At 42.0% G+C, this 57,671-nt stretch carries 51 protein-coding genes (2 of these 51 running past the window's edge); 26 read left to right on the top strand and 25 right to left on the bottom strand.

Going from position 1 to position 57,671, the window contains the following annotated elements:
• The 3 genes in view from OO184_RS02375 to OO184_RS02365 are tightly spaced (at most 24 nt apart) and all read right to left on the bottom strand, a layout consistent with a single transcriptional unit that may run on beyond the window.
• A protein-coding gene (locus OO184_RS02375; RefSeq protein ID WP_265377815.1) for an HvfC/BufC N-terminal domain-containing protein crosses the window boundary here: on the bottom strand, positions 1-87 show its 5' end (the start). It extends 663 nt beyond the left edge of the window; 87 of the gene's 750 nt are visible here — the first part of the coding sequence; its start codon is at positions 85-87; its stop codon lies beyond the left edge, outside the window.
• Positions 56-982, bottom strand: coding sequence for an MNIO family bufferin maturase (gene bufB, locus OO184_RS02370; protein WP_265377814.1), 927 nt, complete (start codon positions 980-982; stop codon positions 56-58). The genes OO184_RS02375 and bufB overlap by 32 nt, the downstream gene beginning before the upstream one ends.
• Positions 983-1,006: 24 nt before the next feature.
• Positions 1,007-1,300 (bottom strand): BufA1 family periplasmic bufferin-type metallophore, encoded by a 294-nt coding sequence (locus OO184_RS02365; RefSeq protein ID WP_049583836.1) that lies wholly within the window; start codon positions 1,298-1,300, stop codon positions 1,007-1,009.
• Between the two features lie 255 nt (positions 1,301-1,555).
• Here OO184_RS02365 and OO184_RS02360 point away from each other — a divergent pair, with 255 nt between their 5' ends.
• Positions 1,556-1,717, top strand: coding sequence for a hypothetical protein (locus OO184_RS02360; RefSeq protein ID WP_265377813.1), 162 nt, complete (start codon positions 1,556-1,558; stop codon positions 1,715-1,717).
• A gap of 693 nt (positions 1,718-2,410) precedes the next feature.
• Here the strand turns inward: OO184_RS02360 and trpS are convergent.
• From trpS to pilM, 11 genes are all read right to left on the bottom strand, one after another.
• The gene (trpS, locus tag OO184_RS02355) at positions 2,411-3,448 is read right to left on the bottom strand and encodes a tryptophan--tRNA ligase (RefSeq protein WP_265377812.1); all 1,038 of its coding nucleotides are present in this window, start codon (positions 3,446-3,448) and stop codon (positions 2,411-2,413) included.
• A 4-nt stretch (positions 3,449-3,452) separates the two neighbouring features.
• Complete coding sequence (locus tag OO184_RS02350; RefSeq protein ID WP_139654521.1) at positions 3,453-4,157, bottom strand: phosphoglycolate phosphatase; 705 nt, start codon at positions 4,155-4,157, stop codon at positions 3,453-3,455.
• Positions 4,147-4,827: a ribulose-phosphate 3-epimerase gene (gene rpe, locus OO184_RS02345; protein WP_265377811.1), complete on the bottom strand. Its 681-nt coding sequence runs from the start codon at positions 4,825-4,827 to the stop codon at positions 4,147-4,149. The genes OO184_RS02350 and rpe overlap by 11 nt, the downstream gene beginning before the upstream one ends.
• 60 nt (positions 4,828-4,887) lie before the next feature.
• On the bottom strand, positions 4,888-5,700 hold the full coding sequence (gene dam, locus OO184_RS02340; RefSeq protein ID WP_265377810.1) for an adenine-specific DNA-methyltransferase: 813 nt from the start codon (positions 5,698-5,700) through the stop codon (positions 4,888-4,890).
• 83 nt (positions 5,701-5,783) lie between these two features.
• A complete protein-coding gene (locus OO184_RS02335) occupies positions 5,784-6,710 on the bottom strand; it encodes an SPOR domain-containing protein (RefSeq protein ID WP_265377809.1) in 927 nt (308 codons plus the stop codon).
• Between the two features lie 171 nt (positions 6,711-6,881).
• Entirely contained in the window at positions 6,882-7,982 is a 1,101-nt protein-coding gene (aroB, locus tag OO184_RS02330; protein WP_265377808.1) for a 3-dehydroquinate synthase, read from the bottom strand.
• A 47-nt stretch (positions 7,983-8,029) separates the two neighbouring features.
• Entirely contained in the window at positions 8,030-8,551 is a 522-nt protein-coding gene (gene aroK / locus OO184_RS02325; RefSeq protein WP_011144496.1) for a shikimate kinase AroK, read from the bottom strand.
• A gap of 369 nt (positions 8,552-8,920) precedes the next feature.
• The gene (gene pilQ, locus OO184_RS02320; RefSeq protein WP_265377807.1) at positions 8,921-9,955 is read right to left on the bottom strand and encodes a type IV pilus secretin PilQ; all 1,035 of its coding nucleotides are present in this window, start codon (positions 9,953-9,955) and stop codon (positions 8,921-8,923) included.
• Positions 9,948-10,493 (bottom strand): hypothetical protein, encoded by a 546-nt coding sequence (locus tag OO184_RS02315; protein WP_265377806.1) that lies wholly within the window; start codon positions 10,491-10,493, stop codon positions 9,948-9,950. Before OO184_RS02315 ends, pilQ begins: the two co-directional genes overlap by 8 nt.
• Positions 10,480-11,031, bottom strand: coding sequence for a PilN domain-containing protein (locus OO184_RS02310; protein ID WP_265377805.1), 552 nt, complete (start codon positions 11,029-11,031; stop codon positions 10,480-10,482). The genes OO184_RS02315 and OO184_RS02310 overlap by 14 nt, the downstream gene beginning before the upstream one ends.
• A 2-nt stretch (positions 11,032-11,033) precedes the next feature.
• Positions 11,034-11,864 carry a pilus assembly protein PilM gene (gene pilM, locus OO184_RS02305; RefSeq protein ID WP_265377804.1) on the bottom strand — a complete coding sequence of 277 codons (831 nt, stop codon included), beginning with the start codon at positions 11,862-11,864 and terminating at the stop codon, positions 11,034-11,036.
• 119 nt (positions 11,865-11,983) lie between these two features.
• Here pilM and mrcA point away from each other — a divergent pair, with 119 nt between their 5' ends.
• Positions 11,984-14,512, top strand: a complete 2,529-nt coding sequence (mrcA, locus tag OO184_RS02300) for a peptidoglycan glycosyltransferase/peptidoglycan DD-transpeptidase MrcA (RefSeq protein ID WP_265377803.1) — start codon at positions 11,984-11,986, stop codon at positions 14,510-14,512.
• A gap of 168 nt (positions 14,513-14,680) precedes the next feature.
• On the opposite strand, the gene nudE is transcribed toward mrcA, so the two are convergent.
• Positions 14,681-15,229 (bottom strand): ADP compounds hydrolase NudE, encoded by a 549-nt coding sequence (gene nudE / locus OO184_RS02295; RefSeq protein ID WP_265377802.1) that lies wholly within the window; start codon positions 15,227-15,229, stop codon positions 14,681-14,683.
• Between the two features lie 351 nt (positions 15,230-15,580).
• On the opposite strand from nudE, the gene OO184_RS02290 reads away from it, so the two are divergent.
• The 4 genes from OO184_RS02290 to pckA all read left to right on the top strand — a co-directional run bounded on the left by OO184_RS02290 (position 15,581) and on the right by pckA (position 20,899).
• Positions 15,581-17,695 (top strand): intracellular growth attenuator family protein, encoded by a 2,115-nt coding sequence (locus OO184_RS02290; RefSeq protein WP_265377801.1) that lies wholly within the window; start codon positions 15,581-15,583, stop codon positions 17,693-17,695.
• 57 nt (positions 17,696-17,752) lie between these two features.
• Positions 17,753-18,169, top strand: a complete 417-nt coding sequence (gene hslR / locus OO184_RS02285) for a ribosome-associated heat shock protein Hsp15 (RefSeq protein WP_265377800.1) — start codon at positions 17,753-17,755, stop codon at positions 18,167-18,169.
• Between the two features lie 22 nt (positions 18,170-18,191).
• Positions 18,192-19,064, top strand: a complete 873-nt coding sequence (gene hslO, locus OO184_RS02280; RefSeq protein WP_265377799.1) for an Hsp33 family molecular chaperone HslO — start codon at positions 18,192-18,194, stop codon at positions 19,062-19,064.
• 215 nt (positions 19,065-19,279) lie between these two features.
• Positions 19,280-20,899, top strand: coding sequence for a phosphoenolpyruvate carboxykinase (ATP) (gene pckA / locus OO184_RS02275; protein WP_139654510.1), 1,620 nt, complete (start codon positions 19,280-19,282; stop codon positions 20,897-20,899).
• A 47-nt stretch (positions 20,900-20,946) separates the two neighbouring features.
• Here pckA and OO184_RS02270 read toward each other — a convergent pair whose 3' ends face one another.
• Positions 20,947-21,642: a pirin family protein gene (locus OO184_RS02270; protein ID WP_265377798.1), complete on the bottom strand. Its 696-nt coding sequence runs from the start codon at positions 21,640-21,642 to the stop codon at positions 20,947-20,949.
• Between the two features lie 754 nt (positions 21,643-22,396).
• On the opposite strand from OO184_RS02270, the gene OO184_RS02265 reads away from it, so the two are divergent.
• The 8 genes from OO184_RS02265 (at position 22,397) to OO184_RS02230 (ending at position 36,335) form a co-directional block, all read left to right on the top strand.
• Positions 22,397-23,710: a sensor histidine kinase gene (locus OO184_RS02265; RefSeq protein WP_265377797.1), complete on the top strand. Its 1,314-nt coding sequence runs from the start codon at positions 22,397-22,399 to the stop codon at positions 23,708-23,710.
• Positions 23,710-24,336, top strand: a complete 627-nt coding sequence (locus OO184_RS02260) for a response regulator transcription factor (protein WP_265377796.1) — start codon at positions 23,710-23,712, stop codon at positions 24,334-24,336. The genes OO184_RS02265 and OO184_RS02260 overlap by 1 nt, the downstream gene beginning before the upstream one ends.
• A gap of 107 nt (positions 24,337-24,443) precedes the next feature.
• Positions 24,444-24,935: a GlcG/HbpS family heme-binding protein gene (locus OO184_RS02255; RefSeq protein ID WP_265377795.1), complete on the top strand. Its 492-nt coding sequence runs from the start codon at positions 24,444-24,446 to the stop codon at positions 24,933-24,935.
• A gap of 762 nt (positions 24,936-25,697) precedes the next feature.
• A complete protein-coding gene (pulA, locus tag OO184_RS02250; RefSeq protein WP_265377794.1) occupies positions 25,698-28,970 on the top strand; it encodes a pullulanase-type alpha-1,6-glucosidase in 3,273 nt (1,090 codons plus the stop codon).
• A gap of 312 nt (positions 28,971-29,282) precedes the next feature.
• Complete coding sequence (locus tag OO184_RS02245; protein WP_265377793.1) at positions 29,283-30,791, top strand: DUF3375 domain-containing protein; 1,509 nt, start codon at positions 29,283-29,285, stop codon at positions 30,789-30,791.
• A gap of 45 nt (positions 30,792-30,836) precedes the next feature.
• On the top strand, positions 30,837-31,733 hold the full coding sequence (locus tag OO184_RS02240) for a DUF4194 domain-containing protein (RefSeq protein ID WP_265377792.1): 897 nt from the start codon (positions 30,837-30,839) through the stop codon (positions 31,731-31,733).
• A 13-nt stretch (positions 31,734-31,746) separates the two neighbouring features.
• Positions 31,747-35,142 (top strand): ATP-binding protein, encoded by a 3,396-nt coding sequence (locus tag OO184_RS02235; RefSeq protein WP_265377791.1) that lies wholly within the window; start codon positions 31,747-31,749, stop codon positions 35,140-35,142.
• Entirely contained in the window at positions 35,139-36,335 is a 1,197-nt protein-coding gene (locus OO184_RS02230; protein ID WP_265377790.1) for a Wadjet anti-phage system protein JetD domain-containing protein, read from the top strand. Before OO184_RS02235 ends, OO184_RS02230 begins: the two co-directional genes overlap by 4 nt.
• Before the next feature lie 45 nt (positions 36,336-36,380).
• Here the strand turns inward: OO184_RS02230 and cynR are convergent, their stop codons facing one another.
• Together cynR and OO184_RS02220 are read right to left on the bottom strand one after the other, a co-directional pair.
• Entirely contained in the window at positions 36,381-37,283 is a 903-nt protein-coding gene (gene cynR / locus OO184_RS02225; RefSeq protein ID WP_265377789.1) for a transcriptional regulator CynR, read from the bottom strand.
• 117 nt (positions 37,284-37,400) lie between these two features.
• Positions 37,401-37,598, bottom strand: a complete 198-nt coding sequence (locus OO184_RS02220; protein ID WP_265377788.1) for a hypothetical protein — start codon at positions 37,596-37,598, stop codon at positions 37,401-37,403.
• A gap of 44 nt (positions 37,599-37,642) precedes the next feature.
• On the opposite strand from OO184_RS02220, the gene OO184_RS02215 reads away from it, so the two are divergent.
• On the top strand, positions 37,643-38,302 hold the full coding sequence (locus OO184_RS02215) for a carbonic anhydrase (protein ID WP_265377787.1): 660 nt from the start codon (positions 37,643-37,645) through the stop codon (positions 38,300-38,302).
• Between the two features lie 28 nt (positions 38,303-38,330).
• Positions 38,331-38,801, top strand: coding sequence for a cyanase (gene cynS / locus OO184_RS02210; protein WP_265377786.1), 471 nt, complete (start codon positions 38,331-38,333; stop codon positions 38,799-38,801).
• Positions 38,802-38,878: 77 nt separating this feature from the next.
• On the opposite strand, the gene OO184_RS02205 is transcribed toward cynS, so the two are convergent.
• Both OO184_RS02205 and OO184_RS02200 read right to left on the bottom strand, forming a co-directional pair.
• Complete coding sequence (locus OO184_RS02205) at positions 38,879-40,393, bottom strand: flavin-containing monooxygenase (protein ID WP_265377785.1); 1,515 nt, start codon at positions 40,391-40,393, stop codon at positions 38,879-38,881.
• A gap of 23 nt (positions 40,394-40,416) precedes the next feature.
• Positions 40,417-41,292: an alpha/beta fold hydrolase gene (locus tag OO184_RS02200; RefSeq protein ID WP_265377784.1), complete on the bottom strand. Its 876-nt coding sequence runs from the start codon at positions 41,290-41,292 to the stop codon at positions 40,417-40,419.
• A gap of 556 nt (positions 41,293-41,848) precedes the next feature.
• On the opposite strand from OO184_RS02200, the gene OO184_RS02195 reads away from it, so the two are divergent.
• From OO184_RS02195 to OO184_RS02185, 3 genes are all read left to right on the top strand, one after another.
• Positions 41,849-42,346 (top strand): hypothetical protein, encoded by a 498-nt coding sequence (locus OO184_RS02195; protein ID WP_265377783.1) that lies wholly within the window; start codon positions 41,849-41,851, stop codon positions 42,344-42,346.
• On the top strand, positions 42,346-42,816 hold the full coding sequence (locus OO184_RS02190) for a hypothetical protein (protein ID WP_265377782.1): 471 nt from the start codon (positions 42,346-42,348) through the stop codon (positions 42,814-42,816). The genes OO184_RS02195 and OO184_RS02190 overlap by 1 nt, the downstream gene beginning before the upstream one ends.
• Before the next feature lie 930 nt (positions 42,817-43,746).
• Positions 43,747-44,658, top strand: a complete 912-nt coding sequence (locus OO184_RS02185) for a helix-turn-helix domain-containing protein (protein ID WP_265377781.1) — start codon at positions 43,747-43,749, stop codon at positions 44,656-44,658.
• 216 nt (positions 44,659-44,874) lie between these two features.
• On the opposite strand, the gene OO184_RS02180 is transcribed toward OO184_RS02185, so the two are convergent.
• Positions 44,875-45,102, bottom strand: coding sequence for a hypothetical protein (locus OO184_RS02180; protein WP_265377780.1), 228 nt, complete (start codon positions 45,100-45,102; stop codon positions 44,875-44,877).
• 488 nt (positions 45,103-45,590) lie between these two features.
• Between OO184_RS02180 and OO184_RS02175 the strand changes: the two genes are divergently transcribed.
• From OO184_RS02175 to OO184_RS02160, 4 genes are read left to right on the top strand one after another with little or no spacing between them, the layout of a single operon-like run.
• Entirely contained in the window at positions 45,591-46,805 is a 1,215-nt protein-coding gene (locus OO184_RS02175; protein WP_049583881.1) for a hypothetical protein, read from the top strand.
• A complete protein-coding gene (locus OO184_RS02170) occupies positions 46,798-48,003 on the top strand; it encodes an ATP-grasp domain-containing protein (protein ID WP_265377779.1) in 1,206 nt (401 codons plus the stop codon). The genes OO184_RS02175 and OO184_RS02170 overlap by 8 nt, the downstream gene beginning before the upstream one ends.
• Positions 48,004-48,030: 27 nt before the next feature.
• Complete coding sequence (locus OO184_RS02165) at positions 48,031-49,242, top strand: MFS transporter (RefSeq protein ID WP_265377778.1); 1,212 nt, start codon at positions 48,031-48,033, stop codon at positions 49,240-49,242.
• Between the two features lie 10 nt (positions 49,243-49,252).
• A complete protein-coding gene (locus OO184_RS02160; RefSeq protein WP_265377777.1) occupies positions 49,253-50,446 on the top strand; it encodes a MalY/PatB family protein in 1,194 nt (397 codons plus the stop codon).
• Positions 50,447-50,787: 341 nt separating this feature from the next.
• On the opposite strand, the gene OO184_RS02155 is transcribed toward OO184_RS02160, so the two are convergent.
• Positions 50,788-51,990, bottom strand: a complete 1,203-nt coding sequence (locus tag OO184_RS02155; RefSeq protein WP_265377776.1) for a BaiN/RdsA family NAD(P)/FAD-dependent oxidoreductase — start codon at positions 51,988-51,990, stop codon at positions 50,788-50,790.
• A 269-nt stretch (positions 51,991-52,259) separates the two neighbouring features.
• Between OO184_RS02155 and pitA the strand changes: the two genes are divergently transcribed.
• Positions 52,260-53,750: an inorganic phosphate transporter PitA gene (gene pitA / locus OO184_RS02150; protein ID WP_265377775.1), complete on the top strand. Its 1,491-nt coding sequence runs from the start codon at positions 52,260-52,262 to the stop codon at positions 53,748-53,750.
• 54 nt (positions 53,751-53,804) lie between these two features.
• Here the strand turns inward: pitA and uspB are convergent, their stop codons facing one another.
• Entirely contained in the window at positions 53,805-54,140 is a 336-nt protein-coding gene (uspB, locus tag OO184_RS02145) for a universal stress protein UspB (RefSeq protein ID WP_036812627.1), read from the bottom strand.
• A gap of 560 nt (positions 54,141-54,700) precedes the next feature.
• Here uspB and uspA point away from each other — a divergent pair.
• Both uspA and gdhA read left to right on the top strand, forming a co-directional pair.
• Positions 54,701-55,132, top strand: coding sequence for a universal stress protein UspA (gene uspA / locus OO184_RS02140; RefSeq protein ID WP_088374773.1), 432 nt, complete (start codon positions 54,701-54,703; stop codon positions 55,130-55,132).
• A 260-nt stretch (positions 55,133-55,392) separates the two neighbouring features.
• A complete protein-coding gene (gdhA, locus tag OO184_RS02135; RefSeq protein ID WP_088374772.1) occupies positions 55,393-56,736 on the top strand; it encodes an NADP-specific glutamate dehydrogenase in 1,344 nt (447 codons plus the stop codon).
• Positions 56,737-56,773: 37 nt separating this feature from the next.
• On the opposite strand, the gene rsmJ is transcribed toward gdhA, so the two are convergent.
• On the bottom strand, positions 56,774-57,517 hold the full coding sequence (rsmJ, locus tag OO184_RS02130; protein ID WP_265377774.1) for a 16S rRNA (guanine(1516)-N(2))-methyltransferase RsmJ: 744 nt from the start codon (positions 57,515-57,517) through the stop codon (positions 56,774-56,776).
• A 6-nt stretch (positions 57,518-57,523) separates the two neighbouring features.
• Positions 57,524-57,671, bottom strand: the end of a protein-coding gene (gene prlC, locus OO184_RS02125) for an oligopeptidase A (RefSeq protein WP_265377773.1). 1,895 nt of this gene lie beyond the right edge of the window; only the last 148 of its 2,043 coding nucleotides appear in the window; its start codon lies off the right edge, out of view; it ends in the stop codon at positions 57,524-57,526.

Genomic DNA, 57,671 nt, shown 5'->3' with positions numbered 1-57,671 from the left:
CGCCGGATCGCTACCGTTCCAGGCTGTCAGCCCCTTAGGTACTGTGAGGTTGGGGTCAAGAAGTGCTTGATACAGTTGTTGTTGCATTTTTCGTGCTCTTTGTAATGTAACGCTGGGCATGGCTGGCTTCGTTCAGCAGCACGTCTAATGGTGGAATATTGCTGTCCCATTCGAGCAGGGTGGCGATCGGCCCCGTTTCACTCAGGGTTTTGTTATAGAGATCCCAGACAGGTTCGGTCACATGACTGTCGTGTGAATCAATCAACAGCAAGTCGTTTGCCCCATCGCGGCTTTCCGTATAGCCCGCCAGATGAATTTCACCGACGCGGTGAAGTGGCAGCTCGAATAGCATCTGCCGCGGGCAGCGATTATGGTTGACGCCACTGATATAGAGATTGTTCACGTCCAGAAGTAGTCCGCATCCGGTGCGGCGTATCACCTCGGAGATAAAGTTGGTCTCGCTCATGGTTGAGGCGCTGAACTCGATGTAGGTGGACGGGTTTTCCAGCAGAATGGGGCGACGCAGCGCATTCTGTACCTGATCGATGTGTTCGCAGACCTGCGTCAGCGTGACGTCAGTATAAGGCAGCGGCAACAGATCATTGAGAAATAGATCGTTGTGCGTCGACCAAGCAAGGTGTTCAGAAAAAATGGCCGGCTGGTAGCGTTCAACCAGCGCAGCAACACGTTGTAAATGGGACTGATTCAGAGGATTTTCTCCTCCGATGGACAGGCCCACTCCATGAATAGAAAGCGGATAATCTTGGCGAATGGCGGTCAGTGCCTGATGAAACGGACCACCCGCAACCAGATAATTTTCCGCGTGAATTTCAAAAAAACCAATGTCGGGTTTATCGCGCAGAATAGCGCGAAAATGCTCTGGCTTTAATCCGATACCTGCTCTAGCCGGAAGCCTATTTAGCATGAGGCGGTCAGGAGCATCACGAGAGACGCTGTGTGAGGGTAAAGAAATTGTCATCATATGAGCTCCTGCCTGATGCCGAAATTACACTTCTTTGAATGCGTCCAGTTGACCAAAACCGGTTGGGGAGGTCGGAGACTTCATTTTTACGCAGGAACCCGCCGGTACCATTTTCCAGGCATTACCCTGATAATCCTTTTTTGAGGTACCAGCACAGGTGGTGCCTGCACCTGCTTTACAGTCATTTTTCCCTTTCAGAGAAACGCCATAGCATTTCTCTGTTTTGCTGCCGGCATCCGCCATTGCTGAAGTACTCCCTGCAATAAATACGCTGCCTAAAGCTAGGGCCAATAATGCTTTTGTTGTTTGCTTCGTCATAGAACGTTCCTTTTATATTTGTGTAGAAGGTAAATTACTGCTTTGCTGAAACAAGCATTTGCTTCTGCTTCACTCAATTAGTCGCACTACGCAACAATTTCTTACAGTGAATATGAGAAAAAAATGATTTTTTTATAGTTAACTGATTTTTAATGACTTATTTTTGTGACTCAGATATTGGTCTGTACAAGAAACAGGTTTGTTTTAAGATGTTTTCTAAGCGTATACCTTCATGTTCATCGTAGGAGGGGGTTGATGCTCAGTGGAGAGAAAACTCATGGTAAGCGGCAAAAAATGTCTGAAAAATCGTTTGAATCCCAGATTTTTCCGTCAGGGGCGACAGGAAACCGTTATAGTGAGGCTTCCGTCTACTTATGCTATCCGACATGGTTTATCGGGCAGATTTCAGCCTTGTGAGCCGTGTTGTTCTAGGCATTTGGGGAGTGATGGTGATGTGGCACAGTATTAGGATGCTGAAAAACTTCTGATTAAACCTAATAAAAAGCAGGTGTTAAAAGTGGTAAAAACAACGGTCAAAACTTTATACCGATTAAAACTAGAAGGTAAAACAATGGCCTTTAATAATGGCTTAAAATCTGCCCTTCATAAAACTATCAATGGAAAATGAGAAGCAAAAATTGGTTTTGTTAATGGTTATATCCCCCGAAAAAAAGTAAATAAGAATATACCCGTCATCTTTCAAGTTGCCTCTTTGTTGGCTGCACTCGCTCACCCCGGTCACATAATTATCTATGCTCCCGGGGATTCGCTCCCTTGCCGTCGCGATGCATCTTGAAATCCATTGGGTATATGAATAGGTTAATCAGGTAATATATTTTCCAAAATGAATCGCTTTAATAATATTTTCAACCGCAGAATAAACTTTTTAATCAAACAGTTAAATAATCCAATATAAAAAATCGGAATACATTAAATAGGTCAGTTTAAGCTTGCTTTACACTGTTTTAATCTGTCCAATCGTATTGCTTTTCTGTCTGGTTAAACTATCAGACTTTTTACCATCCATGATGTAAAAATACGTCTCGTTTTTTAAATGGTTTTTTTTGTAGCCTGAAATGTGCACGTAGTGAACGTGCACATTTTATCGATTTAAGGGTGAGCAATAAAGCCAACAGCTTCATACACTTTATCTAGCGTAATCTGAGCACGGGCTTTTGCCTTAGCTGCACCTTCCGCCATGATTTTATTCAGCAGGACTTCATCGTTACGGAAATGATGGAAACGTTCTTGTAACTCAGTCAGCATACCGGAAACTGCATCAGCAACAGCACTTTTTAGATGTCCATACATTTGGCCTTCAAATTCTGCTTCCAGTTCAGGAACGGTTTTGCCAGTAACACCCGCGAGGATATCTAATAAGTTGGAAACCCCCGGTTTTTGTTCCAGATCGTAGCGAACACGGGGCGGTTCTTCTGAATCTGTGACTGCGCGTTTTATCTTTTTAGCGGCTGATTTTGGATCTTCCAACAAGGCGATAACGTTGTTGCGGTTGTCATCTGACTTGGACATTTTCTTTTCTGGGTCTTGAAGGGCCATAACACGAGCGCCACCCGTTGGGATAAACGGTTCTGGTACGGCGAAGATATTGCCATAGATAGAATTAAATCGTTGAGCAATATCACGGCTTAGTTCAAGATGTTGTTTCTGATCGATTCCCACAGGAACTTGGTTTGTTTGGTATACCAAAATATCCGCAGCCATCAGCACTGGATAATCAAACAAGCCTGCGTTGATGTTTTCGGCATGACGAGCTGATTTGTCTTTAAACTGAGTCATGCGGCTGAGTTCACCGAAATAGGTATAACAGTTTAGAACCCAGCTTAACTGAGCGTGTTGTGGGACATGCGATTGGACAAAAATAGTACTTTTTTCTGGGTCGATGCCACAAGCTAGGTAGAGCGCTAGTGTATCCAGAGTACGTTTTCGTAGTTCTTTTGGGTCCTGGCGGACTGTGATTGCATGTTGGTCAACAATGCAATAGATGCAGTCGTAATCATCCTGCATTTTAACCCACTGACGTAACGCCCCCATGTAGTTACCGATGGTTAATTCACCGGAAGGTTGTGCGCCGCTGAATACAATAGGTTTTTGGGAGTTTAGTGTTTCAGATACAGTGGGTTCATTCATTTTATTATGCTTCCTGAAGTTTTAAAAATGGGAGTCCAATTGTGGATAGCAGATCCGAAAAATTCGTTAATATGCAATCTGGATTACTTAATGCAATAGATTCACCGTAGTTATATCCATAAGTTAAACCAACACAAGGGCAACCAGCCGCTTGTGCCGCTAAAATATCATTACGGGAATCACCGACAAAGAGCAGCTCTTCCTTACGCAGTCCGAATGTGCCCATTGTTAAATAAATAGGTGCCGGATGTGGCTTTTTCTCTTTAACATCATCACCACCTAACACTAATGAGAAATATTCACTGATGCCTAAAGAAGCCAGCAGAGGAGCAATGAAAGGTGTTGGCTTATTGGTGATGATACCCATTGGCAAGTTGTGTTTTGCCAGTTCAGCCAATGTAACTTTGACTTCTGGGAATAGTTGACTGCCTGTTGTTACAGTTGTTTCATAAAATCGGTCAAACAGCTCACGGGTTTCTTTATGCAGTTGCGCGGTCAATTTGACTCTGGCCCATGTCAACGCACGTTCGACCATAATGTCTGCGCCATTACCTACCCAGGCAGCAACCCGCTCTTTTCCCGCAGCAGGGAGACCTTTGGCTAACAACGCTTGATCCAGTGCATCAGCCAAACCACCGGCGCTGTCTACTAGTGTGCCGTCCAGATCAAAAGCGATAGCACGAATACCTTTTAATACCTTACTTACCATGAGATACCTTTGACAATTCACTACGCATATTATCAATAACAGTTTTGTAATCTGGTTGGTTGAAAATGGCTGAACCAGCAACAAACATATCTGCCCCCGCGGTTGCAGCCGCGGCAATATTGCTAGCTTTAATACCACCGTCTACCTCAAGACGGATATCATAACCGCTTTCATCAATGATTTTACGAACCTGACTCAGTTTCTCTAGTGTTCCAGGGATGAAAGATTGACCACCGAAACCGGGATTTACCGACATCAATAGAATGATATCCAATTTATCCAGAACATAATCAAGATAACTCAATGGAGTTGCAGGATTGAATACCAAGCCAGCTTTACAACCATGCTCTTTGATGAGTTGTAAACTGCGATCAATATGCTCACTGGTTTCTGGGTGGAAGGTAATGTAAGTCGCTCCTGCTTTGGCAAAATCAGGGATAATGCGGTCAACCGGTTTTACCATTAAATGGACATCGATTGGCGCAGTGATGCCATAATCCCGCAGAGCTTGGCAGACCATCGGACCGATAGTCAGGTTAGGGACGTAATGGTTGTCCATAACATCAAAATGAACAACATCAGCCCCTGCTGCCAACACCTTAGCGGTATCTTCACCCAGCCGCGCAAAATTTGCAGATAAAATGGATGGGGCAATCAGAAAGTCTTTCATTATCTTCTCCAAATCGTTTCTATCATCCCTTAATTGCGAGGCAAAAGGGGAGTGGATAAATCAGCGATATAATGCCAAAAGTTCGTCTACCTTACTGCGGGCAAGGATATTCCTGCTGATAGTACGACGTGCTTTGACAATATGAAGTGAAGCCTGATAGTACCATTTTCGTGTCATTGGCGTATCGTGGTTGGATATCAAAACAGGAATTGCACGTTCTGATGATAACCTAAATGCAATATTTGCCAGATTTTCCTGATCTGCAATGTTAAAGCTATTGGTGTGATACGCCGTAAAGTTCGCTGTTGCTGACAAAGGAGCATAGGGGGGATCGCAATAGATAACCGAGCCTTGATGTGCTTTGTTCAACGTGTGTTGATAGTGCTCACAGATAAAAGTCGCATTTTGGGCTTTTTCAGCAAACCAATGTAATTCTTCTTCAGGAAAGTAGGGCTTTTTATAACGGCCAAAAGGTACGTTAAATTTACCATGAGAATTATAACGACAGAGGCCGTTGTAACAGTGGCGATTGAGATAAAGGAATAACACGCTGCGATAGAACGGGTCAGTGCTTTGGTTAAATTGCTCTCGTAACTGATAAAAATGTTCGGCTGTATTGTATTCTTGGGTAAATAGAGGGCGTGTGTGGACGATAAACTCATCAGCCCTGAGTTTTACTGTGTTGTACAGGTTAATCAGGTCACTGTTGATATCAGCGAGGATATAAGAGTCGTAGTCGGTGTTCAAAAAGACAGAACCTGCGCCAACAAATGGCTCTATCAGACAACTACCGGCTGGCAGATGACGTTTGATGTCATCTACCAACGGGTATTTTCCACCGGCCCATTTTAAGAAAGCGCGTTTTTTTTTCATGCTGTCAATAATTACTCAATCATTCCAGAGCCGCAGATTGTACTCTGTTTAGGACAGCATATCAGCGCCTAATAAATATTGTTTTATTTTCTTAGGTCTTGTTGCACTTGCTGCATCGTTCTGACCCAAGGTTTTTTCGCCTGAATCTCGGCTGGTAGAGATGAAACAGCCCGTTTAGCTTCAGAAACGGAACGGTAATCACCATGAATTAAAACAAACCAAATTTTTCCATTACGTTTAGTTTCATAAACTTTGTAATGGGTAAGACTATACTTTTTAGCAAAAGCGGTCAGTGTATCTGAGCGGCTGGCACTACTTAATTGCAAAGTGTAGTGGTTTGCCGGGGTTTTCAATAGATCACTACCGGCGCTACTGACCTCATTATTTTTACTGCTAGTATGATTTGTCGATGGTTTTGATTTAGCCGGTGTTTCTGATTTCAGTGGACGGATATTTTCCGATTTCTGTTGTACCACCGGTGGCGGTGTTACTGGCTGTGATTGTTGGGCTTGATTCAGATTTTGCACTGCGTGATTTATATTACTTTGTTGTTGAGTCAGTGCATCAGGAATATTTCCTGGTAATTCAATGCGCTGATTTTGGCTTTCGCCATTGTTAGTTTGCAGCTGATGAGATTGAGTTGCAGTACCACCAACAGGAGGAACATGGATTTCCTGTGGCCTGTTAATTGTATTTGTGGTGTTACTCTCTGATGTTGTAGATTGATTATTATCGTTGCTGGATGATGAACTTGATAAATCAATATTCTTCTCGGCGACATTTGGCGATTGCTGTTTTTCATGCTCAGTTGGGGCTTTTAAGGCTGAACTGATAGCCATAATCAGCAGTAGCAGCACTAAAATCCCAATGCCGAGCATCATTTGCTGACGTGAAATCGCAAATTTGGGTTTATTTAATGGCTGACGCGAGCGTGAAGAACGGCGATCTGAAGTATCTGGCCTAAACTCATTATCTGCTCTTTGTTCATTTTCTGATTTGAATTCGTCCATATGCCCTCCAAACAGAGCCAATGATGCCAATTGCAATTGAAGCCAGTCCGGCTGGCTGACTTAACTAAGATGGAAATTTGTTTGATAGAGTCGTTATTTTATGACACAACAATCAGATGTATGCAAAAAAACATTTAATTTAATGCCATAAGCATACAACTTACTTAAAATTTACCCATTTTCATAGGATAAACACTGACGAATAGCGTCAATAACACAATTGTGTTCAATATCTGAGCGGAGATAGGCTTTACCTATTTTTGTTGGAAGAACCAGCCGTAATTTACCTGCTATAACTTTCTTATCTCGCATCATATGTGGCAGATAGGCTTCTGGCGGCATATTTTGTGGTCCGTGTACAGGCAGATTTGCCCGCTCCAACAATCGGATAATACGTTGAGTATCCTGTTCGGAGAAATTATCAGCAAGTTGAGCTGTTCTTGCTGCCATGACCATGCCTGCGGCAACCGCTTCTCCATGTAACCAGACACCATATCCCATCTCTGTTTCGATGGCGTGACCAAAGGTGTGACCAAGATTCAACAGGGCACGCAAGCCACTCAATTCTTTCTCATCTGCTGCGACAACTTCAGCTTTCAATTCGCAACAACGACGGATGCAGTAAGCCATTGCTTGGTTGTCGAGAGCCAGAAGTTTATCCATATTATCTTCAAGCCAGCTAAAAAATGCGCTGTCGAGAATGATACCGTACTTAATGACCTCAGCCAGACCGGAAGAGAGTTCGCGGGCTGGAAGCGTTTGCAGGCAGTTGAGATCGACCATCACAGAGACTGGTTGATAGAATGCCCCTATCATATTCTTGCCAAGGGGATGGTTTACTGCGGTTTTTCCTCCGACAGAGGAATCAACCTGAGCAAGAAGGGTGGTAGGTATTTGAATAAAACGGACGCCACGTTGATAACAGGCGGCGGCAAAACCAGTTAAATCACCGATTACGCCGCCACCGAGAGCGATAAGCGTTGTGTCCCGGCTATGGCTATTTTCCAGCAAAGCGGAAAATACCTCATTTAATACGGAAAGAGATTTGTACTGTTCACCATCAGGTAGAACTATTTCATCTACCCGAATCCCGGCTTGCTGCAAGGCGGCTTTTACTTTTGCCAAATACAGCGGAGCTAGGGTTTGATTCGTTACCAACATAACCTGCTGGCCTGCTTTTAGTGGTGCAAAAGCAGAAGGATCGTCAAATAACCCTTTTGCAATGGTAATTGGGTAACTACGTTCCCCTAAAGTGACAGTGATCTTTTCCATAAGCAGCCTTCGCCTTAATTATTTATCGCTGTACAGACTTGCTTGAATCAATTTTTTTCCAGTAACTCAATGATTTGATTAGCGACAACTTTAGCGCTCTGCTCATCGGTACGGATAGTGACATCAGCAATTTCCTCGTACAGAGGATTACGTTCGTTTGCTAAATTTTCTAAAACTTCACGTGCTGGAGCGTCAACTTGAAGTAAGGGGCGTTTTTTATCGCGCTGGGTGCGTGCTAACTGTTTTTCAATGGTGGTTTCCAAGTAGACCACGACACCACGGGCAGACAGACGATTACGGGTTTCTCTGGATTTCACAGAACCTCCGCCAGTCGCCAGTACAATGCCTTGTTTTTCAGTGAGTTCGTTAATCACTTTTTCTTCGCGTTCGCGGAAGCCTTCTTCGCCTTCCACGTCGAATACCCAGCCCACGTCAGCTCCGGTACGTCGCTCAATTTCTTGATCGGAGTCGTAAAACTCCATATTGAGTTGCTGAGCTAACTGACGACCAATAGTGCTTTTGCCGGCACCCATAGGCCCAACCAGAAAGATATTACGTTTCTCTGCCATGTTTTTGGTATTACTAAGACTATTCGTTAATGATAACCCGCCCCGCTAATCAAATCAGCAGCGGGACCTAAACTGAAACCTCATGAGCGGTAATGTGAGATCAGATAACAAAATTATCTCAGTACATCAGCCAGTTTTGCAACTATATAAATCAATGATGAGCTTTTTGTAACGAAAGCTCTGGTTTCATTGGCTGATTATTGTGATGTTAAACCCGACCACTCAATTAGTTAACTCTTGTATGCTAAATCGGACTCAGCGTCAAATCTATAAACAGGATTAGTTGGAAAAATCTGCGCATCATCATACGGAATAGTTAAGTTTTTTATATCCAACTTGCTGATATAACGGTTATATTTTCATTTGCGGCTAAATATCCATCAGTTGAGGTGTAATAAATATGACTAACTCTCGTCGGCTGTGTTTATGGCCTTTTTGGTTAAATAGCGAACCGATCAATGGGATGTCTGATAGATAAGGTACCTTCTGGGTTTGCTCGCCTTTTTTCTGTTGAAAAATTCCTCCGAGAATAAGTGTTTCACCGTTCTTTACAGTAACTTGAGTTATTATTTCTTGTTTGTCGATGGTTAAATTCTCACCTCCCCCTTGGCTTATTGAGATCCCTGGCATGTTTTGGCTGATTTTCAGAGAGAGTCTGATTTTGTTTTTCCTCAGTATATGAGGGGTAACTTCCATTCCTAGTACGGCTTCTTTAAATTGCACGGTACTTTTCTCTTTTTCTTGGCTGACGTAGGGAATATCAGAGCCTTGCTTGATGCTGGCTAGCTGTTGATGTGAGGCGGTTAGTCTTGGGCTAGCGATAATATCGAGTTGGTTTTCTTGTTCTAAGGCACTGAGTTCCATTTCCAGCAAACTGGTGTGAATACGGGCAATATTGAACGCAAATCGATGCATGTTATCGTTGGCGGCTTGGTTGATATTGAGGCGGTTTATACCCGTTGATGTATTAATCTGTTCTCCTATCGGCATGCCCCAATAAATACCGAGTTCATGTAATGCTTCTCTGCTGCTGGTTACGATATGTGCCGTAATCTGTACTTGCTGCTGTGGTGTATCTATCTCTTTCAGCCAGCTTTTTATTTGTGCGATAGCGATGGGGGTATCCTGTAAAATCAGACTATTAGTTTCAGGATCAAAATCAACTTTACCCTCTTTCGTTATCAGTGCGGGTCTGTTTTGTCCGAGATTCAGAGCAATTCTTTCTGCGTCTGCATATTGTAATACGGTTGAGAGGGACTGAATTTCGGTCTCATTGACTGATTGATCAAATAACTCAACCGATTGCTCTTCTGTCTCTATCATAGGGGGAGCAAAAGGATTTCTTATCTCTGCAACAACAATAGCGGGCAGAAAAAGGATAAATAGAATAAATTTTTTAGTCATAAAATTCCTCATGTGAGGTTTCTGACAGGGTGATTTTGACGTTTAGGAATTCACCTGATGGCGAAATGGAAAACTGTTTAATCAGCAACGGCGGATATAACGTTTGTAACGCTTCAAGAAAACTCAGCATCTGTTCGTAGTTCAAATAAATTGTGATTTGCCAGAGCGTTTTTTCCCCTTCTTTTTTACGTTGCCACTCAAGAACTTGCGCGCCAGAATTTATCAATGGCTGTTGTAGTTGTTTTATTGCGGTAATTTTTATCGCATTTTGTCGCGGTTTACCGAGTTCATTTTCTATTTGGTTGATGTGTTGTTGTATATCTTCCAATAACGGTAGCTGATTTAGTCGTTCATGGGTTGCTTTTGTATTGGTTTGCTGGGCTGCTATTTTTTGTGTCAGGCTACTTCTCTGTTCAGCTTTTTCTTGCCAGAAGAAAAGATAAAACAGGATCAGAAATAGCATGATGATAGCTTGCTGCCAGATCAAGAGCAGCCAGGTTGGTTTGGCAAACCACCATAGATAGTCACTTTTTATCATTGGATATTTCCGCCCGCCAGTTAGCGTCAATAATAAATTGTCTGATTTGTTGTTCGGTGGTGGTCATCTTTTTTAGTTGAATTTCAGACAATTGCCCGTTGTTTTCAAGATTATCCAGCAGAGAGGTCATACTGGAATAATCCAGACTATTAGCAACCAGTTTTAATTGACCTGCCTGATCATCAAAAGCGGTTAACCAACTTCCTTCAGGTAGTAATTCAGGTAATTCATTAAATAATTGCCAATGTTGCTGGTTCTGTTTCAGCCACGTTTGTTGTTGTTTTGATTTATAGATCAGTTTGTTGTGAAGATTGATTGCCTCTTCTGTCTGAGTTATCTGTTGTTGCAAATGTAATTGTTGCTGGCTGAGTTGTTGTAATTGCCTTTGATACTGGTTAATCGTTTCCTGTTGTTTTAATAACATCCAGACGAGCACTGTCAGCCACAATATCAATTGCAATAAGAGAAGAATCGCCCACCAACGATAACGATGTCTTAGCCGGGTTTGTCGCCAAGGCAGAAAATTAACCTGATACATCGTTACTTATCATCCGGTCTGAGTGCTAAACCACTGGCTATCACATATTCCATCAGTTGAACTGGCAGTGGTGGTTGATAGTGACGGAATGCTGCCAACATATCCCAAGAATAGGTTCCTTCAGGTAGGGCTTCTTGTTGGTAGCTACTGTAATAAACAGGCTGTTCAGCCATAGATGAGGCAGATAATTGACGGATAATCTGCTGTGGAGAAGCCGCTGTATTTGCTGATACCAGATCATAAGCGAAGGGGGCACTGGCAGGAGATACCCATAGCCAACCAGATTGTTGCCTGTGTAGCAGCCAACTATCAGCGGGAACGCCGGCGTATTGCGCTATATAGCGTAGGGCACAGGGGGCAATATCAATGGCGTCTGGAATTATTTCTGCTTGTGCAAGACATTGTAGCCAGAGGTTGAGATCTTTCTGGCGAGCAGCGCTGATGTAGGCGTTTTGTTCAATAATACGGTAATCCAGCGCCAATTCTCGGGTGTTAAAGGGAAATTGTTTCTCGGCGCTAGCATTGATAAACCAGCCTTGTTCCGGTTCTTTAAGATTGATATCTGGGGGTAAAGCCAGACTCTTCTGCAATGTTTGTTGTACAGGTAGAGCGAGTCTGAAACTGATTTTTTTAGGTAATTCTTGGCGCCATTGATTTAAAATATCACATAGTATTTCTGGCCGTTGTAGACGGCCTTCCGGCATAACTGTATCGGATAAAAGATATTGCCAGCAGTGGCGAAGCTGCCAGCCATCTCGGCGTTTTATAGCTGCGACGGCGCGAAGGGCGCCATTTTGGATGTCCAATCCGACATACCATTTTGGTGAATACATATATCGATCTCCATATCAGTAATTTTAATAAAAGACCATATTCAAGGTGCTGTGTAACCTTTATACTACGCGCCGATTGTTTATAAACCACCCGACTAACGTGGCATGGGAAATTTCAGGTGAAGTTCGTAAAGTATTTTCTAGTCTTTGTCGTGAGTTGCATTTTTCTGGGAACGGCCTCGATTTTTGGTATGTACCAATATATCGAGCCTCAGTTACCTGATGTGGCGACATTAAAGGATGTTCGATTACAGACACCAATGCAGGTGTTCAGTGCAGATGGCGAGCTGATTGCCCAATATGGTGAAAAGCGCCGTATGCCTCTTGGGTTGTCCGAAATTCCACCGATTATGGTGAAGGCGTTCATTGCAACGGAGGACAGTCGTTTTTATGAGCATCACGGGGTTGACCCGGTAGGGATCATCCGAGCAGCGTCTGTTGCGATGAGTTCAGGCCATGCATCACAAGGGGCAAGTACCATTACTCAGCAACTGGCGAGAAATTTCTTTCTCACTCCAGAGAAGACTTTGATGCGTAAAATTAAGGAAGTCTTTCTGGCCATCAGGATTGAGCAATTGCTGAATAAGGATGAAATCCTCGAACTCTATCTCAATAAAATTTACCTTGGTTACCGAGCTTATGGTGTCGGAGCTGCGGCTCAAGTCTATTTTGGTAAGAGTGTCAATGAGTTGACGCTGAGTGAAATAGCGATGATTGCCGGCTTGCCAAAGGCGCCTTCTACGTTTAACCCACTGTATTCGTATAATCGGGCGATTAACCGCCGGAATGTGGTTCTGAGCCGTATGCTCAATGAGGGCTATATTACTCAGCAGCAATATAATCAAGCTAGAAGTGAAAAGTTGGTCGCTAATTACCATGCGCCCCAAATTGCTTTCTCTGCGCCCTATTTGTCCGAGATGGTGCGTCAGGAGATGATTGAGCGTTATGGTGAAAATGCTTATACCGACGGTTATAAAGTTTACACCACAATTACCCGTACACTTCAGTTGGCTGCCGTGGATGCGGTGCGTAATAACATCATTGATTATGATGTGCGTCATGGCTACCGTGGAGCGCAGGAAGTTTTGTGGAAAGTGGGCGAACCTGCTTGGGATCGGGAACAGATTGCCAAGAAGCTTAAGACTTTGCCAAATTATGGGCCATTAATACCGGCTGTGGTGACCAGCGCGGGTACTGATCAGGCGATAGTAATGTTGACTGATGGCAGCAGCGCAGAATTACCAATGGCGGGTGTCCGTTGGGCCAGGAAGTTCAAATCTGATAGCGCACAGGGGGCGGTTCCTCGTAGTGTGAATGAAGTGGTGCAAGTTGGTGAACAGGTTTGGGTTCGGAAAGTAAAGGATATTTGGTGGTTGGCGCAAATGCCGGATGTTAATGCTGCTTTGGTCTCTATTGATCCGAATGATGGTGCTGTGAAGGCGTTAGTTGGTGGGTTTGATTTCAACTTGAGTAAATTTAACCGTGTCACTCAGTCGTTACGTCAGATTGGTTCCAATATTAAACCATTTCTCTATACCGCGGCGATGGATAAAGGGCTGACATTGGCTTCATTGCTGAATGACTTACCAATTAGTCGTTGGGATGCTGGAGCTGGTACTGACTGGCGTCCGAAAAACTCGCCACCGACTTATGTTGGGCCAATCCGTTTGCGTCAGGGATTAGGGCAATCGAAGAACGTCGTGATGGTGCGAGCAATGCGAGCAATGGGGGTCGATTATGCCGCTGATTACCTGCAACGGTTTGGTTTCCCGGCACAAAATATAGTACGTACAGAATCGCTGGCTTTGGGATCGCCATCATTCACACCAATGCAAATGGTACGTGGGTATTCGGTCATGTCCAATGGCGGCTATCTGATCGATCCTTACTTTATTACTAAGATTGAAAACGAAGATGGCGATATTCTATTTGAGGCTAAACCGAAAATTGCATGTCCGCAGTGTGATATTCCAGTAATTTATGGGGATACGGTACGTTCAATCGAGCTTTCTGAAAACTCGATTGAAAATGTTGCTCAATCTCATGTCAGCCAGCAAGAGATATTGCCGTTGCCTGAACTGGAAAGAGCGCCGGTAATTGATAGCCATGAAGATGCGCAAAAATATGCTCCTCATGTTATCAGTACTCAATTGGCATTTTTGATCCATGATGCTTTGAATAGCAATATTTTTGGTGAGCCGGGTTGGTCTGGTACGGGTTGGCGCGCCTCGCGCGATCTGAAACGTCGTGATATTGGCGGCAAAACTGGAACAACTAACAGTTCAAAAGATGCCTGGTTCTCAGGTTATGGGCCAGATATTGTCACGACGGTTTGGATTGGTTTTGATGACCACCGAAGAAGCCTTGGTCGTACAGCAGCCAGTGGCGGTGAGGCGGGTGCTAAAAGTGCGCAACCAATTTGGGATGACTTTATGAAAATCGCCTTGGAAGGGGTTCCTGAAAAAGAAGTCACACCGCCTCCGGGGATTGTTTCTGTCGTGATAGATCGTAAGACAGGCAAGCTTGCTGGCGGAGGAGGGGATACCCGTAGTGAATACTTCATTGATGGAACTCAACCTACCGAGAGTGCGGTGCAGGAAGTTGGCACGACTTTAATTGAGAATGGTGAAAGTCAGGAATTATTCTGATGATATACCCTATGGATTTCAAGATGCATCGCGACGGCAAGGGAGCGAATCCCCGGGAGCATAGCGAACTATGTGACTGGGGTGAACGAGTGTAGCCAACAAAGAGGCAACTTGAAAGATAACGGGTATAAAACAGGCACAACGAAGCGGGTTGTGCCTGTAAGCTTTTCAACGGTGTTTTAAGTATTTTTGTGCCAGAAATAGGGCGCAGACATTACGCGCTTCGTTGAAATCAGCGTGATCCAGTAATGACATCATATCTGCTATTGGCCAACGTATTTGTGGTAGTGGTTCAGGTTCATCTCCTTCCAGGCTTTCTGGATAGAGATTTTCAGCAATAACAATGTTCATTTTGTTAGAAAAATAGGATGGGGCCATAGTGAGTTTGGCTAATTGTTCTATTTTTCCGGCACCAAAACTGACTTCTTCTTTCAATTCACGATTAGCGGCTTCAAAGATACTTTCCCCGGGGTCGATTGCGCCTTTAGGAAAGCCTAATTCGTACTGCTCAATGCCGACTGCATACTCACGAATAAGCAACAATTCATCCCCAATGACCGGGATTATCAGAACAGCTTCCCGATTGACCGGACGCATCCGTTCATAAACGCGTTTTACACCGTTACTGAATTCGAGATCAACTGACTGAATATGAAATAAACGTGAATGGGCAATGTCCTCTATGTTTAGGATTTTAGGGTTTTTCAGGTCATTCATAATTGCCCCTGATGGTTTTAATATTGGTTGAGTTGAGTGCCTGTGTATTATTACGTCATAAATTATTTCATTAACCTTAGATTTTATGATGAAATTAGGTACACTCCATAGCTTGACTAAATATGGCCGATTATTTTGATAAATGATAGTGATTATCGCTGGTTATTGTTGTTACTGTTATCTTTATCCTCTTTGGAAATAGATCTATGTTGTAGATAGTTTAGTGCGTGATTATATAACTCATTGTAAAATAAATTAAAAAATAAATAGAAATAACCTAATTCAGAACTTAACGTGTAGTTGTTAATTTGCAGACAACAATAGCAAGATTGTCATGGGTATGGGGATAAAATGAGCGTAACAGTCGTTATATTGGCTATCTTGATAATTAGCCTGATTGTCATGGCTTCCTTGCTGATTTTTAAATGGAAGCTACATGATAACGCCTGTTATCTGCCTTCTGTTGCCGCACCAACCTATCGTAAACTTAATGCTGATGAGTATCAGGCTATTGAATGTTATTTGAATCGAGTGTTGCCGCCAGTTGTAACAGACCGTATTAATAAAACGAGTTGGCCAATTCTGATGGGTAAAAATGATATGGTTTATACTATCTGTCATTCTATTACCCGCTTTTCTGTTGCCTCAGATGAACTACATAGTTGGCGTTATTATATTGATATGGCAGAAGTTCATTTACCGTTTTTCCTTGAGCCTTTTATTAAACAGCAGAATGTTATTGATGTTGTTCACACCGCGACAATACCCCTTGTTATCTCGATTAATGGTTACTTTCTGAAAGATTTTCAACAGGATTTTCCTTCTGCTCCGGTCATTTCAGATGTATCTCATCAACAGGCGTCGATTCAGAAAAATGGTGAAACCAGCGTAAAATTACAAAATATCCGCAAAGAGACATTGGAAGAATATCGGTTAAATCACTCATCAGGTATTTGGCAGGGGGGATTTTTGTGTTTTGGATTTTTCGTTTGGTTTCTTGCATTACTTTCACCAACACTGCTTTTGCCGTGGCTGATGTTGATTGCGGGCAGTTTAGTCGTTGTTAGTTTTTGGCCGCTATTTTGTCCACTCTCAATATGCAGGCGTCAGGATATTCACTGTTTTACCGGTATACCAAAACGATGGGGATTATTTGGCGAATTTGAGCAAGGGCAAATGAGTAATATTTCACTTGGTGGAATTGATTTAATTTATCCTCCTCATTGGGAGCCCTATGTTGCTCACTATCTTGATCAAAAAACCAATATTGATATTTACAGTAACGGCCAGGTAGTCAGGCAAGGGCATTATCTCTCTTTGCATGATGAAGAAAAAAATTACCCTTACCGTCGTTATGGGAAAAATCTCATGATGATTGTTAGCAGTCTGCTTATTATGTTGCTGCTCTATTTTTATCATCCGGTTAGTGTACCGATGAAACTCAGTTTTGCCTGGTTGCGTGGCAGCAGCACAAAAGTTGTCACTGACGCTAATATGATGGAAAGGATGGAATTGCGAGTTGGGGACGTCCTGAAAGCAAAAGGGGTTGGTATGTGTTATATGCCGCCAAACAATATGAATGGTAAAGGCGACACCTATTTTTCTCCATTCGATTGTTCGGGGATATATTGGAATAGAGTTAATCCACTGCCAATACCAGAATCAGAAATTATAGAAAATGCAGCTAAACTGATTGCAACGGTTAATAAACAATTACGTTTACAGGAAAATGACGATGCAATAAATCCAGACCTTGCTCAGGAGATTTTCAAATCTGGTATGATTTTATTGGATGATTTTCCTGATATTATATTGAAAACTAAAGAATTATGTGAAAAAGAAACAGACTGTTTACGATTGAAAAATGCTTTGGTTAATTTGGGTAGTGCTAATGACTGGCTAACTTTGTTAAAGAATGCAGAAAGTGGCAAATTAGATGACACTCATGTTTTATTGCGTCCGGCAGGCGCTGAAGCTTTGGGAAAGTTGGTTGATGCAACTACATCATCATTTATCTATCGGGAAATAGATAAAGTCGCAATACTGCTTAATAACCCTTCTCCTGGTGGAGTTCTGCTTATCAGTGATGAAGGCAAGCAATTGGTTGAGTATATAACGCCGGCCATCATCTCTTATGACCATAGTGCGTTGGAACAATGGCGTGAATTACAACGGTTATCGGATATGGTATTGCAAACCCCCTTTGAGACAACGGGAATTATCACGGAATTGTCCGTAGATAGTCATGGAACCCGCCGGATTGTGTTGCATAATGAACTGGATTCCATGACGCTTGCTCGTTGTATTGGTACCACTGTTTTATTCTTGGCTCTTTTTACGACCCTAATCATTAATTTTGTGCTGGTTGTTAAGAAAAATCGGCAGAACAAACAACGTCTAAACAAAATCAGGCAATATTACGATAACTGTTTTAATACACTTTTTCCGCCTACGCGTTGGCGATAATTGACAATGGTATGTTAGGCTTTGCGTTATTTGCCGAAGCTGATAGTGAGAGGAAAAATGAAGGGTAATTCAGACTCCGATCAAGCTGTCCGTCTGGATAAGTGGCTGTGGGCAGCTCGTTTTTATAAAACACGGGTTATTGCACGGGAAATGATAGACGGTGGTAAAGTTCACTATAATGGTCAAAGAAGTAAACCGAGTAAATTGGTTGAACCAGGGGCTGAAATTAAACTGCGTCAGGGTAATGATGAACGTATAGTTGAAGTTCTTGCACTAAGCAATCATCGGCGCGGTGCGCTGGAAGCGCAGCAACTTTACCAAGAGACTGAAGCAAGTGTTGCTAACCGGGAAAAAATGGCAATTGCTCGAAAAATGAATGCATTAACTATGCCTCATCCTGATCGCCGACCGGATAAAAAAGAAAGGCGCACGCTGATTAAGTTTAAGAACACCAGATTGAACGGGCAGGAATAACTTGCTCGAATGAGAGATATTTATGTTTAAACAAGACCAATTACACCGCTTTTTATTTGAGAATTATTCTGTACGTGGTGAGCTGGTTTTAGCCAGTGAAACTTACCAGCATATTTTGGAAAGTCATGATTACCCGCAGCCGGTGCAGCAATTATTGGGGGAACTGTTAGTAGCAACCAGTTTATTAACGGCAACACTGAAATTTGATGGTGATATTACGGTTCAGATTCAGGGAGATGGTCCGGTAAAACTGGCGGTGATTAATGGTAATCAACAACAACAAATGCGAGGTGTCGCTCGTATTGATGGATTAGTGACTGAAAATAGCAGCTTGAAACAGATGGTTGGTACAGGCTATATGGTCATTACCATTACACCGACTCATGGTGAGCGTTATCAGGGAGTGGTTGCGCTGGAAGGTGAAACATTGGCGGATTGCCTTGATAATTATTTCAGACAGTCTGAACAGCTACCGACTCGTTTATTTATCCGTACTGGTATTCAAGATGGAAGAGTTGCGGCTGGTGGTATGTTGTTACAGATTTTGCCAACAGCGGAACAAGGTAGTGCAGAAGCTTTTGATCATCTGGTGCAACTTACCGCAACCATTAAAGGTGAAGAGTTATTTTCATTGGAAGTTAAGGAGATCTTACATCGCCTTTATCATGAAGAGGACGTCATATTATATGAGCCTCAAGCGGTTGGCTTCCGTTGTACTTGTTCGCGTCAACGTTGCGCTGACACATTAGTCACACTTTCCGATGAGGATGTTAATCATATTTTGCAGAAAGATGGCAACATTGATATGGCGTGTGAGTATTGCGGTACGCACTATATTTTTGATGCTGATGATCTTGCTGCAATCAGAACGGAAAAAAAGAACCAGCTCCATTGATATTCTATCTAAACAAATTCTCTCACCTCTTAAGGCGCGGATTCGCGCCTTTTTATCAATATCCATAATATTCAAAACTGCTTTTGTGCCTTTGGCCCCAGATTAAACTTAAAAAAATAGTGGGTTTTCAATTTTTTGATAACTATCGCTGTTAATTAATCATAACTATTTATTATTGCTCACAGAAAAAGCGTGACTACCCAGGAGCAATAAACATGAGTGTTAAAGGTATTACCCCGCAGGAACTCGCGGACTATGGAATCCATGATGTTAATGAAATTATTTATAATCCAAGCTATGAGTTGTTATTTTCAGAAGAAACCAAACCTTCACTCGAAGGCTGCGAGAGTGGCACTCTGACCAACCTGGGGGCTGTGGCTGTCGATACGGGGATCTTCACGGGTCGTTCTCCCAAAGATAAGTACATTGTTCGTGATGATGTCACCCGTGACACCGTATGGTGGGCTGATCAGGGAAAAGGTAAAAATGATAACAAGCCATTACAGCAGGAAACATGGACATACCTGAAAGGCTTGGTAACTAAGCAGCTTTCAGGCAAACGTTTGTTTGTAGTTGATGCTTTCTGTGGTGCTAATGCAGATACACGATTGAAAGTCCGCTTTATCACAGAAGTTGCGTGGCAGGCCCACTTTGTTAAAAACATGTTTATCCGTCCGTCAGATGAAGAGTTGGCTGAGTTCAAACCAGATTTTATTGTGATGAACGGTGCAAAATGCACCAACCCGCAATGGCAAGAGCAGGGTTTGAACTCTGAAAACTTTGTTGCGTTTAACCTGACAGAACGTATGCAGCTTATTGGTGGTACTTGGTACGGCGGCGAAATGAAGAAAGGGATGTTCTCGATGATGAACTACCTGTTGCCACTGAAAGGTATTGCTTCGATGCACTGTTCTGCCAACGTGGGTGAGAAAGGGGACGTTGCGGTCTTCTTCGGCTTGTCTGGCACAGGTAAAACCACACTTTCTACTGATCCAAAACGTAAGCTGATTGGTGATGATGAGCACGGTTGGGATGATGACGGCGTCTTCAACTTTGAAGGTGGTTGTTACGCGAAAACCATCAATCTGTCCAAAGAGGCGGAACCTGATATCTACAACGCGATTAAACGTGATGCGTTGCTGGAAAACGTTACTGTACTGACAGATGGCACGGTTGATTTCAATGATGGTTCAAAAACTGAAAACACTCGTGTTTCCTATCCTATCTCCCATATTGAAAATATTGTTAAGCCGGTTTCTAAAGCGGGTCATGCAACTAAGGTCATCTTCCTGACTGCGGATGCATTCGGTGTGTTACCTCCAGTATCTCGCTTGACACCCGAACAGACTCAATATCACTTCCTATCTGGTTTTACTGCAAAATTGGCCGGTACCGAACGAGGTGTGACTGAACCAACACCTACATTTTCTGCTTGTTTTGGTGCTGCATTTCTGACTTTGCATCCAACCCAATACGCGGAAGTATTGGTAAAACGTATGCAGGCGGCAGGTGCTAAGGCTTATCTGGTGAATACGGGTTGGAATGGTACGGGTAAACGAATCTCGATTAAGGATACCCGTGGAATCATTGATGCCATCCTCAATGGTGATATTGAAGAAGCTGATACCATTACATTACCTATTTTCGATCTAGCGGTTCCGACAGCGTTGCCGGGTGTTAATACCGACATTCTTGATCCTCGTGAGACTTATGCAGATAAATCTCAATGGGAAGAGAAGGCGAAAGATTTGGCTCATCGTTTTGTCGATAACTTTGATAAATATACTGATACCCCGGCGGGGGAAGCTTTGGTGAAAGCGGGTCCTAAACTGTAATTGTGAATTCTTTAGCCTCATCCGTTGGGGTGAGGCTTATTTGATATTTATGTTGGAGGAAGGTCAAACAACAATATTTCACTATCACTGTTGGCGCTAAGTTGAATATTGACTTCATCCCGGATAGCCAGACCATCGCTGGTGGTGGCTTTGACACCATTAACTGTCACTTCGCCACGAATGACTTGTATCCAAATATAACGGCCTTTTTCTGCAACATATTCGGTAGTTTCGTGATCCTTAAGTACCCAACGCCATAAAGTCATATCCTGAAATACTTTCAGTGAACTATCCCGTGCATCGGGTGAAAGCACCAATTGGCGGCCTTGTACATCATCAAAACGACGTTGTTCATAGCGCGGCGTTAAACCTGTTTTACTTGGGATGATCCAAATCTGATATAGATGCAATTGGCAATCGCTGTTCGGATTGTATTCTGAATGGCGAATGCCGGTACCTGCGCTCATAATTTGGAATTCACCAGCAGGTATCCGTTCCTTATTTCCTATACTATCCTGATGTTCAATGGTGCCGGAAAGAACATAGGTCAGTATTTCCATATCCTTATGCGGATGGGTACCAAAACCTTGACCTGCTTTAACGAAATCTTCATTAATCACTCTCAACGCTGAGAAATTCATAAAGTTAGTATCGTAATAACTGGCAAATGAGAAGGTATGCCAGCTAGTTAACCAACCATGATCGGCATGGCCGCGATCTGATGCTTTGCGTAAATGGATCATATTCAAATCTCCTCAATAGTTTTTACAGTCTAATTGAGAAGAGATAGCATTAAAGCTTAAAAATCTGACTTAAATATTCAAATATTTTGAATAATTGATAATTGGATTAATTAATAAAAAGAAGCCAGCACCCGGCTGGCTAAAGTAAACACTGGAAGCAATGTGAGCAATGTCGTGCTTTCATCTGTACCCTGAAGACGGTTCATCTGAAAGCGATACGAATGATAATAATTATCACTATCGATTGTAAAGCGTTTTTTCTGGTCAAATACAGAATAATGGTGAAGATTTTATTCAAGTGATTGATAAATATTGATATTTTTATGGGTGTTGGTGTGATGCTCAAGGAAAAGAAAATCCTTTCATCGAATCGATTTATTAGGTGAATACCTTAAATTATTCAGTAAATTTGACATGATATTAAGAGCCTTGACAGGATTACCGTAAACCCTTAGTAAGGGTCTATCGGTCGAAATAATTTGATTAGGAGCTGAAACACGCTTGGATTAAATAAGCTAGTGTTGGAATTTTATTTACCATAGCCAACTATTTATTTTAAAAAATGTTTTGGTGAAATAATCACGCTATAATGAATTTTAATATGCCGCTCAATGCTAAATATTCTCTAAAATTCAACTTATTCTGAACTTTTTTACTCTAATAAGCCGTTTCCTTTATATATTCTGACTGTATTTTTAACGTCATGAAAGATATCTTTTCAGGTAATTATATGTGGCATTTTTTGGTGTGGATTGTGTTAACAGGCTTGACTGTTTGGGGAATGATTAATCATTCACTAAATCAGAATTATCAACAACAAACAGTTTCATTTAATATTCTTTATCGAGAGCTGAGTGAAAAGCTGGCGCAACATGACGCAATTGTATCGCTAGCGGATACTAATATCGGATTAGATCAGCTACAGGAAAACTTTCCGCAAATCGTCGGATTACAAGAGATGCCAATAAATGTATTAATATTCCCTATAATTAGTGAAGAGGATGAGGGAAGATATTGGCTTAATAGTAAACGCAGTAGTATTCGGTTATTAATAGATCTTAATATCCTGATGAAAGATTTATCATTATTGTCACAATTTCGAATGATACAACTGGATTGGAATAATCGCCCATTGATTATGTATGGGGTGGAGAAAGAGCGCTATTTTTGGAACTGGGAGAAAAAGTTAGCTAATCGTTTTCAGCCTTTTGTGCTTAAAGTGGGTAATGATCAACAATGGTCTAAACTTCCGTGGGGCTATATTGCTTGTCTGAATTTTTTATGGGCAGTAATTATCTGTTTTATCTTTTTAATTCAGAAGAATAAAAGATTGAGGAAAATTTCTGATTTACGGGCACATTTTTTTGAATTTACCCGCTTAAATACAATGGATGAAGTGGCAACAGGTGTTGTTCATGAATTAAATCAGCCTTTGACGGCGATTATGAGTTATAACCAAACCGCGTTGCGGTTAATGAAAAGGCAGCAATATGATAAAGTGACGCCAATACTGGATTCATCGATTTTGCAAACTCAACGCATTGCAAATTTATTAACGCAATACCGTCAAAAACTAACGACTGGTAGTATTATTTTACAACCTGTGAATATTCAAGCGATATTAGGTCGAGTTGAAGTATTGCTTGAAAATGAAATCAAGTCCAGTAAGATCAAGATAATAAGGAATATTTGTGATGAACTGCCAATGATATCTGCCGAGCCGTTGTGGATTGAACAAATATTTCATAATTTAATCAGCAACGCCATTCAGGCACAGCAAGATCAAGGTCAGTCAGAATATCAAAATTGGATCTGCATCGATATCAACTATATTAATGAAATAATAAGAATCACGATAACAGATGGTGGTCCTGGATTAAGTGATGAAGCTTTAAAAAACGTGTTTATTCCATTCTTCACAACACGCCAACAAGGTATGGGATTAGGAATGACGTTAACGGAAACATTAATTCATAAACTTGGTGGTGATATTAGTGCTGAAAATTGTGAAACAGGGGGAGCGTGTTTTATTATTTGGTTACCAACTAATAAAGGTAAGGAGAAATAATGGCGGCAGTGATTTATCTTATTGATGATGATGAAGCGATCCGTGACTCATTATCTATGTTATTAGAAACAATGAATTGGCAGGTAAACTCATTTCCTGGTGCGCAAGAATTTCTTGATGAAATTGGTAGTAAGAGTATCGCAGCGCTTCAAGGATGTATTTTATTGGATATTCGTATGCCGGGAAAACCTGGATTGGCATTGCAGGCCGAGCTATTGAAACTCAATAGTACATTACCGGTCATTATCATGACCGGACACGGAAATATTGATCTTTGCCGTCGAGCTTTTAAAAATGGTGCTTTTGAATTTTTAACCAAACCTATTGATGCGGATTTACTCATTGAAACGGTTTCAAGTGCATTATTATTTCATCGGAAAGTATTTAAGCAACGTCAGATATATGAGCAATTGAAAACGAAATTTAGCCAGTTATCTGAACGTGAAAGGGAGGTGATGAAAATTATTTTAGAAGGTAAAACCAGTAAACAAATTGCGCAACAATTGGTGTTATCACCACGTACTATAGAAGTTCATCGTGCTAATATATTTCATAAATTGGATATACATTCTTTACCGCAGTTAGTTAAAGAGTATGAGTTATTTAAGTCATTATCTTATGACTAAGTATTTCTACTAGGCCGAATAAGTAATTGGCCGAATAGCTATAGCCGATAAATCTCATTAAATTAAAGCAGGATAATTCATCAACTTAAACTTAATGAGGTTTACCTATGAAACATTCTCTTTTCTATACTATCTTGGTAGCAGGTTTATTCGCTCAATCTGCTTTTGCTTCATCACTAAGTACTGAACGTAATATTACCCTTGAGGTAGCAAATAAATTAGCTTCTGAGGCAATTCAGTCCTGTAAATCGAATAATTATAACGTGGCGGTTTCTGTTGTTGATAAAAGTGGGGTTTTGAAGGTGGTTCAGCGTATGGATAAAGCCGGGTTGCATACCGTTGAGGCGAGCAAAATGAAAGCTTATACCGCGTTATCTACCCAGAGAACGTCAGAGGACGTAATGAAAACCGCACAATCAAATCTTGGTGCTCAATATTTAGGGGATATTCCCGGCTTCCTATTACTTGGTGGTGGTGTTCCAGTTAAATCTGGTGATGAAGTGATTGGCGCAATTGGTATTGGCGGCGCACCGAGTGGTTCTTTAGACCAACAGTGTGCTTTTGATGCGATTCAGAAAATTTCATCAGAGTTATCTTAATCATAATAATTTATAAAATGTACAGGAGTAGCGATAATGAATTAATTCTTTATTTCTGTTTATTATTATGATATTCGTTATATTGATATTAGGAATATGGGATTTAGGTTTAATATCTTTTATTATCGTAATTTTTACAGAGGCAATAACTGGAATAAAGTTATTGCCTTTCATTTTAAAGTATTTGGAATAGGCTATTTTGAGAATTTTATTTAATTAATTTTCTATGGTGGATTCACATAATAAGTTCAACATCGTTAATCTGGAAGTAAACATGTTCGTATATCTTGATATCAATTCTCCCAATTATAATCTTATTTTAGGCTATTGTTTTGGTTGCAATGATCAAGCTTTACGTTTCTACACAGGTGCGGGTTCTGTAACAAGTTACACTTATATCTAATGCAAGAAATAACGTAGGATTAGGAGGAAAGGAATGACTTAATAATCCTGCATCACGGAAAATGCTTTTTTGCAGAAACAATAAAGTTTATAAAAATGACAATGATTGTATCTGACGTCATTTTAATCTGTATCTAATGGAATAATACAAATAAACTCACATTAGTCTTATGTAATAAAAGATCATTACATTATTATCGTGCGCAATATCACGAAAAAGTATCTCCTCCTAACTCCTCCTCCCTCTTAGTATCAAAACTAGGAGGATGCTGACTCATCTGAGACATTATTTAATATTTCATTCCTATTTTATTAACAATAATATCGGCGACGATTTATTTCTATTAAAAAGGTTTGATTATGGTAGCTCCCTTCTGGAAAAGGGCTTACCTGGCCCTATTAAGCAGTACATTCGTTTTACTACTGGCAAGCTGTGATAACAATAGTTCTTTACCCGAACCCCCGGAGGAACCGATGGCGCATATCCCTAATAAAGTACCCAGTGAAGCTGCTGTTGCCGGCAATTTTCAGGCAGTGATCCACTTGGTGGACATTGCTAAGTTAAGTCAAAACCCAACCACAAACCGTGACTACAGTACCAACACCCTCTACTTATGGAACGATAAAAATTGTGATGCCTTGGCTTCCCCTTCATTGAGCTGGAACGACACCAGTGCAACTCCCGCTGGCAGCGATAATTATGGGCCTTACTGGGTCGTGCCATTAAACAAGAACGAGGGCTGTATCAATTTTATCGTGCGTGATGGTAACAACAATAAATTGATCAACAGTGACCTGAAAATTTCCTTCTCCGATTTCAGTAACCGTACCATCTCTGTGATACCCGGCAATCCTCAAATTTACGGCAGTCGTGCGGAAGCCTTTAATTCCGTGTTTGGTGTTTCTCAGGCTTCGGCACATTGGGTCGATAACCAGACTTTGTTGTGGTCGGGCGGAGCGGGTAAGCCCCATGTCCGTTTATATTACAACCGGAATGGCAAGGTGGAAGCTAATGATGAAGGAAATTTCACCGATAGCTATCTGACGTTAACGCCGACGACTCTGAGCCAGAAGACGGCTGAGCGATTCCCGCATTTGCAGAAATTAACAGCGTTCCGCCTGCCAGAGGACACTGATGTCGATACATTGCTTACCGGTGAACTGGTGGCATTGGCGACCAATGAAACGGGCTTGCTATTATCGGCTACTCAAGTACAAACGGCGGGTGTGTTGGATGACCGTTTCGCTAACGCTGCTGAGGCATTGGAATATGGTGCGCTGGTTAGCGATACTGGTGTTACCTTCCGCTTGTGGGCGCCTACTGCTCAGCATGTTGGGTTGGTTATTTATGATGAAAATAAACAGGTCATCGCCAATCATGCAATGAATCGTGATCCTGCTAGTGGTTCCTGGTCATGGCTAGGTGATAAAGAGCTGGTTGGTGCTTACTACCGCTATGCTTTAACGGTATACCATCCATATTCCCGTAATGTGGAGCACTACGAGGTTACCGATCCCTATTCCCACAGTTTGTCCACCAATTCGGAGTACAGTCAGGTCATCAATTTGGATGATGAGGCGCTAAAACCACAAAATTGGGATAGCTTGCTCATGCCGCGTTCGCAAAATACACCGGCAGATATTGCGCGTATGACCATATATGAAGCTCATGTTCGCGATCTCTCTGTTGCAGATGGCACGGTACCAGAAACCTGGCGCGGTAAGTATCTCGCTCTCACTGCTGACAACAGCGATATGTTCAAACACCTTAAGGCATTGAGTCAGGCAGGGGTTACTCATATGGAGCTGTTGCCGGTATTCGATATCGCTTCTATTAATGAATTCAGCAATGAAGTGGCTGATCTAAATCACCCGTTTAGTCGTTTGTGTCAGGTTAACCCAAGGGTGAAAAATAGCCGCTTCGCTAATTATTGCAGTGGTTCACAGACTGTCGGTGAAGTATTGCGGGAATTACAACGTAGTGACAGTGCCAATAACCCGCAGATACAAGAGCTGAATGCAATGATTGCAGAAACCGACTCCTACAACTGGGGCTACGATCCGTTTCATTATTCGGTACCAGAAGGTTCTTATGCCACTGATGCGGAAGGTTCGGTACGTATAAAAGAGTTTCGCGCCATGATTCAGGCCATCAAGCAGCAATTGGGGATGAATGTGATCATGGACGTAGCGTATAACCATACCAACGCGGCTGGGCCGACGCACCAATCATCGGTATTGGATAAGGTCGTGCCTTGGTACTATCATCGTTTGGATGAGATCACGGGCAATGTTGAATCTAACACTTGTTGTCACGATACGGCGCCAGAGCACCGCATGTTCGCTAAACTCATTGAAGACTCGTTGGTAACTTGGGTTAAGGACTATAAGATCGACGCGTTTCGATTTGACTTAATGGGTTACCATCCCAAGGCCCAGATTTTATCGGCACTAGCAAAAGTACGCATGATTAACCCATCGGTCTACTTCTTCGGTGAAGGTTGGAATTCCGGGCAGGGTGACCGTTTCGAGATTGCTTCACAGATTAATCTTAAAGGCACTGGAATTGGTACTTTCTCTGATCGGCTGCGCGACGCGGTACAAGGTGGCGGGCCGTTTGATTCTGCTGACACTATTCGTATTAACCAAGGGGTAGGCAACGGCGCTGGAACGTTACCGAACGAAATGGCTTGGTCAGATGCTAATGAGGCGCGTCATCTGGCGGATCTGGTACGTCTTGGTATGGCGGGCAACCTAGCTGATTTTGTAATGATTAATAAAGATGGGGCAGTGAAAACAGGTAGAGACATTAATTACAAAGGGGCTATAGCCGGTTACGCCGCTGATCCGATTGAGGTGATCAATTATGTCTCTAAGCACGATAACCAAACACTGTGGGACATAATCAGCTACAAAGCTGCACGTAATGCGAATCTGGCAACACGAGTTCGTATGCAGGCAATATCCCTCTCCACGACATTCCTTGGACAAGGATTGGCCTTTGCTCAACATGGATCGGAGCTACTACGTTCAAAATCTTTTACTCGCGATTCTTATAATTCCGGCGATTGGTTTAACCGTGTTAGCTACACCTATCAGGATAACAACTATGATGTTGGTATGCCGGATCAGCGTGTTGATGGTGAAAATTATGCATTGATTGAAAAAGTGAAAAATATGGTAGATAAGCCGGGCCGGAATGAATTATTACAGATGACCGCTTTTTATCAGGAATTGTTGCGCTTGCGTCAATTTTCACCCCTAATGACTCTTGGTGATGGTATATCGGTTAAACAACGTGTTGATTTCCGTAACGTTGGGCCGCATCAGCAACTTGGATTGTTGGTGATGACCATAGATGACGGTAATACTACTGGTGATGACCGTGATTCGCGATTTGACGGACTGGTGGTGGTGATTAATGCGGCTCCATATCCTGCCACAGTAAGAGATCTTAACGTCGGAGGGTTGAAGTTGAATGAAATTCAGAGAGAGCTAGGTAGCGCTTCTTTGGCGGCAGGTACCAGTATCGCGAAAGATGGCACGGTCACGTTGCCGGCTTGGTCAGTAGCGGTGCTGGTTCTACCGCAAGATGGGAAGCGCGGTACTGGTTTGCCTGTCCGTAGAAAGTAACGCGTAGGAATTTTCCATTATTTGCATCGGGGCGGTTTGTCCAGACCGCCTATTTTTACCTTGAAAGGGTACTCCTCCCGCTTTTATTGTTGGTGATCATTGAGACATTGTTTTTCATCATCATGTTGCTGCTTTCTTTACAAGATAGGTGGTTTTATAAGCTTAATTTTCCCATTGGTCACGGCGCTTAATAGTTTAAAAGTCAGTAATTTGTGTTGACATAATAAAAAAATATGATGATATGGTTTTATTCGATTGTAAATTATACAAAATTCTTGGTGGTGGCTTTTTGGAAAGGATGGCAGTAGATCAATGCTCATCTCATCGCTTTTTATTCATCACCACACAGAGGGAGACAAGTTGAATTTCCAAGGATTACAGGCAAAGTACCGCCGACTATTTCAAGAAAGTGCTGCCTGGAAACTGTTGAGAGCTGATAATGCTCCTTTAATTTTGGCATTTTTGGGGGAATTGTTTTCCGAGGATAGTGAAGTCCCTTTTAGTCGTGCTCGCGTGTCACTTGATGCAGAGTTGGTACGCTGTCGCGAACTTGGTCTTTGGGAAACTGAAACGGGAGCGGGCACTTATCTCAATAAATGGATTCGGGAAGGCTGGTTGCGTGAGATGGATGACACATTAACTAAAACGGATGCCAGTGAAATTGCACTCCGTTTTAGCCAAGGGCTTGATGAACGCAATTCAGGAACCACTGCATCTCATCTTCGAATTGTGCAGGAGGCGGTCAGGGACTTTGCAGTAGCGATTAGCCCAAATGCCGATGAGCGTGTCGCACTTTTGGAAGATAGAAAATCTGAGATCCAGAGAGAGATTGATGCTCTGAGAGCTGGTGTTGTGACCGAATTAACCGAGGCTGAGCAGCGGGAAAGAATTCGTGAGATTTACCAACTGGCTTCTGTTTTAACGGGTGATTTTCGCCGTGTTGAAGATGAAATTCGTCGGTTGGATCAGGAAATTCGTATTCAAATTATTGAGGGGGACTCCACCAGAGGAGATATCCTTCTTGCTGTTTTAGAAAAAGAAGCATTACTGGCTAAAACGGATGCCGGTAGTGCGTTTGAAAGCTTTTTTGATTTGTTATGTGATCAAAATAGAACTATGGAGCTACGAGATCAGCTTCGAAGTATTTTAAGCCGTCCAGTCGCAGAACACTTAAGTACCCAACAGCGGCAATTCTTAAGTCAGCTTATGAGAGAATTGAGCCGTGAGAGTGACAGAGTTTTTCAAATCAGGCGAAGAACGGAAGAGAGTTTGCGTGCTTACATAGAGAGTGGCACGGCTCAAGAAAATCGTGCGGTTGATAGATTGCTTGGTCAATTGGAACGACTCGCTATTGAATTGAAAAATTCAGATTATGACTTGCAAACGGCAACAACTCTGTCATTGCCCGTCGGCGCGGCAAGTATTAGCTCTCCTGAAAGCATGCTCCTTAAATCACCTGATGAAAAGCTGGATACTTCAGGTGCGGAAGAACAGATTAACTCTCGAGAACCGAGTATACAGATGTTGGATTGCCTCGATGTTGTGCAAATTCGATTAATTGCAGAGAGGACGTTAGAAACGTTAAAAGAGTTTGGTCCAATGACGATTGCGTCTATTGCAAATTATCACCCGATTAATTCAGGGTTGGAGGAGTTAGTTGCCTATTTGCGGGTGGCTAAATCTGTCGGAGCTGCGTTATTGGAAGAAAAAGAATCAATTGAAATCAGTGACAAACGGGGAGCTTGCCTGCGGGCGTCTATACCCACTTTCTTGCTGAGTGCCGACCTGTTTCCAGACAGTTTGGATGAATTGGTTCTTTAGATGGTGAATAGAAAATGGTTGTAGATATACATAGTGAGGGCTGCAATGCATGTAGGTAAAAAGTTGAAGAAAGATAATGGCGCCCTCACTGCCCTTGGGAAGTCTGATGCCGATCCTCAGGAAGAACAGAAAACAGGGTTCTTCGATCAGTTAATAAAACATCATACTCAATCAGAGTATAACCCGCTTACAGGTACAGCCGGTGTTGAATCTGATGTTGCTTTTTCGGTTATCAATCAAAGCTCATCCTGTGAAGTTGATGATGAATCAATCAGTAAGCACGCTGAAAACTCAAACAGCGATATGCCGCCTGATGCGCGCCGGGTGTTGGTTAGCTTGCTGCGTCAGGGTGTTATCTTGTCTTCGCAGAAAGCTAAATTGTTTGAATTACTTTGTCGATACCAATGTGCTGTACGCAAACATCTGTCAGAAGTCTATTTGAAGTTAGTCTTAGATGAAAAAGCCGGTGTCGCCTTTATAGCTGGCTTTCAGAATGAGGAAGATACTGAATCCTTGGGTATAGATGATGAAGAGGTTGTCTCTCTGATTAGCCGAAGGACGCTCTCTTTATACGATACATTGTTGCTGTTAGTGCTGCGTAAACACTACCAGGATCGGGAAACATCGGGAGAGCAAAGGATTATCATTGATATAGAACGTATAGAATCCCATCTGACGCCGTTTTTACCGCTGACAAACAGTACTAAATCTGACCGGAGAAAACTTAAGGGCGCTCTTGATAAAATGGTGACGAAAAAAATATTGAGTTCGGTCCGGGGAAGCGAAGATCGCTTCGAGATTACGCCAGTGATCCGCTATGTAGTCAGCGCTGAATTTCTCGAAAACATGCTTAATGAATACCTGAAAATGGCGGGGGAGAAGGGTATTGAGCTAAATAAAAATGGCAGCGACGCTGTTGATTATCAAGATGAAGAGGAATAGACAGGAGATGAAAATGACAGATCAAACTCTTTCGGCTAATTCATTATTTCATGTTGGTCAAATCAAATTAGCTGAACTTTCAGTTTATAACTGGGGGTCATTTAATGGCTTGCATACCGCGTTGATAGATCCTATGGGAACGTTGGTCACTGGAGATAATGGCGCCGGAAAATCGACGTTTATTGATGGCCTTATGGCTTTGCTGCTTCCTGCCGGAAAGGCAACTTTTAATGTGGCTGCGGCGCAGGGCGATCGTTCTGACCGAACTTTACTTTCCTATATGCGGGGAAGTTTTGGATCTGCCCATGATGGAACGGGTACGAGAGTTAGAAGTAAGCGTGAATCTGGCGTGGTGACTGGGCTTAGGGCTTTGTATCAGGGTGATGATGGGTCAAAAATCACGCTTGCGGCGCTTTTCTGGATTACTAAATCGACGAATCTGCTGGCGGATGTGACACGCGTTTATGTTGTTGCCAAAAGAGACCTGACTCTTAAGGAGATGCTTAATGCTTTTGGGAACGGTAATGCCCGGGCATTCAAGCAATGGCTTCGTGATGATCCGACGATTACGTGCTGTGATGATAATTTTTCTGATTATCAGGAGTTGTACCGAAAGCTCCTGTATATGGACAATAAGAATGCGCCTGCACTGTTGTCGCGGGCGTTAGGTCTGAAAAAAATTGATGATTTAACCGGGTTGATTCGTGAGTTGGTACTGGAACCGAGCACAGTTAAAGATGATGCTAAAAAGGTAGTGGAGGAGTTTGCTGATCTGGTGGCGATTCATAGTCAATTAGTGGATGCAAGGGCACAAAAAATGCACTTGTCTAGGTTACCTGAACTCAGCTCAATTATCGAAAAAACAACGAGAGAATTTGAAGAATTAACGGCTGAAAAAAATAGTCTCCCGGCTTACTTTGGGGAGATTTTCGCACAATTGTGGAGTGAAAAAATTACTGATATTGAGGCTGAGCTGGAAGCGCTACTCCTCAAAATTAGCCAAGCTGAAGAGCAGAAAGCGGATGCGAATAAGTTGGTTGAGCGAAGGCACGAGGAATACCTTCAATTTGGTGGGGATAAAATAGAGTCGCTGAGAAAGGAAGTTGCTCATACCCAAACTCAGTTGAATCGGGTGGTTAGAAATTCATCGCAATATCAAACTTATGTCAACGAGCTGGCTCTCCCTTCTGTATTAGAGGAGGTTGTATTTCTTAAAAATCAATCCGCGGCATCAGCCAGGCTTGCCAGTATTCAGCAAGAAGAAGGAGAGTATCAGGACAGGTTTGCAACCATCAGCGCTAAATTTAGTGAGCTACAAGCAAATATCCATGATATCTCTCAGGAAATCCGGGAAATCGAGGCAAGGCCGGATTCCAATATTGATGTGAAATATCAGCAACTGCGAGATGAACTGGTCAATTCCTTAGAATTAAGTAAAAACCAATGTGTATTTATTGGTGAGCTTATCGACGTCGAAGATCGTGAAAAGAGTTGGCAGGGTGCGATAGAAAGGGCGTTAGGCGGGTTACGAACAACACTTGCTGTGCCACATCATTGTTATTCGATGGTGACTCGCTGGTTGAACGCCCGGCATACGGGTTTACATGTCCGTGTTCAAGTTGTGAATGATTCTACGACTCAAGGCCAATCGGCGGCGTTTAAGTCTGATGGTTATCTAAAGAAATTGGTATGGCGTAATCACCCTTATCGAGAGTGGCTCAAGCACCATTTGCAGCGATTTGACCTGCAATGTGTTTCAAGCACGGAAGAATTGGATCAAACCCCGTTTTCGATGACACAGCAGGGGCTAATGCACATGGATAAGGGGCGTTTTGAGAAAAAAGATCAGCACCGGATAGATGACAGAAGGCGCTGGTGTCTGGGTTTTTCAAATAAATCACGTTTAGCCATTCTTAATAACGATAAAAAAGAGCTAAGTCTGCAACTGGCGGAAACCGAGAAAAAGGTGAGCCAAGCCCGTCAAGATTTGAATTCTGTTTCTGATCGTAAAATTCTTTGGGAGAAGATCCAAGGTTACCGCTGGGATGATATTAATGCTCCTTACTGGCACGAAAAGCTTTCTGATTTGCAGGCTGACCTTAAGGTGTTGGAACAGTCAGGTGGTGATCTTGAGAAGGCCAGAGAGCGTTGGGAATCTGCTAAAGAGCAGCTAGTTCAAATTCAATCGGTATTAAATCAGCTCAACTCTGATTCTGGCGGCGTTAAAAATACGCTGAAAAATGCAAAAGAAGAATGGAGTAAAGCGCAGGCAAAAGCGTCGAAAGGATTACCTGATTCAGCCAGGCAATTACTTGAGATTCGGGTTGGCGTGCTTAATACAAACGATTTAGGCCGGATGTCTGAATTGGTGTTGAAAATTGAAGAAGATTTGGAACGTCTGTTAGATATTAGCCGAAGCAGTAAAGACAAAGCGGAAAGATTAGCCATTAACATTATGGTCTCATTCAGGTCTAACGATAAATGGCAAGTCTTCACGGTTGACTGGCAAAGTAATATTGATGGCTTACCGGATTACCTTAATCATTTGCGACAACTGGAAGAGGAAGGGCTTCCCAACCTTGTGGAGCAGTTTATTGAACGTTTGAATAAGCATGCAACCCAGTCACTGGCGCGGATTAAAACTAAGCTTGAATCTGAACGGGAAGATATCCTTGAGCGGATTGATATCATTAACCGGGTCCTCAAGCGTACAGAGTTCCGAGTGGGGACACATTTAAAGCTGGGTTCAAAGAGAGAGAAATTCCCGCATGTTAATGAGTTTGAACAGCATTTGCGTAAGGTGCTTAGTCAGGTAACCAGTGATGACCATGAAGCACGATTTCGTCAATTGGCTAAGGTAGTTGAAATACTTGGGAAAGCAAGTGCGCCGGGCTCCTCAAATACATTGGAAAGTTTAAGGCTGCTTGATCCTCGTTATCAGATGTCGTTTTATGCCGAAGAGTTGGATAGTAATACCGGTGAGATTCGTGATGTATTGGAGTCATCTAGTGGAAAGTCAGGTGGGGAGAAAGAGTCATTTGCGGCGACGATTGTAGCGGCAAGTCTGGCCTATGTTTTGACGCCAGATGGCTATGATCGACCGGTTTACTGTACTGTTTTCTTGGATGAAGCATTCTCAAATACGGCTGAAACGGTAAGTCGGCGTGTGCTCCGAGTATTTAGAGAGCTCCATATTCACGTTAATTTGATTACGCCTTATAAAAACTTGAATCTAGCAAGAGAATCTGCTCGTTCCCTGCTCATTGCGGAAAGAGATCAAGAGAACCATGACAGTCATTTATGTGAAGTGACTTGGGAAGAGATTGACCGGAGAATGGGCGAAGAGAAGGAGAAAAAGTTGTCTGATGAGGCTGCTGATCTCGGTATTGAGTTTGAGAAACTGACATGAAAAGAGGGCAGTATGAGGTGAGTTGGGGGTTATTACCGGCGCAAGTTAAGAGCATCATTAGGCAGCGTGAGTGGGATAACCTTTCCTCATTAAAAGCCCGGTTACTGGGCATCAAGGCATTCCCTATTTGCGTTGGCTTGAAGCCACCCAAAGGGAATTCTGCCATACTAGATATCATTCATTTTCAACGGTTTATTGAACAGTGGAAATCATTTCCCCATCAAGATCTTGTCGAGTGGTCTTGCAAAAATTTCAGGGAGCTATCTGAGCAACGCATTCCAACTTTTGTTGTCATTGAATCGATGCAATGTCTGATTCAATTTTTAGGAAATGATGCCCTTTCCCGAAGTAAGGTATGGGAAAGAAATATGAAGCCATTTTTGCGGGTTGATAAAGATCTCTATCCTGCACTAGTTAAGCGTATAGATATTGTGGAAAAACTTTCGTTGAGAGATGCGGAATTATTAGCAAAGCTGCTGCCACAATTAAAGCAAGGCTTAGGGGAAGGACAATATCTAAGAGCGCTGCCACTCATTGGTATTGATACTAAGTTTCTTGAGAACCACCAAATCCTGATCGAAGAGCTGGCCGATATTATTCACAATGGGGCTGTTTCGGCATCAGGAGGTCTTATCGCTTGGTTGGGGTGTTCAATAAATCCCAAAGGTTGGTTAACTATCAGGCCGCTTTGCCATGCTGCGATGGCTGCGCTTGGGGGAATGCCGATATTACAAATACCTGGCGAATTACTTAGAAAGCACGAGCTTCCGGCTTCGAATATATTAGTAGTTGAAAACTTACAGTCTGGTTTAGCATTACCCGAAATGCCTGACACGATAGCGGTGATAGGAGGAGGGAAAAACATTGCCTGGATGGATGCAGTATGGCTGAAAGGTAAGCGTATAGGGTATTGGGGAGATATTGATACTTGGGGTTTGGCTATTCTCAGTGACGCCAGAGACAAGTTTGTGGATATTGAGCCTCTGATGATGGATATTGAAACCGTTAAAGCTCATGAAGAGAGAATGGTTCCTGAATCAAATCCAGTTGAATCCAATCCTTCATCGCTAAATGAGGATGAAGCAAAGCTGTTTAATGATCTCATTTCTGGCCGGTTTCAATCTTCACGTTTAGAGCAGGAGCGCCTTTCATCTGATTACATTAGAAACAAGCTTATGAACTGGCTGTCCTAACATAGAAGGGGAGCCGTCAGACACGATGTGTTTTCCATTTATCAATTAGAAATCGTCACTTTCTTGGCGTACATCGAAACGGTGTGTGATCAGATTAGCAAACGCCTGGCTTGCAGCGCTTCGATATGCACTACGGCGCCACAACAGTACTGCATTGCGTTGCGGTAACGTAGGTCGAATTGCAATGGAATAAAGCCCGGCCTGTTCGTGGGCTATGACATCAGGCAACAAAGTTGCGAGTCGTCCCCGACGGATAATTTCTACGATTGCACTGACGGAGTTAGCCTCAATTGCGATGTGTGGTGTGATCCCCTGTTTCTGGAAGTACAAATCAATATGGTTCCGTGTTGCAAAGTCTTTACTGAGTAGTGCCAGCCCTTCATGTTCCAACATTTTCGCCGTCAATGATGTTTGTTGACCAATGAGTCGATGCGATTGACCAACGATCAGGCTGAGTGTTTCGGTAAACAATGGTTCGCTATCAATATCGGGGGAGCGCACTTCTGAAAACGCGATGCCGAGATCGAGCTGGTTCTCCGCTAAAGAGGCTTCTATCTGATCTTGTGTCATTTCCTTGATATTCAACGTAATTCCTGGATAAAGCGCGTTGAAACGTTCTACCCAATGGCCGATGAAATAAGCGGTGAAGGTTGGGGTCATTGCTAGCCTGAGCAATCCGCGGCTTAAATCCTGCACATCATGAATCGCACGCTGCCCAGCATCCAGATCTTGCAATGCACGACGGGCGTAATTTGTGTATACCTCGCCAGCGTCAGTCAGTCGTACAGTCCTTCCAGAGCGATCGAACAGTTGCACGCGCAGTGACTCTTCAAGTTGCCTGATTTGTTGCGATAAGGTTGGTTGCGAGATATGAAGTTCTTCTGCGGCGCGAGTGAAGTTCTGATGTTCGGCAACTGCCAGCAGATAACGAATGTGTCGTAGCAGCATATCAATTAACTATTTGAAAATAATATGGAAATAATGACATCCTGATCTTTGAGACTATAGAAAAATTCGCTCATTCTTCACCTGTTAGCTGTCTTATCGGCCACGATGGAGTGAAGACTATAAGCGCTTCCTGAACATGTCAACGCCGGTTTGCTGTTCTGTACGCCAGTGCTTGAAATAACCAGTGCTTGAAATAAAGCGTGTGACTACGGGTTTATTAACAAAGGTGTCGTTGTAGAACGACAATGAACTATTGGAAAATACTATAGCGATGATAGTAATCCGATCTTTGACGCTATAGATAAACTCGTTCATTCTTTATCCATCCGCTTTCTTATCGATCACGATGGAGTGAAGACATGCAGGATATTATTGAAGGCTTTTTACAATTCCAGCACGAGGTATTTCCAAAGCGTTGTGAGCTTTTCAAGCGGCTTGCCTCCCGCCAAAACCCGCGTACTTTGTTTATTGCGTGCTCTGACAGCCGTGTGGTTCCAGAGCTTCTGACGCAGAGTGAGCCAGGCGATCTATTCGTGATACGCAATGCTGGTAACATCGTTCCGTCGTATGGTGCGGAATCTGGCGGTGTTTCCGCTACCGTTGAGTATGCGGTCGCTGTGCTTGGGGTCACCGACATTGTGATCTGCGGACATTCAGATTGTGGCGCCATGACCACAATTGCAACCTGTAAATGTATGGATCACCTCCCCGCGATTACCCGCTGGTTACGCTATGCGGATTCTGCGAAAGCCATTAATCAGGCACGTGCGCATGTTAGTGAGATTGCTCGACTTGATTCGATGGTGCGTGAAAACGTAATCGCTCAAATTGCTAATATCAAGACCCACCCGTCCGTGGCGCTTGGGCTGGAACAGGGACACTTGAATCTACACGGCTGGATTTACGACATAGAGGCTGGTTCGATCGATGCTCTAGACGGCTTGGTCGGCCAATTTGTTTCGCTTGCGGACTATCCGCATGTTTCTGCAACGCAATCCGTGTTTCACCACGGCATTTAAATAGCTTTATTAATCCAAAGGAATCATTATGACACAATCTCAATACTCTCAAACTCCTCGGCTGGCCCTTACTGATGCTATCATCGACGCCAAAACACGTAAGAATTTGACGTTTGAAGATATCACGCAAGGAACTGGTTTGAGTCTCGCATTCGTCACCGCAGCACTGCTCGGCCAACATCCTCTGCCTGCCGATGCTGCGAGGATTGTGGTTGACCGGCTTGAACTTGGAGAAGACGCTTTCCTTCTGCTGCAAACCATCCCTGTGCGTGGCAGTATTCCCGATGGTATACCGACTGATCCGACTATTTACCGATTCTATGAGATGGTGCAGGTTTACGGCTCAACGCTTAAGGCGCTTGTTCACGAGAAGTTTGGTGATGGCATTATCAGTGCGATTGACTTTAAACTTGATATCAAAAAGGTTGATGATCCTAATGGCGGTTCACGAGCTGTAATTACGCTAGATGGGAAATATTTGCCGACTAAGCCGTTCTAAGACAATTGCAATTGTTGGCATCGGCAAGAGGTTTGAATTTGAGAGATAAACCTCTTGCCGTTTCAAATTAAAGTTTATTAACTAGCCACTTCGGTTTTTGTATAAAATGTATAGGGAGTCGGATCAAAATTGCCGTTTCGCTCCCTGAATGAATGAGCAAAATCAGGCCATACCAGTGTTAGGCGCTTATTACGGGAATCACGGTACCAACTTGTACAATTATCTCCAACCCATACCGTACCATTAATCTGCTTTTGTAATTCAGCGATATAACGATCTTGAGCTTCGGGAGAAACCTCAAGTATGTAGTTGTTATTTTTCCTGCTGTATTCAATAGCGCCGAGAATATACTCTATTTGAGATTCAATCATGTAAATAATTGAGTTATGAGTAAGCGTCGCATTTGGTCCGTTGATAATAAACAGGTTTGGAAAGCCTGTTACTGTGGTTGATGCAAAAGCTTCCATGCCTTGAGCCCAGTGATCTGAAAGACTAAGACCATCGCGGCCGTGAACCAGACGGGTATAAGGTGGTTGGGTGGTTTGAAAACCAGTACAAAAGATAAGTACATCAAGCGGATAACTGTTGCCGGCTACTGAGATGGCATTTTGTCCATCAACTCGTTTTAAGGCTGATGTTTCGAGTTTAACGTTATCCCGGAGAAGAGTGGGATAATAACTGTTTGCAATCAAAATCCTTTTACAACCAGGTTCATAACTCGGAGTAAGTTTTGTGCGTAGCTCTGGATCGGGAATTTGCTGTTTAAGGTGTTCTGAGGCTATACGTTTTAATTCTGCGACATATTGCGGAATTGAACGACGGGCTGGATACAGGTCTTCAAAGTGCCAGAATATATTTGAACGAACTGCGCGCATAGACTCTGGATCGCGTCGGAAAGTCTGTTTTTCAATATCAGAATAACTTCGGTCAGGACGTGGAATAATATAGGATGCATTTCGCTGGAAAATAACGAGTTCAGAGACACTTTTAGCCACTTCAGGAACTAGCTGAGTTGCTGAAGCGCCTGATCCGATGATGCCTACTCGCTTGCCTTGCAGAGATATGTGGTGTTTCCAGCGGGCTGAATGAAAAATTTCACCGGTAAAGCTGCTCAAGCCTTCAATTTGTGGCAGATTTTCATCTGTTAAATGCCCAGTGCCTGTTATCAAGAATCGCCCACTGAAAACCCCCTTAGCGGTGATAACTATCCAGCGCTCTTTTGGGTTATCCCAATAGGCTTTTTCAACGTTAGCCCCAAAACGAATATGAGGCAATAATCCTTCATCCCTGGCGGTAGCTTGAAGATAGGCATATATCTCATGACCGGGTGAAAAAATATGAGACCAGTCAGGATTAGGGCGAAATGAGTAAGAGTAAAGATGTGAGGGTATGTCACAGGCTACACCGGGATAAGTGTTATCGCGCCAGGTGCCTCCTACATCATCTGCACGTTCGAGAATGAGAAAATTTTGCTGAGATCGCCGCTTAAGCTGAGCTCCCATACCAAGGCCGGCAAAGCCAGCGCCGATAATAATAATCTCTACATCTGTGACCTGTGATATATCTGTATCTGGTGTACTTTTATTCATCATAGTTCTCCAGAGGAACAAAGGGATTATGGCAGGTCGGAAGGGATGATGGTTCCAGCTGGATAAAACGAAGGGTTTGCGCAGAATTGATCAATAACCTGCATCAACTGTGAAGGACGCTCATAAGTGACCGCATGTCCACATTCTATCTCGATAAAGCGTGCATCCTGAATTGCGCCAAACAGAGCTTTGCTGTGGCGGATAGGCGTCATTTGATCATGTGTACAGCCAATAATGAGTGTTGTGGCTTTTATCGTAGGAACAATTTGAGTGATATCAACCCGACCATTAAGGTCCATTTGTAACGCTTCAAATTCCCCTGGCATGACATTGTCGAAGCTGACGGCAAACTGATCTGGAAGCATATTTACATGATTGGGGGAACTGAAAGCGCAAAACATCACAAAGTCTGTGATAGCAGGTGATTGGATATCATATAACTGACGCCAGACAGATAAAAATCGTTCTAACTGTAAATCTGTTTTCATCCATCCTGCGATCAGAACCAAATTACGAACCAAGTCCGGACGCTTAGCGGCAATAGAAGCAGTAACGACAGCTCCCAACGAGTAACCTATCAGTGTGACAGTCTCTCCCAACGCTGCTGCTTCAATAACGGCTTCGACCTGCTTTTCAAGATGCTCAAGGGTAAGTGTTTCGTTTGCTTTTACTGGTTGAGAAAAATCCAGGGATATAATTCGATTTTCTGAGGCAAGTAGTTGAAAGAGATAACCGAAATGTATCTCTGTGCTGCCGCCAGTGCCATGTACCAAGACGATAGGATTTCTCTTAGCGTTATTCTTAATTGGATCGAGAGGTTGAGATGTGAAAAACTTTACATCTTTTCCATCTACGTTGATGACATTTTCGTTGATATGAAATTTTTGCTCGGACTTATTCATGGTAATTAAATATCTCTTGATATATATGGGTTATATAGAAGCCAAATGTAGATAATTAAACAATTATCTTGTTAGTTTCTTAATTAAATTAATAACTAAGTATAGAGTTATTGTCAAATTATAAAATTAAAATAATATCGTGCTTGAATATTTATATTATTGTAAATCTCAATGTTGGGACTTGTTTATTGTATTTTGGTGATATTTCAGGCAGAAAAAATAAGTTTCAACCTATTAATTAATATGTAAATTTATTGTTAGGATGAATGAGGGGAACATAAAAATATTAAAAAGCCAATATGTTGGGTTGTTTTATTAATTTCTTATTTCACATTGACAGATTTTCATCCTCATATCATAGTGATTACATCACCTTTATTTTATGTGATTATATTATTAAATAATTTTCTTTATCTATTATTTAGGTGTTATTGATTAAGGGTTTATATATAACTCTAGACTCGGTTTATACAATTCAGCATATGTAGTCTGTTTCAGATAGATAAAATTGAATAGTGTCATCAGATATTTAACACATCTGTTCAGGAGATGAAAAATGTCTACTCAAATCGTGAATGAACAAGATCAGCAATATGCAGTGGCAGAAGGTGAGAAACGTGCTATACGCACGATTAAGCTATTTATTTCTCTGGGATTTATCGCCGAGGCTGGATTTCTGTTAATGAGTTTTATTTTATTTCCCGACAATGGCCCTTTGGTATGGCGTCTCGTGTGGGCGCTTGGTTTATGCGGTATTGGCATGGGGGCTGCTGTTGGGGGACTGACTTACTTGGTATCAGCACATTTCACGCCAGGAAGTACCGGCGCTTATATCATGACCGCAGTGAGTAGCACTCTGTTATTCAGTGTTTGCCAAACACTATGTTGGGGCTTGGACCACAACGTGGGACTGAATTATTGGGGCTCAATAGAAATGCCGTTGCTATTCCTGATTAAAGGATATACTGCTGCGCTCCTTGCTGGCATTCTGGGTAGTTTTCTTCTTAACTCTGTAACAGGTGCGAGATTCCTTGCTCGTCTCAAGGTTTTCTAGTGAATAAGAAATTAACTTTGCCCAATAGTTTCGCTATTTCCGTATTTCTGGCTGTGTTGGCTGCATGCCTGAATCTTATATTGTGGCGCGCTGATATTCTGGAGATGGCGCATAGCATCCCGTTGAAGGGATTAATGGTTATTTGGTATATCTTGGGATGGGGTTTTGCTCCGGGTTGCCTGACCGTGCTTACCATCAATTCAATCAGGGGAAGATTGCCTCAGATGGTGGGTTCGGTGATCGCCATGCTTATAAGCTTTCTGTTAGTTACAGGGATTTGCGGTTTGGTTTATGCCTACCTGACAAACTCTGCCTTTATGCAAATTGCTATGGGAGGCATGGCTGGTCATCATGCCACGGTAAACAACGGAACTATTCTTGGTTTTATTGTGCAACTGCTACCCAGTTTATGTGCAACTATTATCTCAATCATGAATGCTTTTTCGATAAAAATTGGGAAGGCAGTTTAAGTTATGAGCTCTAAATAAATGCTTGGTGGTTAAATTGCTATTATTATGTTGACAATTTATTACTTGTGAATTAGCTTCCAAAGCGTAGCTAGTCGACGGTTCTTCTCCCATCTTGTCATGGTGCTCAGTTCCCCGACATAAAGCGAAAGATATTAGGCCCCAGTTTTGTGAATGCAAGATTGGGGCTTCCTCTCCAATACGGCTTTACACTATTTAAATCCGCTGTTGTTTCTTATCCTCTTTGTGTGCTGGATACAGAATTTACTGGCGTCAATTCCTCTACCGTCTGATATTGTTAGATTGGCTCCTCCAATTACTCTAGCTTTTCGTAAGCTCAAGGGAAAAGTTTTGACTGATGTGTAAGAACGTCATAAATCGATAAATAGACGGAAATGAAACCAACAAATAGACACTATGAAAACCAGCATTTGGACGGTGTGGTAACCAGCAAATAGACGCTATACAAACCAGCATTTAGACGAGAGCATAGCTAACAATTAGCTTCATCGGCTGACAGAGATTGGCAGGTGGCATCTGACTTTATACAGGTAACAACTGCCTACCAATTAGCCACATACCGAACACATTTGCAGTGCCAATTAATGCGCTTTGGGGGCATTGATATTTACCACGTCTTAAAGGACGTGACTCCCTACAGGATTTGACCGTAGTTTGAATATCTTCTATGGAACCCTGCTTCAACGAATAGCTTAACTGCCTCTTTTCTCCACAGAAAGGTAAACATCCTGTCTAAAGGACGTCTTAATTCAGCCCAAACTTCACTTGAAACCAGCCTCCATGCAGATAAATAATGAAAAATTAATAAATTATAATTTTTTAGTAAAAAACGGTTGAAATATACTAAAAAATAATTAAGACTGTTTTTACTACATCGTTATATATATTTAGTAAAATGAAAGGAACCTCACAATGATAAGTGAAGCTTTGGTAGAACTAGCCCTGCGTACTTTATCCTGTACCCAAAAAGAATTAGCCAGTCGACTTGGTGTATCACCCACTCAGATCACCAAATGGAAAAAAGGTGAACATATGTCGCTGGATATGGAAAAGAAACTCCGGGATGTAGCAATGATAGGTGAACTGGATCCTCAATTTATCCTCTGGGCGGGTTCTTATGAAGACGCTGTTAAATGGCAAAAACTCATATACCGTCTTGCTAACATGGCTCACGAGAATGCAGAGACTGGGTATGTTACTGACCCCTTGCTGGATGATATAGATATTTTATGTTCAAAAGTTTCCAGAGTACTTACAGACATGGGGATAAAGCCGCCGAAGTCATTCCCTGAAGAGCTGGACGTTGATGAAGATGATGATGAGGAATTTTGGGAGGCGATAGAAAAGGATAATTACGCTAATATCATCTACGAGATCTTCAATGCACTTAATAATGTTTATGGCTTCTACGCTGCTTACATTTCTGACCTCATCTATGATGAAGAATTAGGTTTATTTGAAACAGAGGCAGGAAACATTGAGCCTTGCTTGGTTGCTCTGGCGGCCTGTAAAATTGAGGTTGATACAAAACTAGCTCCTGGACATAGAGAATTTAAATATAATGTTATGGAAGATTACGAAGAATGGCTCAATATTGTTAAGGATAAAGCTTTTCGGGCTGGTGTTCCTCTTAGAGCAGAATTGCTTGTGTTAATTTATAATTCTGACGACGATCTCGGTATCGAGGCTGAAAAAGAAAGCTTGGGATTCAATTCTTCACGTATCCATCCAGACATTTATATGAACGAACTTCTGGTAGGCATGCGTACAATTCACCAGGTTCTTCCCGCGATATTGAAAAAGCTGGAAATTGACAAAGAATAATGTACAGATTCTTTAAACTGGATCCATCTGCTTTTCATATAGAATGATTCTACTATTAAACACCAGCTCATCTGGCAGCCCCTAAAATCAGGGTATTCTGCCAGATGTATAACGAGCGGTACATATCTGTAGAAGTGGGAATATTTCTTCCTTCAAGAGGCTGTCGCAAAAGGCTGATATTTTTTGCTCAGAGCGAATACAGAGATTTATTGCCTATTATTGGCGCTGCGGAATTTTAATCAATAGTTCCAGATAAGCCTGTAATTCATAACGGATAATTATCAGCTCCTGTTCCAGAGATTTCTGTCCTGAGGTCAGGTTGTAACTTTCAATTCTGCATAGCAACTCGGAAGCTAGCTGTTGGATCTTTGCAGTCATCTTCTGAAGATGACGGTTATCTTTATGATCATCATTTTTATGACGTCTATCATCACCACTATCCACGCTTTTTGTTATTTCAATACGAATTTCATTCCGATCATTATATAGAATAAATATTCCTTCTTATTCTAAATATAGATTTCCATAATTAATGCACTTGTATGGCATTCAATACAAATATAGTTTTAATATCTATAGTGTTAGTCATGTTTTATCTAATTAGTTAACATGTTAAACTCAATGTCCTGACTTCTATAGGAATATATTTAAAATAAATAATTTCATTTGTTATTGTTTTTTGTTGAGATTATATCTTTTAGTGAAAATTTGCTATCAATGAAGTGGTTTTTTAGTTTCGTTACTGTAATCTGAACCATCACATCTGGTTTTTATTGAATTTGTGCCTTTCAGTTTTTATGCTATCGTTTATTCTGTCGTACTTTTCCGTTAATGTGACTAAAATCTTTTTTCTTGGCTATCAAAAAACACTTGAAAATAACCACTTAAATGATAAGGTTTAATTTTAAACATCTCAGGCAAGGAAAATAAAAATGATAAATAAACCGATTGTCTATGATTTTCATGGTGATAAACCATTAAGCACACCTTTTACTGATATAAAGCCCCAAGACATTCATATTTATCTTGATGTTGATACTTATATTGGTAACAAAACATGTGGACAAGCTTGTCAGCATTGTTGGTTTGTTAACTATGAACACGTTAAAAAGTTAAAATTCAAAGATAATGAAGGAATAAATATTACTCGTTTTTTAAAATCAGAAGGTTATAAAGTCTATCCAAGATACACGGATAGCTTTGCTTATGATGGTGAACTGATGCGACATTATGGTGTTGCGAGAGCTAGAACTTATTTTGAAGGTGATACATCATCCAGCGTTGCAATGGAGAGTGGAGAGGCTTGGACAAGTGGCCGGCCATTATTAAGTGAAAAATCAGAATCTCTTTTAGATACGGCAAGAGATTATGGATACGGGACAATCACACTTACTTTTCACGGATTAATTAACGAAAAAGGAATAATTTCTGATAGCCATGAATACCCAATAAAAGGGGTTTTTTATGGCACAGACCTTGAGCGTGTTTTAAAAATTATAAAGGATTACAACGCAAAAAATAAAAATATTTTTAATGGATTCAGAATAGGAATTGGTATCACTGTAGGGTCACACAACGTATCGAAAGAAATGCTCGAACGTTATCTAGATTATTTCAATAAAATAGGAATCGATACTCTGCGATTTAATAAATTCTTTGATCATGGAGGAAAGCATCCTCACCTAGAGATAACGCATCAAATGTGTGCTGATTTTTATAAGAATATAAAATATTTTCATGAAAATAAATTATTAGATTTTCAACTAGGTGTGAGTGAAGACTTTGGTTCTTTCGGGATAGATGTTTTAGGATTACCTCCATCTGTTGGTCATTGCCAGGCGGGCAAACAGCTTTTTGCCATTATTCCGCTAAAAAATAAAAAAAGTAGAGAAAAACATAAAGATTATTTTTATGAAGAGATTGGTGACATTGTAGGGTGTGTGAATATTTTTGAACCTAAAGTAGGAAACTTAACTAGAGTGACTAATGTTCACAATGAAACGATAACATATAAAGTCAATTTTTATCTTAATGAAATTAACGATCTTGTTAATAAAAGATTAAACGGTGTGTTAAAGAATGGGTGTTTTTCTCGTGAGCTAATGAATAACCTCTCGAGTAGATCGATAGAGGTTAAAAATGTCTAATAGATTATTAGTAATAGAAAAGAACCCATCCGGTTCGATTGGGTTAAAAAAAGCGAAAGAGCTGGGCGCTTATATTATATTCATCGGATCAAGGAAGTATTATAATAAAGTATCTGATAATGATTTACTCTATATTGATGAATTCTTCGAAGCAGATACTAATGACGATGAACTTGTTATAAATATGGCTGAGCATATCAATGCTAAGAAAACAATCCAGGGTGTTATTACATTTATGGAGTTCTATGTTCCCCTTGCGGCTAAAGTAGCAGAAACATTAGGTCTTAAAGGAATAACATATGAAAGTGCATTAAAAGCAAGAAACAAACACCTAATGAGAGAATCTTTTAGGCAAAAAAATATTCCTATCCCTAAATACGCTCTAATTTCTAATGTTGACAGTGCAAAAATAGAAGCAGCCAAAATTGGGTATCCAAACATTATAAAGCCTATTAACATGGCCGGAAGTCGAGGTGTTTTACGTAATGATAACGCCATCGAATTGGAAAGGAATTTCCGTGAAGTCTGTGAAATAACTCCTCCATTTGGAGTAAAAAAATCTTCTTTATTTTTGATAGAAGAATATCTGGAAGGACAAGAATACAGTATTGAATCTATTTCCTGTAATGGTGTTGTGGATATTATCACAATTACTAAGAAATACGTATCAAATAATGGTTATTTTGTTGAATTAGGGCATACATTGCCTGCTAATCTACCATTACAACAAAAAATAGAAATAGAAAAAGTGGTAACACAAGCCTTGCTCGCGTTAGGTATTTATAATGGAGGAGGACATACCGAGGTTAAAGTAACAAGTGATGGCGTCAAAGTCATTGAAGTAGGAGCTAGGTTAGGAGGAGATCATATTCCTGAATTAGTGGAAATGGCCACCGGTATTGATATGTGGAAAGCAGTTATCCAAGTTTCGTTAGATATTTCGCCTGATTTGAGTAAGAAGTTCAATAAATATGCCGCTATTTCTTATATCACCGCCCCTTCTGGCATTGTTAAAAAGATAAATTACATAAAGAATGACTTTGTCCATTTTGATGTTAACGTTGGAGAACATATTGAATCACTAAAAAATAGCTCTCAACGATTAGGATATGCTATTGCGTGCGGCGTAACAGCGGAGCAGGCTGAATTTGAAAGCCGCCACCTTAAAGAGAGTGTTATTATCGAAATAGAGTCATAGTAACTCAATACGTATCCTGGTGAACCAATGGCATCTCTATTCAGATTATCTTTATTAAAACATTTACCTACCCCTATTTTTATCATGTTACTGGGGACACTGTTAACTAGAGCCGCCTATTTTATGGTTTGGCCTTTTTTAGCGATGATCCTTTATCAGCAGTTTAATATGTCAGCGACAGGGATTGGCGGATTATTGGCGCTGTCAAGTATCTTAGGTTCAGTGACAGGCATTTATACCGGATATTTGTCTGATATTTTTTGCCGCAGAACAATAATGCTTATTGGAGTGGTGATAAGCATTATTTCATTCATCATGATGTCCTTCTCATCTTCACCTATCTTATATTTAATCGCTATATCCGGAATTAGTATTGGTCGTGCTTTGTTAGAAGCGTGTAGCAAAGCCTTAATTGGCGATTATATTGATTCTCCTAAAGAGAGAGAGTCAATACAATACTATCGATATTATTTGGTCAATGTTGGCGCTGCAATTGGTCCTTATATTGGATTAGCCTCTGGCCTATCGGCACAGAGAGAAACTTTTCTAATTACAGCCATTGTTTATTTTATTTATGGTATTATGTTGCGTGTCTTTTTATTATCTTCAAAAAAGGAAGAGAAAATAAAAAAAGTCAGCAATGACATTAGCTTTACAAAAACATTGAGCATAATTATTTCTCACCGAGCATTCGTGATGCTTCTATTATGTAATGTTCTTGTTATGTTTGTTTATGCTAACTTTGATTCTACGCTTGTTCAATATTTATCTAGATCAAATATCAATAATGTTACCAATTTCATTGCTTTATTAGTTATTGTCAACTCATTGACAATTATCACTTTGCAAATACCAACTTTAGTTTTATTAAGGAATTTTACACCAAGAATAAAAATATTAATCGGTATCATGTTAATTGCTATAGCTCAAATTATTTTTGCATTCTCACCTATTAATACAGTTTATTATCTCTGTGTCGCAACTGTCATTCTGAGTTTTGGGGAAATAATTGCCATACCTACGTTTAATGTCGAAGTTGATAGGCTCACACCTCATCATTTAAGGGGAGCTTTTTTTGGTGCTTCCAATATGTCAAGTATCGGATCAGCTTTAGCACCTATTTACGGAGGGATCATGCTTGATTTATTTAATGCTACTCTACTGTTTTCAGTATTATCCCTAACTAGCTTGATAACTCTATTGATTTATTATATTTTTCTAATCAAAAAAAATAATTAATGGTGGATATATGAATTTCAATTTTGATGTTGTATTCGACCGTTCTGTTTTTTCATCCACTAAATGGACATATCCTCAAGACCCGCTGTATACCGATAACAAGCCAACACCATTATGGGTAGCAGATATGGATTTTCAGAGTCCTCCTTCTGTCAGAAAAGCGCTTTTGAACATCATTGATTATGGCATATTGGGTTACACTAATTGTAGCTTATCAACATTAAATGCGATTACAGACTGGCAAAGAAACAGGCATGACTGGATAATTGAACCCGATTGGATTGTTCAGAGCCCAGGTGTTGTTACTGCGATTGATATTATAATTAATGCACTTTCGGAGCCCGATGATTCTATTATTATAATGACACCTGTTTATGGGGCATTTTCGCGTTCTATATTTGCCAATCAACGCTCTGCAATAACTGTTCCTCTTCATAATATTACTGGTCGATATTTACTTGATTTTGATGAGCTAGAAAAAAGCATTACAGCAAAAACAAAAATGCTTATCCTCTGTAATCCCCATAATCCAATTGGTAAAGTTTGGTCTATTGACGAGCTCAATATCATTGGTAATATCTGTCTGAAATATAAAATAATCATCGTATCAGATGATATTCACCAAGATTTAATTTTCAATAACCGTTCTCAATACATACCTTTAGCAGCTCTGCACCCTTATTTTTCTGAGATATGTATTACGTGTACCTCACCAAGCAAAACCTTTAATCTAGCAGGACTGCAAACATCTAATATTATTATTAAAAATAATAAGCTACGTGAAAGAGTAAAAAAAGAATTTCTGCGATATGATATGTCCCGCCCCAACATGATAGGATTAGCTGCGTGTGAAGCAGCCTATAAAACAGGGCAGGAGTGGTTAGAAGCGCTCTTACTATATTTAAAGGAAAATTATAATTTATTAAATGCTATGCTAAATGGTGTTGAGGGTATTCGAGTGACTGAATCCGATGCATTATTTTTATCTTGGATAGACTTTCGGCAAACAAATATCAATTTAGATAATTTAAATAATACATTAATTCAACAAGGAAAAGTTTGGTTAGATAATGGTGAGAAATTTGGTGCGGAAGGACATGGGTTTGCGAGATTGAATTTTGCTTGTCCTAGAAAGATATTAGAATCTTCAATTAAAAATATGCTCCATATCTGTCATTTTCAAAATGATGACTGCGTCAACTGACAGAACTAAACCACCTAGGTCATGATTCCGGTAGTTAGAGCTGGATTAACGCAATAAGTGCAATGTGCGCCCTGTATATGGTCGAGTAACTCGAGGGGATCTCACCCACAGGCTCTTACGCAACCGGACGTAGAACCTTTCAGCTCATCCGGCTCTTCCCATTGAAGCCTGCCCCCATAGCAGCGGCTAGTGTGCAAACAACGTTGTTTCCTTCCGAGCCACCCTCGCCAACCAGTAGCTTACCCGTCGAAATAGATTATGCTAAATTTGCAGTTTTTGATGGGTTGAATACAACAATATCAATAAATTGCGCATCAAAAACTGCTCCTTACAGGCAAACTTTATTGTCTCTCCGCAGAGCATAACGCCTGAGCACACGCCCAGGCGGAGCTCCATGCCCACTGGAAGTTATAGCCGCCAAGCCAGCCGGTGACGTCTACCACCTCGCCAATAAAGTAGAGTCCTTTTACCTGATTAGTTTCCATCGTTTTGGATGAAAGCTGGTGAGTATCAACACCGCCCATCGTCACTTCGGCTGTGCGATAGCCCTCCGTTCCGTTGGGTTGTACCCGCCATGATTGGAGGTTTAAAACTAACTGTTTTTGCTGATTTGGGGTTAGTTGTTTAAGAGCAATATCTGGAATTTGATCGAGCGTTTGCAGGCACTCCGTCAGCCGCTTTGGTAATAATTTTGCCAAAGTATTTTTTACGCTTTGGTTTGGGTGAGCACTTCGTTCTTGTTCCAGAAGAGCTTCCAGATCACTATCTGGGAGTAAGTTAATACTTACAAACTCTCCTGATTGCCAGTAACTGGAAATTTGTAAAATTGCTGGACCAGAAAGTCCTCGGTGGGTAAACAGGATATTTTCTTTAAACCGAGTACCGTTTTCTGCGGTAACAATAGTAGGCACAGATATACCAGAGAGCACATGAAGTTGCTCCAGGAGTGGTTTGTGCAGAGTAAAAGGTACGAGAGCGGCGCGGGTTGGCAAGACTTTCAAGCCAAACTGTTCAGCTATCCGATAACCAAAAGGGGTTGCTCCAAGGCCCGGCATAGATAATCCACCGGAAGCAATAACAAGTGAGCGTGTACTTACTTGCTTTCCATTAACGATAATAAAGAAGCCCTGCTCATTTTTTTCTACGTGGCTAACTTCGCTACGCAGACGAATAGTAACCTGACCGGCTTCACACTCTTTCAGCAACATATCAACTATTTGTTGGGCAGAATCATCACAGAAAAGCTGTCCCAGTGTTTTTTCATGGTAAGCAATGCCATGACGTTGAACCAGTTCGATAAAATCCCATTGTGTATAACGGGCCAAAGCAGACTTGCAAAAATGGGGATTAGCAGAAAGATAAGCTGATGGTTCTGTGTACATATTAGTGAAGTTGCAACGTCCACCACCGGACATCAAAATCTTACGCCCGGCTTTTTTACCATTATCCAGAACCAGTATCTGTAAACCGAGCTGTCCAGCCTGAGCGGCACAGAACAAACCTGCTGCACCGGCGCCAATAATCACTGCATCAAATTTTTCCACTGTTTTTCTCTTTGTAACTAAATAATTTAGTGGGAAATTTCCCCTAATATGTCGCATTTTTGATAAGTTTGTGGGGAAAAAATCCCTTATAACTTAAAATTGTCAATTTTTTAAAAGATATGTAATTTAATGATATATAAGGAGTATTCCTATTTCTTATTGTTATCTAGTTGTCATGAAATCAAAAAAAGTTCATATTTCACTTCCCCCGCTAGCATTTGTCACTGATAATGCGCCGCGTTCATGTCCAACTAACTGGCTTAACGTTTATGCTACATCTTTTTACTGGCTTGGATTTTCACACCAGCCTAATGTTAGTACTGGCACTACTGTTTGTGCTATTTTATGAAGCCATTAATGGCTTTCATGATACCGCGAATGCGGTAGCAACAGTTATTTATACCCGTGCTATGCGAGCACAGTTCGCCGTCGTTATGGCTGGGGTATTTAACTTCTTTGGTGTTCTTCTTGGTGGATTAAGTGTCGCTTACGCGATTGTGCATTTACTTCCGACCGATCTTCTTCTCAATGTCAGTTCTGCTCATGGTCTTGCTATGGTGTTTTCCATGTTGCTGGCTGCGATTGTCTGGAACCTTGGTACCTGGTATTTCGGTTTACCTGCATCCAGTTCCCATACCCTGATTGGTTCCATTATTGGTATCGGTTTGACTAATGCCATCGTAACCGGTTCTTCTGTGGTTGATGCGTTGAATGTGCCGAAGATGATACAGATTTTCCTGTCGTTGATCCTCTCTCCTTTAATTGGATTGATCATCGCCGGGGCAATCGTGTTTCTGCTGCGCCGTTACTGGAGCAGCACCAAGAAGCGTAAGCGTATTCATCTGACTCCTGCTGAACGTGAAAAGAAGGATGGTAAGCGTAAGCCCCCTTTCTGGACACGAACAGCGCTGATTTTGTCTGCGGTAGGCGTAAGCTTCTCTCACGGGGCGAATGATGGTCAGAAAGGTATCGGTTTGATTATGCTGGTGCTAATTGGTGTAGCTCCAGCGGGATTTGTCGTAAACATGAATGCCAATGGCTATGACATTGCCCGTACCTACGATGCTATTACTCACTTGCAACAATATTATCGACAGCATGGCCCAGAGTTATCCCATGCAATTGAGTTGACGCCGCCAGCCGTTATTGCGGAAGATGAACCGGCAGGACGATTCCATTGTGATATTACGCGTGCTGTCGTTGTTCTTGATCAGACGGAAAGCCTATTGAAGGGCATTCAGAGCTATAGTGAGCTGAATGCGGAGCAGCGTAACAATATGCGTCGTATGTTGATGTGTATTGCTGATACGGCGGAGTCTCTGGCTAAACTGCCGGAAACCCGTGCTGAAGATGCCCGTTTCCTGAATAAATTGCGGAAAGACTTATTACACACCGTTGAGTATGCGCCTGTCTGGATTATCATTGCGGTAGCGCTGGCTTTATCTTTGGGAACGATGGTTGGCTGGAAACGTGTTGCAGTCACTATTGGTGAGAAGATTGGCAAAAAAGGCATGACCTACGCGCAGGGTGTTTCAGCCCAGATGACTGCTGCTGTTTCAATTGGTGTTGCGAGTTATACCGGCATGCCGGTCTCTACTACGCAGGTGCTTTCTTCTGCGGTGGCTGGCACGATGTTGGTCGATGGCGGTGGTGTTCAGGGTAAAACTATTCAGAATATCATGCTGGCTTGGATACTAACGCTGCCGGTTTCAATCGGGTTGTCCGGTACGCTTTACTGGTTCGCTTTGAAACTGATTTAATTGTTTTAATGGATAATTTGAAGGCGGTATGGGTTAACTATACCGCCTTTTTATTTAATACCAAATCAACATAGAAATCAGGCAAATAACAACTAATCCGCTCAGTGCGCTGGTCAAAATAAATTGTCTTCTCAACCTCTCACAACGAAGAACAACTTCTGGATCATGATGATCAAGGTAACGTTGTGAATTGATATAGTTCACTAGTCGTATTTGCTTGTTAAGTTGTCCGTGAGTAGTGAAAAAGCCGTTACCGTCTACTGATTGATAAAGCAAGGGATCAGACTGACGAAGAATGGACAGCAATGCTCGTAGTGAAGAGAAGTAGCGCATCATATTGATAATGCAGACAAGACACAGCGCCCAAAACAGTGCGATTGTACTGAACATAATCCCCTCCTTAGAATGGTTAGCCAGAGCTGTCACAAAAAAGAAAAAATTAAAATTGCAGGTGGTGACACCTTTATATTTATTGTAGGAAAGATAGTCAGATAGTACAAAAAACCTGTTCTGTGTAAATTGGGACAAAACTAGCAGAAAAACGTTATATACCTAATAGATTTCGAGTTGCAGCGCGGCGGCAAGTGAACGAATCCCCAGGAGCATAGATAACGATGTGACTGGGGTGAGTGAAAGCAGCCAACAAAGCAGCAGCTTGAAAGATGAAGGGTATAAACACTTATCTGGTGAGTTCTATCCAACCATGTAACCCCAGAGAACTGGTTAGTTGTTTACGTAAATATGTTAGGTATCAAGAAAGGCCATAAATTCAGAGTAGGATTTTGCCATTCATCAAGTGGCAGGAAGCGCGATTGTGGTATATGTTGTTTGTTTGGTGGATGTTCTTTGCTCAACAATACTTGAAGAACATTCTCAGTAGTAATAAACACAGGATAGTGGCAATTTGCCCTGCCAACTCACTAACTCGGCATTATGGAAGGAGTTCGCTTATGGCTTACAAACATATTCTTGTCGCGGTTGATTTATCCCCGGAAAGTCAGGTTTTGGTGAGAAAAGCTGTTTCTATGGCTAAACCGTACAATGCCAAAGTTTCCCTGATCCATGTTGATGTTAACTATTCCGATCTCTACACCGGTTTGATTGATGTTAATCTCGGTGATATGCAGCAACGTATTACTGACGAGACCCGCAATGCGTTGAAAGTTCTCTCGGCAGATTCAGACTATGACATTCAGGAGACCCTGAGTGGTAGCGGTGATCTGGGGCAAGTACTCGTTGATGCAATTAAGAAATATGACATAGATATGGTTGTTTGTGGTCATCATCAGGATTTCTGGAGCAAATTGATGTCTTCTGCTCGTCAGTTAATTAACACGGTTCATGTTGATATGCTGATTGTTCCTCTGCGTGATGATGAATGACAACAGATTGAAAAGTTATTCGATAAAATCGCCTGCTTATGCAGGCGTTTTTTTGGGTGAAATGGAGTGCTATTTGGTTTACGTCCGGTGCAATCAAGAAATTTTTTTTACCTTTCTGCGAAAAAACTTCTTGAAAGATGAATATAGAACAGTGATATATTCAAAGGGCAAACACAACTTACCTCACATTTTCGACAAAAATAATTATTAGAAGATGGCTGAGGTCCATCACAACCGAAGTAGAAATAAGGAATAACTAAATGAGCTGTTTACTATCTTTGTCTTCATTTCTTGGATCGATTCAACGCAGGGATGAATATCAACCAGAATATCTCCAGGCTGTCCGGGAAGTATTCACCTCTCTTTGGCCGTTTCTTGAACAAAACCCGAAATACCGTGAACATAGCCTACTGGAGCGTATGGTGGAGCCAGAAAGGGTTATCCAGTTCCGGGTTTGTTGGGTGGATGATCAGGGTAAAGTTCAGGTAAACCGTGCGTGGCGAGTGCAGTTCAACTCAGCTATTGGGCCATATAAAGGTGGTATGCGTTTTCATCCATCGGTGAACCTCTCCATTCTGAAATTCCTGGGCTTTGAACAAACCTTGAAGAATGCACTGACAACTTTACCAATGGGTGGTGGTAAAGGCGGTTCAGATTTTGATCCTAAAGGAAAAAGTCAGGGCGAAGTGATGCGTTTTTGTCAGGCATTAATGACAGAATTGTACCGTCATTTGGGGCCGGATACCGATGTTCCCGCCGGTGATATTGGTGTGGGTGGCCGTGAAGTGGCTTTTATGTCAGGAATGATGAAAAAGCTTTCTAACAACACGGCTTGTGTATTTACTGGCAAAGGTCTCTCTTTTGGCGGCAGTTTGATTCGCCCGGAAGCGACTGGCTATGGTCTGGTCTATTTCGTCAATGCCATGTTGAAACGTCATGGCATGGGGTTTGAAGGTATGCGCGTATCGGTTTCTGGTGCAGGAAATGTCGCGCAATATACGATTGAAAAATGCATGGCATTGGGAGCGAAAGTGGTAACCGCTTCTGATTCCGGCGGTACCTTAATTGATGAGGAAGGTTTCACACCGGAGAAGCTGGCCCATCTTGAAGAGATAAAAAACCAACGTTATGGCCGTGTGGAAGAATATGCCAGAGAGCGCGGTCTGACTTTCTTGAAAGGATTGCAGCCTTGGTCTGTGCCGGTTGATATCGCTTTGCCATGTGCCACCCAGAATGAGCTGGATTTGGATGCGGCTAAGGTTCTTATCAAGAATGGCGTTAAAGCTGTTGCTGAAGGGGCGAATATGCCAGCAACTATTTCAGCGACGGAAGCCTTTATTGAAGCTGGTGTGCTATTCGCGCCGGGTAAAGCCGCCAACGCTGGTGGAGTGGCGACGTCTGGTCTGGAAATGGCACAGAATGCGGCCCGTTTAGGCTGGAAGGCGGAAAAAGTGGATGCACGTTTGCATCACATCATGCTAGATATTCACCACGCTTGTGTTGAGTATGGCGGCGAGGGCAAACAGATCAATTATGTTCAGGGAGCGAATATTGCTGGATTTGTGAAAGTTGCCGACGCCATGCTTGCTCAAGGTATTCTGTAGGTTAAAAGATATCAGCCGCAATATACGGCTGATTTTTTTAACAAGGATAAATATCAAAACGGTGATTTTTTGTGGCGATAGCCGCTGATGCGGCAATTCCAGCTAAGGGTTCTGCATAATCAGGCCGCTTTACCACGACGCGGCGTTTTGCCAAAGCGCGTGCAGGGGATAACAAATTATCGGCGTCTTCATCCGCGCCAACCAGAGATTGGAACACTCGCATCTCTTTTTTCACCAGTGCGCTTTTCTGCTTATGTGGATACATAGGATCAAGATAAACGACATCGGGTGGCGGCGTGATATCGGCCAGTGCTGTGATGCTAGAGGCATGGAGCAGTATCATGCGCTCTTGCAACCAGCTACCAATTTCTTCATCCTGATAACCCCGTTGCAGCCCGTCATCCAGTAATGCCGCGACCACAGGATGGCGTTCCAACATTCTTACATGGCAACCCAGTGATGCCAGCACAAAGGCATCGCGCCCCAGGCCGGCGGTAGCATCCACGACTGTTGGCAGGTAATCTTTTTTGATCCCTACGGCTTTAGCGACTGCTTCGCCGCGTCCGCCGCCAAAACGGCGACGATGTGCCATTGTGCCTGATACAAAATCGACATAGATGCCGCCTAGCTTTGGCTCATCCCGTTTACGAAGTTCAAGGCGTTGAGGGGTAAGGACCAGCGCCATAATAGCGTTTTCGTCATGCGCCAACCCCCAGCGCTCCGCTAGTTGAGATAAGGCGCTGTTATCAGCGCCTTGTTCACAGATTAAACAGATTCCCACCTTAAATTACCCTTTAATACCGGCCTTGCGCAGCATTGCATCCAGTTTTGGTTCACGGCCACGGAAGCGCTTGAACAGCTCCATTGGCTCTTCGGAACCGCCACGGGATAAAATGTTATCTAGGAAAGATTGCCCGGTTTCGCGGTTAAAAATG

The organism is Photorhabdus aballayi (assembly GCF_026153155.1).
GTDB classification, from domain to species: domain Bacteria; phylum Pseudomonadota; class Gammaproteobacteria; order Enterobacterales; family Enterobacteriaceae; genus Photorhabdus; species Photorhabdus luminescens.
Note: the sequence above shows the minus strand (reverse complement) of the source record. Positions and strands in the feature narration are given on the sequence as shown.

Coding starts and splice junctions, on each gene's coding strand:
- bufB (WP_265377814.1), bottom strand. CDS start 982: ATGATGACAATTTCTTTACCCTCACACAGCGTCTCTCGTGATGCTCCT.
- OO184_RS02365 (WP_049583836.1), bottom strand. CDS start 1,300: ATGACGAAGCAAACAACAAAAGCATTATTGGCCCTAGCTTTAGGCAGC.
- OO184_RS02360 (WP_265377813.1), top strand. CDS start 1,556: ATGCTCAGTGGAGAGAAAACTCATGGTAAGCGGCAAAAAATGTCTGAA.
- trpS (WP_265377812.1), bottom strand. CDS start 3,448: ATGAATGAACCCACTGTATCTGAAACACTAAACTCCCAAAAACCTATT.
- OO184_RS02350 (WP_139654521.1), bottom strand. CDS start 4,157: ATGGTAAGTAAGGTATTAAAAGGTATTCGTGCTATCGCTTTTGATCTG.
- rpe (WP_265377811.1), bottom strand. CDS start 4,827: ATGAAAGACTTTCTGATTGCCCCATCCATTTTATCTGCAAATTTTGCG.
- dam (WP_265377810.1), bottom strand. CDS start 5,700: ATGAAAAAAAAACGCGCTTTCTTAAAATGGGCCGGTGGAAAATACCCG.
- OO184_RS02335 (WP_265377809.1), bottom strand. CDS start 6,710: ATGGACGAATTCAAATCAGAAAATGAACAAAGAGCAGATAATGAGTTT.
- aroB (WP_265377808.1), bottom strand. CDS start 7,982: ATGGAAAAGATCACTGTCACTTTAGGGGAACGTAGTTACCCAATTACC.
- aroK (WP_011144496.1), bottom strand. CDS start 8,551: ATGGCAGAGAAACGTAATATCTTTCTGGTTGGGCCTATGGGTGCCGGC.
- pilQ (WP_265377807.1), bottom strand. CDS start 9,955: ATGACTAAAAAATTTATTCTATTTATCCTTTTTCTGCCCGCTATTGTT.
- OO184_RS02315 (WP_265377806.1), bottom strand. CDS start 10,493: ATGATAAAAAGTGACTATCTATGGTGGTTTGCCAAACCAACCTGGCTG.
- OO184_RS02310 (WP_265377805.1), bottom strand. CDS start 11,031: ATGTATCAGGTTAATTTTCTGCCTTGGCGACAAACCCGGCTAAGACAT.
- pilM (WP_265377804.1), bottom strand. CDS start 11,864: ATGTATTCACCAAAATGGTATGTCGGATTGGACATCCAAAATGGCGCC.
- nudE (WP_265377802.1), bottom strand. CDS start 15,229: ATGAATGACCTGAAAAACCCTAAAATCCTAAACATAGAGGACATTGCC.
- OO184_RS02290 (WP_265377801.1), top strand. CDS start 15,581: ATGAGCGTAACAGTCGTTATATTGGCTATCTTGATAATTAGCCTGATT.
- hslR (WP_265377800.1), top strand. CDS start 17,753: ATGAAGGGTAATTCAGACTCCGATCAAGCTGTCCGTCTGGATAAGTGG.
- hslO (WP_265377799.1), top strand. CDS start 18,192: ATGTTTAAACAAGACCAATTACACCGCTTTTTATTTGAGAATTATTCT.
- pckA (WP_139654510.1), top strand. CDS start 19,280: ATGAGTGTTAAAGGTATTACCCCGCAGGAACTCGCGGACTATGGAATC.
- OO184_RS02270 (WP_265377798.1), bottom strand. CDS start 21,642: ATGATCCATTTACGCAAAGCATCAGATCGCGGCCATGCCGATCATGGT.
- OO184_RS02260 (WP_265377796.1), top strand. CDS start 23,710: ATGGCGGCAGTGATTTATCTTATTGATGATGATGAAGCGATCCGTGAC.
- OO184_RS02255 (WP_265377795.1), top strand. CDS start 24,444: ATGAAACATTCTCTTTTCTATACTATCTTGGTAGCAGGTTTATTCGCT.
- pulA (WP_265377794.1), top strand. CDS start 25,698: ATGGTAGCTCCCTTCTGGAAAAGGGCTTACCTGGCCCTATTAAGCAGT.
- OO184_RS02245 (WP_265377793.1), top strand. CDS start 29,283: ATGCTCATCTCATCGCTTTTTATTCATCACCACACAGAGGGAGACAAG.
- OO184_RS02240 (WP_265377792.1), top strand. CDS start 30,837: ATGCATGTAGGTAAAAAGTTGAAGAAAGATAATGGCGCCCTCACTGCC.
- OO184_RS02235 (WP_265377791.1), top strand. CDS start 31,747: ATGACAGATCAAACTCTTTCGGCTAATTCATTATTTCATGTTGGTCAA.
- OO184_RS02230 (WP_265377790.1), top strand. CDS start 35,139: ATGAAAAGAGGGCAGTATGAGGTGAGTTGGGGGTTATTACCGGCGCAA.
- cynR (WP_265377789.1), bottom strand. CDS start 37,283: ATGCTGCTACGACACATTCGTTATCTGCTGGCAGTTGCCGAACATCAG.
- OO184_RS02220 (WP_265377788.1), bottom strand. CDS start 37,598: ATGAACGAGTTTATCTATAGCGTCAAAGATCGGATTACTATCATCGCT.
- OO184_RS02215 (WP_265377787.1), top strand. CDS start 37,643: ATGCAGGATATTATTGAAGGCTTTTTACAATTCCAGCACGAGGTATTT.
- cynS (WP_265377786.1), top strand. CDS start 38,331: ATGACACAATCTCAATACTCTCAAACTCCTCGGCTGGCCCTTACTGAT.
- OO184_RS02205 (WP_265377785.1), bottom strand. CDS start 40,393: ATGATGAATAAAAGTACACCAGATACAGATATATCACAGGTCACAGAT.
- OO184_RS02200 (WP_265377784.1), bottom strand. CDS start 41,292: ATGAATAAGTCCGAGCAAAAATTTCATATCAACGAAAATGTCATCAAC.
- OO184_RS02195 (WP_265377783.1), top strand. CDS start 41,849: ATGTCTACTCAAATCGTGAATGAACAAGATCAGCAATATGCAGTGGCA.
- OO184_RS02185 (WP_265377781.1), top strand. CDS start 43,747: ATGATAAGTGAAGCTTTGGTAGAACTAGCCCTGCGTACTTTATCCTGT.
- OO184_RS02175 (WP_049583881.1), top strand. CDS start 45,591: ATGATAAATAAACCGATTGTCTATGATTTTCATGGTGATAAACCATTA.
- OO184_RS02170 (WP_265377779.1), top strand. CDS start 46,798: ATGTCTAATAGATTATTAGTAATAGAAAAGAACCCATCCGGTTCGATT.
- OO184_RS02165 (WP_265377778.1), top strand. CDS start 48,031: ATGGCATCTCTATTCAGATTATCTTTATTAAAACATTTACCTACCCCT.
- OO184_RS02160 (WP_265377777.1), top strand. CDS start 49,253: ATGAATTTCAATTTTGATGTTGTATTCGACCGTTCTGTTTTTTCATCC.
- pitA (WP_265377775.1), top strand. CDS start 52,260: ATGCTACATCTTTTTACTGGCTTGGATTTTCACACCAGCCTAATGTTA.
- uspB (WP_036812627.1), bottom strand. CDS start 54,140: ATGTTCAGTACAATCGCACTGTTTTGGGCGCTGTGTCTTGTCTGCATT.
- uspA (WP_088374773.1), top strand. CDS start 54,701: ATGGCTTACAAACATATTCTTGTCGCGGTTGATTTATCCCCGGAAAGT.
- gdhA (WP_088374772.1), top strand. CDS start 55,393: ATGAGCTGTTTACTATCTTTGTCTTCATTTCTTGGATCGATTCAACGC.